The following is a 56,406-nucleotide window of genomic DNA, read 5'->3' as shown; positions in this document are numbered from 1 at the left end:
GTGGGGATGCTCGCGGTGCGCTCCCGCTTCACGGACGTGGTGACCTACGGCGTGCTGGGCACGGCGATCGTGCTGCTGGCGCTGATGGCGCAGCCAGCCCCGGTGCTGGAGATCCCCTTCCTGGAGGACATCGTCCACTTCACGATCCGCTGACCGGGACGTACCGCCGCAGGGCCGCCGCCGGTACGGACCGCCGCGGCGGCCGCGGACGCCCGCGCGGGGCGGCCCCCTGCTGCGGTTGGCCGATTCCGGACGGCATGACGGCGGGAATCCGGGGCAGGGGAATTCCCGTACCCCCCACGGGTGCGGTACGTCCCCCGCGGCCGCCCGCCGTTCCCCCCCTCCGGCGGGCGGCTGCCTCCGGGGCCGGGCCGTCGGATAGCCTGACGCCAGGTCTCTTGATGTAGAGATACGTTGGAGACCCAGCCGCCACTGTCAGGTAAAACGGAGACCGCCATGACCCGCACTCCCGTCAATGTCACCGTCACCGGCGCCGCCGGCCAGATCGGCTACGCGCTGCTGTTCCGCATCGCCTCCGGCCAGCTGCTGGGCCCGGACGTGCCGGTCGCGCTGCGCCTCCTGGAGATCCCGCAGGGTCTCAAGGCAGCCGAGGGCACCGCGATGGAGCTGGACGACTGCGCCTTCCCGCTGCTCAGCGGCATCGAGATCACCGACGACCCGAACAAGGCGTTCGACGGCGCCAGCGTCGCGCTCCTGGTCGGCGCCCGCCCGCGCACCAAGGGCATGGAGCGCGGCGACCTGCTGGAGGCCAACGGCGGCATCTTCAAGCCGCAGGGCAAGGCCATCAACGACCACGCCGCGGACGACGTCAAGGTCCTGGTCGTGGGCAACCCGGCCAACACCAACGCCCTGATCGCCCAGGCCGCCGCCCCGGACGTACCGGCCGAGCGCTTCACGGCCATGACCCGCCTGGACCACAACCGGGCCCTGTCGCAGCTCGCGAAGAAGACCGGCACCCCGGTGTCGGAGATCCGCCGCCTCACCATCTGGGGCAACCACTCGGCCACCCAGTACCCGGACGTCTTCCACGCCGAGGTCGCCGGCAAGAACGCCGCCGAGGCCGTGAACGACGAGAAGTGGCTGGCCGAGGACTTCATCCCGACCGTCGCCAAGCGCGGCGCCGCCATCATCGAGGCCCGCGGCGCCTCCTCGGCCGCCTCCGCCGCCAACGCCGCCGTCGACCACGTCCACACCTGGGTCAACGGCACCCCGGAGGGCGACTGGACCTCCATGGGCATCCCCTCGGACGGCTCCTACGGCGTCCCCGAGGGCCTGATCTCCTCCTTCCCGGTCACCTGCTCCGGCGGGAAGTACGAGATCGTCCAGGGTCTGGAGATCAACGAGTTCTCGCGGGCGCGCATCGAGGCCTCCGTGAAGGAGCTGGAGGAGGAGCGCGAGGCCGTCCGCGGTCTCGGCCTCATCTGATCCGGCCCCGCGCCGACCCCGCTTCGGGACACCCGCGCACCGAAGGCCCCGGCTCGAAGAAGCCGGGGCCTTCGGCGTTCCGGCGCCGGGCCGATCCCCGTACTCGTCCGGGTGCGTTACGTAGTGCCCGCAATGTCCTCCATATCCGTTCATTGCCTTAAATTCATTCACATAGAACCCTGATGATCATGGTTCCAGGTGTGAAGCATGCCACTTGACATGGATTAAAAGATTGGATTCCTCGGTATGGGGCATGGGACCGGGTCGCTCGGTCCGCCGGGCGGCAAGAGCACCATGCGAGGAAGGCAGTACGGAACGTGTCGGCAATCGAGACCATGCACATCGACGGGGAGTGGCGCCCCTCCCTCTCCGGAAGAACCAGGGAGGTCCTCGACCCCGCCGACGCGACGGTGCTCGCGGTCGTCTCCGAGGGCGGCGCCGAGGACGTCGACGCCGCCGTCGAGGCCGCCCGCCGCGCCTTCGACACCGGCGTCTGGCCGCGCACCCCCGTCGCCGAGCGGGCGGCGCTGCTGCGGCGCACCGCCGATCTCCTCCAGCGGGACCGCGAGCAGATCGCGCTCACCGAGTCCATGGACACCGGCAAGACCATCGAGGAGGGCCGCGTCGACGTCGACGACGTCACCGCCGCCTTCCGCTACTTCGCCGACCAGGCCGTGAACACCTCCGGCGGACGCGTGGTGGACGCGGGCAGCCCGGACGTGCACAGCGTCGTCGTCCACGAACCGGTCGGCGTCTGCGCGCTGATCACCCCCTGGAACTACCCGCTGCTCCAGGCGAGCTGGAAGATCGCCCCGGCGCTGGCCGCGGGCAACACCTTCGTCGTCAAGCCCAGCGAGATCACCCCGCTGTCCACCGTCCACCTGATCCGGCTGCTGACCGAGGCGGGCCTGCCCGCGGGTGTGGCGGGCCTGGTCACCGGCGCGGGCGACCCGGTCGGCGCCCGCCTGTCGGAGCACCCCGGCGTGGACCTGGTCTCCTTCACCGGCGGCCTGGCCAGCGGCACCAAGGTGGCCGCCGCCGCGGCCGCCACGGTCAAGAAGGTCGCCCTGGAACTGGGCGGCAAGAACCCCAACATCGTCTTCGCCGACGCCTGCGCCACCGAGGAGGGCTTCGACACCGCCGTCGACCAGGCACTCAACGCCGCCTTCATCCACAGCGGCCAGGTCTGCTCGGCCGGCGGGCGCCTCATCCTGGAGGAGTCCGTCCACGACCGCTTCGTCACCGAACTCGCCCGCCGCGCCCGCCGCATCCGGCTCGGCCGCGGCACCGAGCCCGGCGTCGAGTGCGGCCCGCTCGTCTCCCAGCGGCAGCTCGACAGGACCGAGGAGTACGTCGACTCCGCGGTCGCCGAGGGCGCCGTCGTACGCTGCGGTGGAGAGCGCCCCAAGCCCTCCGAGGCCCTCCCGGCCACCGGCTACTTCTACCCGCCGACCGTCCTGGACCGCTGCGACCGCACGATGCGCGTGGTGCGCGAGGAGGTCTTCGGCCCGGTCGTGACGGTGGAGACCTTCCGCACCGAGGACGAGGCCGTGGCCCTGGCCAACGACACCGAGTACGGCCTGGCCGGCGCCGTCTTCTCCGCCGACACCGCCCGCGCCCGCCGGGTCGCCGCCCGGCTGCGCCACGGCACCGTGTGGATCAACGACTACCACCCCTACCTGCCGCAGGCGGAGTGGGGCGGCTTCGGCCGCTCCGGCGTGGGACGCGAGCTCGGCCCCTCCGGGCTGGACGAGTACCGCGAGACCAAGCACGTCTACGAGAACCTGCGCCCCGCGCCGGTGCGCTGGTTCGCCGGCTGACCGCGCCCCGCCCGCTTCCGGGCGCCCCGGTCCACTCCCGCGCATCCCTGACGCAACACCCCTGTAGGAGCACCATCCCCATGCCCAGCAACACCACCTACGACTACGTGGTGATCGGCGGCGGTACGGCCGGCTCGGTGATCGCCTCCCGGCTCGCCGAGGACCCCGGCACCACCGTCGCCCTCATCGAGGGCGGCCCCTCCGACGTCGACCGCCCCGACGTACTGACCCTGCGCCGCTGGCTCGGCCTGCTCGGCGGCGACCTCGACTACGACTACCCCACCACCGAGCAGCCACGCGGCAACTCCCACATCCGGCACAGCCGGGCGCGCGTGCTCGGCGGCTGCTCCTCGCACAACACCCTGATCTCCTTCAAGCCGCTGCCCTCGGACTGGCAGGAGTGGGAGGACGCCGGGGCGAGCGGCTGGAACGCCATCGCGATGGAGCCCTACTACCACCGGCTGCGCAACAACATCGTCGCCGTCGACGAGAAGGACCGCAACGCCATCGCCCGCGACTTCGTCGACGCCGCTCAGGCGGCCCTCGGCGTACCGCGCGTGGAGGGCTTCAACGCCAGGCCGTTCACCGAGGGCGCCGGTTTCTTCGACCTCGCCTACCACCCGGAGGACAACAAGCGCTCCTCCGCCTCCGTGGCCTACCTCCACCCCCACATGGAGGCCGGCGACCGGCCCAACCTGGAGCTGTGGCTGGAGACCTGGGCGTACCGCCTCCGGTTCGGCGGGGAGGAGGGCCGCCGCGTCACCGGCGTCCACGTCCGCACCGCCGACGGCGAGGAGACGCTGGTGACCGCCCGGTGCGAGGTCGTGCTGTGCGCGGGAGCGGTGGACACCCCGCGGCTGCTGCTGCACTCCGGCGTCGGACCGGCCGGTGATCTTCAGGCCCTGGGGATCCCGGTCGTCCACGATCTGCCGGGCGTCGGCGAGAACCTGCTGGACCACCCCGAGTCGGTCATCGTCTGGGAGACCGACGGCCCCATCCCCGACAACTCGGCGATGGACTCCGACGCGGGCCTGTTCGTCCGCCGGGACCCGAAATCGCCCGGCCCCGACCTGATGTTCCACTTCTACCAGATCCCCTTCACCGACAACCCCGAACGGCTGGGCTACGAACGCCCCGCCCACGGCGTGTCGATGACCCCCAACATCCCCAAGCCCCGCAGCCGCGGCCGGCTCTACCTCACCAGCGCCGACCCCTCGGTCAAACCGGCCCTGGACTTCCGCTACTTCACCGACGCCGAGGACTACGACGCCCGCACCCTCGTCGACGGCATCCGCATCGCCCGCGAGATAGCGGCGACCGCGCCGCTGGACTCCTGGCTCAGGCGGGAGGTCTGCCCCGGCCCGGACATCACCTCCGACGAGGAGCTGAGCGAGTACGCCCGCAAGGCCGCCCACACCGTCTACCACCCCGCCGGCACCTGCCGGATGGGCGCGGCCGACGACGAACTGGCCGTCGTGGACCCGCGCCTGCGCATCCGCGGCCTGGACGGCGTCCGTATCGCCGACGCCTCGGTCTTCCCCACCATCCCCGCCGTCAACCCCATGATCGGCGTGCTGATGGTCGGCGAGAAGGCCGCCGACCTGCTCCGCGACGACCGCGACGAGTCCGGTGACGAGACCGGCGGCGACTTCGACGACACCACGACACCGGGAGGTGCCGCGTGACCGCAGCCCCAGCCAACCCCTCCGGCGCCCCCTCCGCGCCGGACAGCACGCCGGACACCGCGACGCCGCAGGCCGGCGACCCGGTGTTCTCCGTCCGGAACCTGTGGAAGGTCTTCGGCCCCAAGGCCGGCCGCGTCCCCGGCGACACCTCACTGACCGGGCTGTCCGCAGCCGAGGTGCGCGAGCGCACCGGCTGCACCGCCGCCGTCCGCGACGTCTCCTTCGACGTCGCCCGCGGCGAGGTCTTCGTCGTCATGGGCCTGTCCGGCTCCGGCAAGTCCACCCTGGTGCGCTGCCTGACCCGGCTGATCGAGCCCACCGCCGGCGCCCTCCACATCGACGGCGAGGACGTCCTGGCCATGGACCGGGCCCGGCTGCGGCAACTGCGCCGCACTCGCGCCGCCATGGTCTTCCAGCACTTCGGCCTGCTGCCGCACCGCACCGTCCTCGACAACATCGCCTACGGCCTGGAGATCCAGGGCGTGGGCAGGGCCGAACGCCGCGCCCGCGCCGCCGGGATGATCGAGAAGGTCGGCCTCGCCGGACTCGGCGAGCGCCGCCCCGGCCAGCTCTCCGGCGGCCAGCAGCAGCGCGTCGGCCTGGCCCGCGCGCTCGCCGTCGACCCCGAGGTCCTGCTGTTCGACGAGCCGTTCAGCGCACTCGACCCGCTGATCCGCCGCGACATGCAGGAGGAGGTCATCCGGCTCCATCGCGAGGAGGGCCGCACGATGGTCTTCATCACCCACGACCTGTCCGAGGCACTGCGCATCGGCGACCGCATCGCGCTGATGCGCGACGGCGAGATCGTCCAGCTCGGCACCCCCGAGGAGATCGTCGCCGCACCGGCCGACGACTACGTGCGCGACTTCGTCCGCGACGTGCCGCGCGAGCAGGTCATCTCCGTGCGCCGCGCGATGCGCCCGGCGCTGGCGGGCGAGGCCGACACCGGTGTGGCCCTCGCCCCCGGCACGGTGGTCGCCGAGGCGATCGAGGCCGTGGCGCGCAGCGGCGAGCACGTCCGGGTGGTGGAGGACGGCCGCACCCTCGGCGTCGTCGACCACGCCCGGCTGCTGGCCGTCGTCGCCGGACTGGACGCGGACCCGGGCGCGGGTACGGACGCGGGCACGGCACCGGACCCCGGCGGTTCCCATACCGCCGGCGGGGAGGTGGCCGCCGTATGACGACCGCCACCCCCGCCCCCTCCTCCCCGGCCCCGGAGCCGGGTAAGCCCGACAAGACCGCAGAGCCCGGCAAGGCGGCGTCCACCGCATCCGGGTCCGGACCGGACCGGGAAGGACCGCCGGGCCGCCCCGGCGCCCTGCGCCGCCTGACCGCCCGCACCCCCGGCCGGCCGCCCGCCCGCAGGCTCCTCGTCCTCGCCCTCCTCGCCCTCGTGGCGATACCCCTCGCCGCCTCCGTATGGGGCAGCGGAAGCTGGCCGGACGCCCTGACCTACGACGTCCGCTCACCGCTGGACGAACTGGACGCCTGGCTGGTCGACAACCGCGAGTCGCACTGGCTGTTCCTCTACTTCCTGCTGCACATCAGCAACAACGCGGTCTCCGCCGTCGACGGCGTCCTCGCACTCCTCCAAGGGCTCGGCTGGACGGGCGTGACGGCCGGCGCAGCCGCCCTCGCCTGGTTCGCCGGCGGCGCGGACCTCGGCCGCCGCGCCCTGCGCACCGCCGCGACCGCACTGGGCGCCTTCGCCGTGATCGGCCTGCTGGACCTGTGGGCGCCCGCCATGGAGACCCTGGCGCTGATGGCCGTCGCCGTCGCCGCCGCCGCGCTGATCGGCGCGGCGCTCGGCCTGGCCGCCGGACTCTCCGACCGCTGCGAGCGGCTGCTGCGCCCGGTGTTCGACACCATGCAGGTGATGCCGGCGTTCGCCTACCTGCTGCCGTTCGTGCTCCTCTTCGGCATCGGCACGCCCTCGGCACTGATCGCCACCGTCATCTACGCGGCGCCCCCCATGGCCCGCCTCACCTCGCTCGGCCTGCGCGGCGCCGACCCGGCCGCGCTGGAGGCCTCCGCCTCGCTGGGCGCGAACGCCTGGCAGCGGCTGCTCACGGCCCGGCTGCCACTGGCCCGCCGCCAGATGCTGCTGGGGCTGAACCAGACCATCATGATGTGCCTGTCGATGGTCGTCCTCGCCTCGGTCATCGGCGCGGGCGGCCTGGGCGACGAGGTCTTCACCGCCCTGTCGCGGGTGGACGTCGGCCAGGCGCTCGGCCCCGGCATCGCCATCGTGCTCATCGCGATCTGGCTGGACCGCACCACCGCCGCCGCCGGCGCGCGCCTGGACGACACCTCCGCCCCCGCGAGCCGCGGGCGCGCCTGGTCGGTACGGGCCGCGGCCGCGGCCTTCGTCGCCGCCGCCTCGGCGGCCGGCTCGGCCGCCCTGGGACGGCAGTGGCCCGAGCAGTGGACCGTCGACCTCTCCGCCCCGGTCAACACCGCCGTCGACTGGATCACCGACAACCTCGGCTCCGGCATCCCCCTGATCGGCGGCACCGTCACCTGGTCGGAGAACTTCGCCCGCTGGGTGCTCAACCCGCTGCGCGACGGACTCCAGGGCGCCCCCTGGTGGCTGCTGCTCCTGGCCGCCGCCGCCCTCGCCCTGCTGACCGGCACCTGGCGCACCGCCACGACCGCCGTGGCCGCGCTGGCGGCGATCGGGGCGATGGGCCTGTGGCCCACCTCGCTCAACACCCTCTCCCAGGTGCTCGCCGCACTGGTGGTCACCCTGCTGCCGGGCGTCGCGATCGGCGTCCTGGCCGCCCGGGTGCCCTGGGTGGACCGGGCCATCCGGCCGGTGCTCGACGTGATGCAGACGATGCCGCAGTTCATCTACCTCATCCCGGTGGTGGCGCTGTTCAACGTCGGCCGCACCGCCGCGATCATCGCCGCCGTGGTCTACGCGCTGCCCGCGGTCATCCGCATCACCGCCCAGGGCGTCCGGGAGACCGACCCCGGCGCCCTGGAGGCCGCCCGCTCCATGGGCGCCTCCACCGGCCAGCAACTGCGCCACGTCCAGCTCCCGCTGGCCCGGCCCGCCCTGCTGCTGGCCGTCAACCAGGGGGTCGTCCTCGTCCTGGCCATCGTCGTCATCGGTGGCCTGGTAGGCGGCGGCGCGCTCGGCTACGACGTCGTCTACGGCCTGCAGAAGAGTGAGCTGGGCATCGGCCTGACCGCCGGCGCGGCGATCGTCTGCCTCGGCGTGCTCCTGGACCGCGTCACCCAGCCCGCCGCCACCCGCGACCGGCGCTGACACGCGACCGGTGCTGACCCGAGACCCCCGACACCCCACCCCCCTTTCCGTACGACAGAAGGAACCGTTCCCCATGCACAGCAAGCGGATACGCACCACCCTGGCCGCCGGATCGGCCGTCCTCGGCATGGTCGCGCTCAGCGCCTGCGGCGCCGCCGACACCGGCGCCTCCTCCTCCGGCGGCGGCGACACCGTCACCATCGCCGTCCCCTCCTGGGTCGGCGCCGAGGCCAACGCGGCCGTCGCCAAGCACATCCTGGAGGAGGAGCTGGGCGCCAAGGTCAAGCTCCAGCAGATGGACGAGCCGGTCGCCTGGGACGCGCTCGACAGCGGCAAGGTCGACGCGATCCTGGAGGACTGGGGCGGCGTCCCCAAGAAGGAGAAGCGCTACGTCGAGGAGCGCGAGACGGTCGTGGCGGCCGGCGACCTCGGCGTGACCGGCCACATCGGCTGGTTCGTGCCCAAGTACTTCGCGGACGAGAACCCCGACGTCACCGACTGGAAGAACCTCAACAAGTACGCCGACGAGTTCAAGACCACCGAGAGCGGCGGCAAGGGCCAGCTCCTGGAGGGCTCGCCGTCGTACACCACCAACGACGACGCGATCATCAAGAACCTCGACCTGGACCTGAAGACGGTCTACGCGGGCAGCGAGGCCGCCCAGATCACCCAGATCAAGAAGTACGTCAAGGAGAAGAAGCCCTTCCTGACGTACTGGTGGACGCCGCAGTGGCTGAACGCCGAGATCGACTTCGTCGAGGTGAAGCTGCCCGAGTACACCGAGGGCTGCGACGCCGACCCGGAGAAGGTCGCCTGCGCCTACCCCAACACCCCGCTGCAGAAATACCTCAACGCCGACTTCGTCAAGGACGGCGGCGACGCCGCGCAGTTCCTGAAGAACTTCAACTGGTCGACCGAGCAGCAGAACCAGGTCGCCAAGTGGATCGCCGGCGACGGCATGTCCTCAAAGGACGCGGCGGCCAAGTGGGTCGAGGAGAACAAGTCCACCTGGGAGAAGTGGCTCCCGTAAGGAACCGGCCCCGTAAGGACCCGCCCCGCAGGGGGCAGCCCCCACGGCCACGGGCCCGGAACGCGAGATGCGTTCCGGGCCCGCCGTTCGTCTACGGACCTATTCCTCGGTCTCGGCCACGAAGCTGCCGAGACCCGGCACGGTGTACGTGGCGCCCTCCGCGCGCAGCCGGGTGAGCACCTTCTGCGCGGTGGCCTGTGCGATGCCGAACTCGGCCTGTAACTGGATCACCGAGGGCACGCGGGTGCGCGGCGGGTAGGTGCCGTCGGCGATCCGCTGCCGGATCACGTCGGCCACCTGCATCCACCGGGGTACGTCGGAGGCGAAGTCGATCAAGGGGTCAGCCGTCTGAGGTCTTGGGCTCGGGAACGACGTAGGAACCCTTGCCGGGCACTGTGTAGACGAGCTCGCGCTCCCGCAGTTCGCGCATGGCGCGGCGCGCGGTCATCTGGGCGATCCCGTACTCCTCGGAGAGGCGGGCCGGAGTCGGGATCATCCGGTCCGGCGCGTACTCACCGCTCGCGATCTTCGCTTCGATCACATCCGCCAGTTGCATGTACAGCGGGCGTCCCGACTCCGGATCAAGGCTCATGCCTTGAAGCTAGCTAGTCATACAACAGTTCGCATGGCTAGCTCTATCTACATCGTGATACATCTAGATACATCACGGTGTGATTTGCTTCACGCCGGAACGGAAAGACCCCCGCGACCGACGCAACCGGTCCGGGGGCGTGGCCACCAACTACACAGGAGTTGATGACGTGCGCGACCTTATCGCGCGTGCCCTCGGACGGGCACGCCGTCCTGTCCTCGCAGCGCTGCTCGCCCGGCTGCTTCCGGCCAGCGGCCGACACCGCAGGACCCCCGTCCAGGCCCCGGCGCCCCTGCGCCGGACGGCCTCCGCCCGGCCCGCGCCGACCGGCGCGAGTGCCGTCGCCCGGATCCCGGCGCCGCGTTCGCCGTACAGCCGTGAGCAGGCCCGGCCCCTGGACGGGGCGGACTCGGCGCTGGTGCGGCCGTACTGGGCGGCCCACGAGCGGACGGCCCACGAACGGGCGGCGCGGCGGCGACGGAGGCGGGTGCTGTGGCTGGCGACCATGGGCCTGGACCTGGACACCCGGAACATCCACGCGGCGGCCGGGGGTGCCCGATGGTGAACGAGACGGAGTACCGCTCCCCGTCCTGCGTGATCGGCCGGCACGGGCGCTGCGCCGACGGCGAACCGCGCGACAGCGGTGTCCCCGGCGTCCGCCACCTGGCGTGCGCCTGCCCGTGCCACCCCGCGCCCGGTGCGCCAGAACCCGCCGCCGCGCCGCCTCCCGGCGCCGGGCACTGGTACCGGCTGTGCTGGACCGTACGGCCGGAGCAGGACCCGTACCGGCTCCTGCCGCGCCTGCTCCACGGCGTACTGCTCGGGCAGGACGTGCCCGCGATACTGCGCGGGATGCGCGGCTGCCTGGCCCCGCCGGTCTTCCACGACCCGGCCCGCGTCCGGGCCGAGGCGGACACCGGGCCCGGCTGGACGTACGAGACCGCCGCCCTCACCATCCACGCCCGCCGTATCGCCGAACCGGCCCGACCTGCCGAACCCGCCGACCACACAGCCCCGTTCGGCTGCCCGGACCGGAGAGGGTGCCGGGGGTGATGTCCCACCGCACGCGCCGTAGGCGCCTGGAGTCGTGCACCTGGACCAGCCTCCTGGTGACCGTCTCCACCGTGGCCGTGGTCCTCCTGGCCCAGGCCGCCCACCGCGGCTGACCCGCACGGCCGCGCGCCTGCCGGGTGGGGAGGGGACGCCCACCCGGTGCGGGGCGCACCGGAGCGGTACGGCGACTTCCGGAGGGGCGTCCGCTCTTGGTAGAGGATCACCCCCTGTGTGACCGTTTACCTGCGGGATCCCCAAGCCGTCCTCATCCGGTCGCCCACTTAGCGGAGTTCACCATGCCGCGCCGTTGCGCCCTGTCCGCGACCACCCTCGCGGCCGTCCTGCTCATGGCCGGCTGCGGCGGCGGGGGCCCGAACAGCGCCGGGGAGCCCGTCCCCACGGCCGAGGAGTCCGCGAGCGTCTCCGGCCCCGGCGCCCCCTCGCCGTCCCCGGAGGCGGGCGACCGGCCGGCGGGAGCCCCGCAGGACGCGTCCAGGAAGTCGGGGGAGGGCCGGTGGACGGGCGCGTCCGCCGCTCCGGCGCTCAAGGACGTACGGGTGAGCGGCCACGACGCGTACGACCGGATCAGCTTCGAGTTCGCGGACGGGGTTCCGGACTACTTCGCCGAGTACGTGGACACGCTGCGCCACGGCGGGCTGGGCGAGGAGGTCCGCATCGCCGGCGAGCACCGGCTGAAGATCGTCTTCGTCGGAGTCACACCGCGGAGCACCTTCGAGGACCGGGAAGGCACTTCCGCCATCCGCGAGGTACGGGACCTGGGGGTCTTCGAGGGAGAGATGGGTGTAGGGATCGGTGTGGACCCCGAAGGCGGCGGCCGGGCGGGGTTCCGGGTGAAGGCCGAAGAGAACCGGATCGTCGTCGACATCGCGCACGGTCAGGCGAACTCGCAGGACTGACACCGGCCGGAGGAGTCGAGGGAGTTCCGGGGCTTCGCGGGTCCGTTCGCGGAGGGCGGTCAGTCGAGGCAGAACTCGTTGCCCTCGATGTCCTGCATCGTGATGCACGACTCGTTGACGCCGTCGGCGCGCTGCGTCAGCACGTGTTTCGCGCCGAGAGCCATCAGCCGTGCGCATTCGGCCTCAAGGGTGGCCAGGCGCTCGTCACCCACGAGCCCGGCGCCGGCCCGCACGTCGAGGTGCACCCGGTTCTTGGCGGTCTTGCCCTCGGGAACGCGCTGGAAGAACAGCCGCGGGCCCGCACCGGAGGGATCGACGCAGGCGAACCACGAGTCCCGCTCCTCGGGCGGCAGCGAGCCGCTGTAGTCGTCCCAGGTGGCGAACCCCTCCGGGGGCGGCGGTACGACGTACCCCAGTACCTCGCACCAGAAGCGGGCGAGGCGCTCCGGTTCCGCGCAGTCGAAGGTGACCTGGACCTGTCTGAGCGATGCCATCGGCCAACCGTAAGCGAGGCGATTCCTTCGCTCAATTCGTTTTGGGAGCAGGGGTTCCGGCGAAAGGGACCCTCGCGGCCGCCGCTGTGCCGTGTGGCAGGGACGGGCCGGAGCCGATGCGTCGAAGGGGCTTGCCCGCCGTTCCGGGCCGGGGCCGGTGGCGCGGCCCGGCGCGGTGAGACGCACGTGCGGCGCTGTCTGGTGAATGGAGGCCGGAGCAGTCCGTGAATCAAGCGGATGTCCTTGATTCACGGAGGTGCGGGGATGGACGAGGGAACGGACCTGAGGGAGATCGGGCGGCGGATCGCCCATTACGGGGCGCCGGCGCCGTCCGCGATGGGGACGGCGCCGGCGCGAGGTCACTCCGGGCGGAGGACCGAGGTGTCGATCTCCAGGCCGAACGGCTCGGGGAGCGTGAACCTCTCGCCGAACAGCACCCGGTGCTCCACCCGGTAGCGGCCGGAACCGTCCGGCTCGGCGAACACCGTCGCGCTTCCCTCCCCGTCCAGCGGGTCCACCAGCAGGTAGAGCGGTACGCGCGACCGGCCGTAGCCCTGCGCCTTGTTCTTGCGGTCGCGCAGGACCGTGGACATCGAGGTGATCTCACCGACGAGCAGCACGTCCTCGGCGGGGACCTGCCACTCCCGGGCGTCGCGCAGCACGGCCGACTCGCAGATCAGGAGATCGGGGACGTAGCGCTCGCCGGTGGCGGGGAGGGCGACGGTGGTGGTGTTGGTGACGGACCAGCCGCGTTCCCTGGAGTGATGGGCGAGAAGGTGGTGCAGCTCGCTGTAGATCCAGTTGTGGTGGTTCGTGGGTCTCGGAGGGATGAACCTCCTCTCCGATGAGCTCGGCTCGCAGGCCCTCGGGCAGTCCGGTCTGCTCGATCCGCGCGTAGGTGTGGAGCATGTCGTACGGTCCCCGGTCGGGCAGCGGTGTCGTCACGGGATCTTTCACGGTTGGTCCCTCGCTGTGGCCGTGCACGTTCGTGCCGGACTGCCTGCCTCACGGGGGACGCCACCATCATGCGCCAGGTGAGGGCCTCGATGCCGGAACCCGTCCCCCGCCGGAACAACGATCCGGCGGGGGACGGGACACGGGCGGGGAGGCGGGGCCTCAGAAGTCGGCGCGCACCTGCTCGTCCACCCGGCCGACGGACTCCAGCTCGTACATCCTGGTGTACCGGTTCCGGAGGTACTCGATGTCGGCGTCGCGGGCCTCGGCCTGCTCGCGGGGGTAGAGCAGGATCAGCTCGTAGGAGCGCTCGCCGTTGATGGAGCCGGTCCTGTCGCGCCACTGGCCGTAGCCCTCCTGGAGGGTGAGGCCGTCGGGGAAGCGCGGGGTGACGTACTTGTTCAGGAAGTCCATGAACTGCTCCTCGGTGATCGGCGGCTCGCCGCCGTGGCGGCCGGTGCCGAAGAAGAGCTGGGTGCGCACGTACGGCTCGGTGTGGGGGGACTTGTACGTCCCGGACGTCCCGGACACCTCGGCGCGGGCGGCGGCGGGTCTGGCGTCCCCCGTCTGGAGCGTGGTGGTGAACGCGGTGGACGCGCCCGCCGCGCAGAGCAGGGCCGCCAGCAGGACGGCGAGGCGGGTGCGGCGGGCGGGGCGGGAGGTGTGCGGTGTCATCGGGACTCCGTCGGCTCGGTGGGCGGGTGGTGGACTTCTTCCTCACCGGGCCGCCCGCGGGGGAGTTCCCGTGCGAGCAGCCCGGCCAGGTCTTCGGTGGTGCCGCGCAGCGCGCGCGGCACCCGGCGGCCCTCCCCGACGGCGGCGACCGCCTGCCGCAGGGAGTTCAGGGCGCGTACGGACCCCATGCGGGGAGCGCTCTCCGCCAGGGCGGACAGCAGGGCGTCCGTCTCGCGCCACGCGCCCGCGCGGGCCAGGACGCGGGCGAGGTCGGCGGCGAACAGGGCGCGGTAGGCGGGACCGCCGTCGGACGCGACGGCCGCGTGGAGCAGGGCCGCGGCCCCCTCCGCGTCCCCCAGGTCGGCCAGGACGAGCCCGTGGTGGCCGTCGAGTTCGGCGCGGTCGAACCACCAGCTCCAGGCGGGATCCCGCTTCGAGGGGCCGTCCGCGGACATCTCCCGGGCGGTGTCGAGGGAGCGCAGCGCCCGCGCCCCGTCGCCGAGCTGGGCGTACGCGCGCGCCTGGCGCACATGGAACAGGGCGGCCACCCGCGGCGGCAGGTCCCGCCCGGCCAGGACGGCCGCGGAGGTGCGCAGGGACGCGCGGGGGCGCATGAGGTGGGCCTGCTGCATGCTCAGCACGGAGAGCACCAGCAGCTCGATGGAGCGCTCCTCCCCGGGCAGGCGGCGGGTCAGGGCGAGCGCCCGCCGGTTGAGGCGGTACGACGGCCCGTGCCGCTCGGCGTCGAACAGGATCCAGGCGGCGACCTCGAAGAACTCCGCGAGGTCGGCGAGGTCCGCCGGGTCCGCGGCCGCTGTGCCGAGGGCCCCCACCGCCTCGGCCGCCTCGACCGCCCGCACGGACCGCAGCGCCACGGGAGCGGCGTGGCGTGCTCCCAGCGTCCGGTCGAGCGCGAGGAGTTCGGCCGTCATGGCGCGGACGTCCGGCGGAGAGGGCGGGCGGGGTTCCATCGGTTTCCTGGCGGGTTCGGTCCTGGCGGAGCCAGGAGTCAGGAGGCGGGGATCGGGAGGCAGGGGCAGGGATCAGGAGTGATCGCTTCCCCGCGGTGCTGCGGCCCGTTCGGATGCCGCCTGTTCGGAGGCCGCCCGTTCGGCTGCGGTCCGTTCTGCCGCGGCCCGTGAGGCGGCCGGGCGGGCGGCGGGGAGCCGGGCGAAGGCCCTGGCCACCTCGGACAGCCAGGCCACCTCCTGCGCGAAGCCGCCCGAGCTGCCGGAGCCGCCCCGGTGTTCGGCCGGCGGGGGCGGTGCGGCGGGCAGGGAGGGCGGGGGGTCCGCCGGGGCCCCGGCCCGCGCGTCGAGGGCGGACCTCAGCAGCCGGGCCTCGTCGGCGGGGGAGCCCCGTTCCGTGCCGCGCGGCAGGTGCGGGCCCAGGGCGTGGCAGCCGTCGAGGATCTCGATGACGCGCCGGTGGAGCCGGTAGTCGAGGCCGGCCGGCGGGAGCAGGTCCAGCGGCCGCCTGGGCGGCGGTTCGAGCGCGATCGCCGGCACCGCCTCGTACAGGGCCCACCACAGGGGGCGCAGTCGCAGGTAGGAGCGGTAGCCGCGCAGCCGGCCGGAGAGGGCGGGCCCCCAGGACGGCACCGTCCAGCCGAACACCTGCAGCAGTGCCCCCACGCTCCCGGCCAGCCAGTACGCGGGCTCCCAGGCGCTCATGTCGTGGCCGAGCTGGGTGCCGGTGATCTGGGTGTAGCGGATGGCGCAGTAGAGCAGGATGAGCGAGGCGCCGGCGGTGACCGTCCACATGCCCGCGCGCAGCCAGGTGCGGCGGGCGATGCGCGCGTAGCGGTAGGACAGCCGTACGGCCCCGACCTGCCCCACCGCGCAGACGGTGATGTAGAGGAGCAGGTATCCCGCGTAGTCGCGGTCCCGCATGTTGCTCAGCAGGGTGCCCTCGGCGGAGGCGGTCTGCCGGTAGGGCTCCACGACGAAGAACAGCACGACCAGGACCGCCAGCGCGGCGGAGAACGCCAGCACGCGCCGCCTCGCCAGGACCGCCGCCCGCTCGGGCGGATGCGACCAGTGGACCAGTACGACCTGCTGGGCGGCCGTCAGCACGACCACGGCGGCCTGCGTCAGGAGTGTGGTGAGGTTCGGGTAGCCGAACAGGCGGGAGACGTCGTCGCGCAGCCAGTTGAGGTCGATGAGGAAGCTGATCCCGGAGCACAGGAAGTAGATCTCCAGGGCCCACAGGGCCGGGTCGCCCCTGCGCCGCAGGAGTTCGGGGAGCTTGTAGCAGAACGCGGCCAGCCCGACGAGGGCGCACAGATGGGACAGGACGTCGTAGATCATCCGCGGCCGACGACGCTTTCCACGCGGGCCATCACGGTGGCCTCCTCGGGCGGCAGGGCGTCGGCTTCCTCCGGGTCGGGGGCGGCCCTGCGGCGGGCGTGCGCCAGGATGAGCGACGCCATCATCTCGGCCTCCTGCTCGGCCCTGTCGTCGTAGGCGGAGCGCTTCAGCGACCTGCGGACGAGGTCCGGATCGGCCTCCGGGAAGAGATGCGCCGGCACGGCCGGCCCGGGGAGCGCGCCGAAGTCGTGCTCGCAGATGATGTGGGAGAGTTCGTGGGCGATGATGTGCTCCTGGTGGGGCCTGCTGGTGTTCGCCCGGTAGACGATGACGTCCGTGTCCGGCAGGGCGATCCACAGACCGTGGAGCAGCGGCTCCTCCAGCTCCATCGGGACGAGGCGGATGGTGCGCCCGCGCCGGCGGCCCACCTGTTCGCAGACGGCCGTGATGCCCTCGGCGTCCATGACGCCCGCGGTGTCCGCGGCGTCGCCGTGACCGGAGACGACGCCGATCTCGGCGAGGCGTCTTTCGCAGGCGCGCTGCATCTCCCGGAAACGGGCACGGCGGCGGCCCGGTAAGCGCAGGGGGGACGCTGCCACCGATGTGTCCTTTCCGGCGCCTTCCGCACCGCGCGGCGTCGCCTTCGGGGTCCTGGAGGGGACGGCGCCGTGGGGCGGTCGGCGGGTGTCGGTTCTCGGCGCCTCCTGAGAGATCGTCACCAACCGCCGGGGCGTGCGCAACCCACTGCCGCGATTGCGGCACGGCCGCCGGCAAGTTGGCTCAAAGACGACCCCGGCCGCCGTGCAGTCCGGCCGCCAGTTCCGCGACGGCGGCGGCGGCGCGGTCGTGGAGCGAGCCGCCGAAGGTGACGCGGGAGGCGCCCAGGGCGCCCAGTTCGGCGGGGGAGGGGGAGCCGGGGCGGCACAGGGCGTTGACCGGGGCGCCGATCCGCGCGGCCAGCACCGGCAGATGGTCCGGGGGCGCGGCGATGGGGAAGACGCACTCGGCGCCCGCCGCCGCGTACAGCCGCCCGCGCTCCACCGCGGCCGCCGACGGGTCGTCCGCGCCGCGCAGATAGGTGTCGATCCGGGCGTTGACCAGAAGCCGTCCGTCCGCCGCCGCGCACACCGCGGCCAGCCGCTCCGCCTGGCGCCCCGGATCGGCCAACCCCCGTGCGGCCGGTTCGGAGTCCTCCAGGTTGCAGCCGACCGCCCCGGCCTCCAGCAGCCGCTCGGCGATCTCCCGCGGGGCCAGCCCGTAGCCCCGCTCGATGTCGGCGGTGACGGGGACGTCCACCGCGCGGACGATCCGGGCGACGGCCGCGAACATCTCGCCGGGCGGGGTGTCCTCGCCGTCGGCGTACCCCAGGGTGGCGGCCACCGCGCTGCTGGAGGTGGCCAGCGCGGGGAAGCCCGCGTCGGCGAAGGCGCGGGCGCTCACCGCGTCCCAGACATTGGGCAGGACCAGGGGCGCGTCGCCGTGGTGGAGGGCGCGGAAGGCGCCCACCGCGCCCACCGCGCCCACCGCGTCCCCCGCGCCCCGGGCGCGGGTGGTCACCGTCCGCTCTTGTCCCTGAGCGAGCCCGGGACGGCGCGGGTGGCCACCTGGAAGCGGTTCCAGGCGTTGATGGAGACGATCTGCGAGATCAGGTGGGCCAGTTCGGTCTCCTCGAAGTTCTTCGCCGCCCGCTCGTAGACCTCGTCCGGAACGTAGTGCCCCTGCGGTGTGCCGCCGTCCAGCCGGGTGACCGCCTCGGTGAGGGCGAGGGCGGCCTGCTCCTTGTCGGTGTAGAGGCCCTGGGCCTCCTCCCAGGCGTCGAGCAGGTCCAGCTTGAGCCGGGGGATGTCCATCTTGCGGGCGTCGGTCAGGTGCATGTCGATGCAGAAGGCGCACTTGTTGAGCTGCGAGGCGCGGATCTTGACCAGTTCGGCGATGACCGGGTCCAGCCCCTTCGACGCCGCTGCCTCGAAGGCGGCCATCCCCTTGTACACCTCGGGGACGAGCTTCCAGAGGTTCATGCGCGGGCCGTGTTCGTGAACTGTCGTCATGGTGACGACCCTAGGCGGGCGGTAGCCCAGGGGTATGGTCCACTTCCATGCGGGAATCCTGGGCCAATCCGGCCGGTGGCCCGGCCGGCGGGGGCGTCGGCGGGGCCGTCGGCGCCGGCAGCGACCTCCATCTGGACCTCGGCGGGCCGGGGGGCCTGCGCGCCTGTCTGATGCGCGCCCTGCGCGACGCCGTCCGCACCGGCCGCCTCGCCCCCGGCACCCGGCTGCCCTCCTCCCGTTCGCTCGCCGCCGACCTGGGCGTCGCCCGCAACACCGTGGCCGACGCGTACGCCGAACTCGTCGCCGAGGGATGGCTGACGGCCCGCCAGGGCTCGGGCACCCGCGTCGCGCCGCGCGCCGAACCGGCCGCGCCGACCGCGCCGGCCGGTCCGCCGGGCGCACGTCCCACCGCCCCGCGTCGGCCCCCGGGCCCCGCGGCCCCCGCCCGTACGCCCCCGCGGATCCTCCACGACCTGCGCTCCGGGCGGCCGGACGTCTCCGCCTTCCCCCGCGCCGCCTGGCTCACCTCCGCCCGCCGCGCACTGACCGCCGCCCCCAGCGCGGCCCTCGGCTACGACGACCCGCGCGGCCGGCCCGAGCTGCGCCGCGCGCTGGCCGGATACCTCTCCCGCGCGCGGGGCGTGCGCGCCGACCCCGAACGGATCGTGGTCTGCGCCGGGTTCGCGCGCGGGCTGGCGCTGCTGGGGGAGGTGCTGGGCACCACGGTGGCGGTGGAGTCGTACGGCCTGTGGATCCACCGCGACCTGCTGACCCGCGCCGGGGCGCGCACCGTGCCGCTGCCGGTGGACGACCGCGGCGCCGACGTGTCCGCCCTGTACACCGCCGGGGCGCGCGCCGCCCTCCTCACCCCCGCCCACCAGTACCCCACCGGCGTCCCCCTCCACCCCGACCGGCGTACGGCCGCCGTCGACTGGGCGCGGGCCACCGGGGGAGTGGTCCTGGAGGACGACTACGACGGCGAGTTCCGCTACGACCGCCGGCCCGTCGGCGTGCTCCAGGACCTCGATCCGGAACGGGTGGTCTACCTCGGCACCACCAGCAAGAGCCTGGCGCCGGGGCTGCGGCTGGGCTGGATGGTGGTGCCCGAGGCGCTGCTCGGCCCCGTCCTGGCCGTCCGCCGCGAGACGGCCGAGACCTGCGGCGTCCTCGACCAGCTCACCCTCGCCGACTTCCTGGCCTCGGGGGCGTACGACCGGCATGTGCGCGCCATGCGGCTGCGCTACCGGCGCCGGCGCGACCAGCTCGTGGCCGCGCTCGCCGAGCACGCTCCCGCGGTACGCGTCACGGGCATCGCGGCCGGGCTGCACGCCGTGCTGGAACTGCCGCCGGGCGCCGAGGAGCCGGTGCTGGAGGCGGCACGGCGGGCGGGGGTGGCCCTGGAGGGGCTGGCGCGCTTCCGCCACCCGGCCGCCCCGGAGCCCGGCCCCGGGTGCTCCGGCCCCGGCCGCGACGCGCTCGTCGTCGGCTACGGCACCCCGCCCGAGCACGGCTTCTCCCCGGCGGTGGAGGCGCTGTGCGCGGTGCTGCGCGGCGCCCTCGGATGACCCGCCGGGGGGCGCCGCGCGAACCCCGCGCCCGTACTCAGGCGCCCAGCACCGCGCCGAGCCGCTCCAGCCCCCAGTCCAGGTCCTCCTTGGAGATCACCAGCGGCGGGGCGATGCGGATCGTCGAGCCGTGGGTGTCCTTGACCAGGACGCCCCGCCCCATCAGCCGCTCGGAGATCTCCCGGCCCGTGCCCAGGGACGGGACGACGTCCACGCCCGCCCACAGCCCGCGCCCGCGCACCGCCTCGACCGCGCCGCCGCCCGCCAGCAGGCCCAGCTCGTGGTGGAGGTGCTCGCCCAGCTCGGCCGCCCGCTGCTGGAACTCGCCGGTCCGCAGCATCGCGACCACCTCCAGCGCCACCGCGCAGGCCAGCGGGTTGCCGCCGAACGTGGAGCCGTGCTCGCCGGGCCGGAAGACGCCCAGCACCTCAGCCGAGGAGACCACCGCCGAGACCGGCACGATGCCGCCGCCGAGGGCCTTGCCCAGCACGTACACGTCCGGCACCACGCCCTCGTGCTCGCATGCGAACGTCCGGCCCGTGCGGCCCAGGCCCGACTGGATCTCGTCCGCGACAAGCAGCACGTTCCGCTCGCGGGTCAGCTCGCGCACCCCCGCCAGATAGCCCGGCGGCGGCACCAGGACACCCGCCTCGCCCTGGATCGGCTCCAGCAGCACGGCGACGGTGTCGTCCGGGTTCTCGTCGAGCGCGGCCCGCATCGCCTCCAGGTCGCCGTAGGGGACGATGTCGAACCCCGGCGTGTAGGGGCCGTAGTCGGCACGCGCCTCGGGGTCGGTGGAGAAGCTGACGATCGTGGTGGTGCGGCCGTGGAAGTTGTTCTCCGCCACGATGATCCGTGCCCGCCCGTCGGGAACGCCCTTGACCCGGTAGCCCCACTTGCGGGCCGTCTTCACCGCCGTCTCCACGGCCTCCGCGCCGGTGTTCATCGGCAGCACCGCCTCCATGCCGCACAGCTCGGCCAGCTCCGTGCAGAAGGCGGCGAAGCGGTCGTGGTGGAAGGCGCGGGAGGTGAGGGTGAGCCGGTCCAGCTGCGCGTGGGCGGCGGCCAGCAGCCGGGGGTGGCCGTGGCCGAAGTTGAGCGCCGAGTAGCCGGCGAGCATGTCGAGGTAGCGCCGGCCCTCCACGTCGGTCATCCACGCCCCCTCGGCCGAGGAGACCACGACCGGCAGCGGGTGGTAGTTGTGCGCGCTGTGCGCGTCGGCGGCGGCGATCAGTTCGGCGGAGGCGGTACGCGCGGCGGGCGCGGCGGAGCCGGGAGAGGCGGTGGCTGGGGAGGCGGACGATTCTGCCGAGGTGGCCATGGAACGCTCCGTGTCGGGTGGGCGGAGTGGACGTGTGCACCGGCGATCGTGCGGCGGTCGCCGCGTGTGATGCCTATCTCTATCGTCGTACTCCCGCTTCGCACCGAAACCCTCCGGCGCGGCGCGTTCCGGTGCGCCGGCACGCCTGTACGGCCCATGTCCGGGAGCCGGGCCGGGGCCGAACCGGGGCCCGTGCCCGGCCCCGCACGGGAGGCGGAACACGGGTGATCCCGGCGGCGGCCCTCTGCGAGAATGGCGCCATGGCCACTGACCGTCCCCGTGTACTCTCCGGCATCCAGCCCACCGCGGGCTCCTTCCACCTCGGCAACTACCTCGGTGCCGTCCGCCAGTGGGTCGATCTGCAGGACACCCACGACGCGTTCTACGCCGTCGTGGACCTGCACGCCATCACCGTCCCGCAGGACCCGAAGGAGCTGCGCGCCTCCACCCGGCTGGCCGCCGCCCAGCTCCTGGCCGCGGGGCTCGACCCGGAGCGCTGCACCCTGTTCGTCCAGAGCCACGTGCCCGAGCACGCGCAGCTCGCCTGGGTGATGAACTGCCTCACCGGCTTCGGCGAGGCCTCCCGGATGACCCAGTTCAAGGACAAGAGCGCGCGGCAGGGCGCCGAGGGCACGACGGTCGGCCTGTTCACCTACCCCGTCCTCCAGGTCGCGGACATCCTGCTCTACCAGGCCGACAGCGTCCCCGTCGGCGAGGACCAGCGCCAGCACATCGAGCTGACCCGCGACGTCGCCGAGCGCTTCAACAGCCGCTACGGCCACACCTTCACCGTCCCCTCGGCCTTCATCCTCAAGGAGACGGCGAAGATCTACGACCTCCAGGAGCCGACGGTCAAGATGAGCAAGTCGGCGGCCTCCCCCAAGGGCGTGGTCAGCCTGCTGGACGAGCCGAAGACCTCCGCCAAGAAGATCAAGAGCGCGGTGACCGACACCGGGACCGAGATCCGCTACGACGAGAAGGACAAGCCCGGCGTCAGCAACCTGCTGGTGATCTACTCCACCCTCACCGGTACCGGGATCCCGGAACTGGAGCAGCAGTACGCGGGCAAGGGCTACGGTGCCCTCAAGACCGACCTGGCCGAGGTCGTCGCCGCCTGGGTGGCGCCCTTCCGGGAGCGCACCCAGGAATATCTGGACGACCCCGAGACGCTGGACTCGGTGCTGGCCAGGGGAGCGGAGAAGGCACGCGAGGTCGCGTCGCGGACCCTGGCCGCGGCGTACGAGAAGGTGGGCTTCGTACCCGCCAAGCACTGACGGCACCAGGCGGCCAGGGGGACAGGGAAACGGCAGGGACGAGGAAGGAGAAGCACGTGGGGACCGTCACGCTCGGTGTATCGATCGCGGTCCCGGAGCCCTACGGCAGCCTGCTCCAGCAGCGGCGCGCCGGCTTCGGTGACAGCGCGGCCCACGGCATCCCCACCCATGTGACCCTTCTGCCGCCGACCGAGGTGGACCCCGCGTGCCGCCCCGAGATCGAGGAGCACCTCGCCCAGGTGGCGGCGGCGGGACGGTCCTTCCCGATGAGGCTGTCGGGTACGGACACCTTCCGCCCGCTGTCTCCGGTGGTCTTCGTCCGGATCGTCGAGGGCTCCTCGGCCTGCGGATGGCTCCAGGAGCGGATCCGGGCCGAGGACGGCCCGCTCGCCCGCGATCTCCAGTTCCCGTACCACCCGCACGTCACGGTCGCCCACGGCATCGCCGAGGAGGCGATGGACCGGGCGTACGCGGAACTGGCCGACTTCGAGGCCGCCTGGACGGTGACGGGCTTCGCGCTGTACGAGCAGGGCGAGGACTGCGTGTGGCGGCTCCGCAGAGAGTTCTCCTTCGGCGGTTCCGCGCACCTGCCCCTGCCTCCGCAGCCGAACTTCTTCAGGCCTCCGGCCCCCTCGCTCTGACGCGCCCCGGCGCGCGGAACAGGGGGCCGGCCGCGGTCCTCCCGGACCGCGGTGCTACTCGGACTGCCTGGACTGTTCGGACTGCTCAGGGCGTCCCGGCGTCCTTCGCCGGGGGTGCCGGGGGCTCGGGGGGCGCGGTTCCGCCGGATCCGGCGGCCTTCCCGTCTCCGTCCCCACCCCCGTGCCCGTCCCCGTTCTCCGAGGCCTTCCCGGCGCCTCCGGAGGCGGAGGCGGCGCCTTCCGGCCTCCCGGGGGCCGGCGGCCTCGTCACGATTCTCTCCAGGGCACCGGGGTTCTCCGGGCTGCCCAGGACCGCCGGACCCTGCGGGCCGCGCCCCGGGCCGCGCGTACCGGCCATGCCCGGCAGCGGCCAGTGCCGGTGCACCCCGTACGCGCCCGCGCCGAGCGCGACCAGGAGCGACGCCACGATCATCAGGGCCGTACCGGCGCCGTCCGAAGCCCCGTGCGTCCTGGAAGCGGTGGGCGTGGTGGGCCCGGCGGGCTGCGGGTCGGCCCCGCCCGCCTGGTTGCCGGGCCTGTCGTCGGTGTTCTTGCCGAGCCCGTCCGACGCCCCCTCGGGCGGCACCAGCTCGCCCACGGGCTCGGTCTTCCCGGCCGCCTCGAAGCCCCAGTCCAGGAGGGCGGCGGTCTCCTTGTAGACGCTCAGGCCGCCCCCCTCGGGGTGCATGGCGGTCACCAGCAGCACCCGGTCGCCGCGCTGGGCGACGCCGGTGAAGGTGGACCCGGCGTTGGTGGTGTAGCCGTTCTTGACGCCCGCGATGCCCTCGTACGGCTCCAGGCCGGGGGCGCCGGTCAGCAGGCGGTTGGTGTTCTGGATCTCGAAGGTGCCGCGCTTCTTCTTCCCGTCCTTCCCCTTCTCCACGTCCCCGGGGAACCGGGCGCGGACGGTGGCCGCGTACTCGCGGAAGTCCGGCTTCTGCATCCCCGAGCGGGCGAACAGGGTGAGGTCGTAGGCGGAGGAGACGTGCCCCTCGGCGTCGTAGCCGTCGGGACTGACGACATGGGTGTCCGTCGCGCCGAGCCGTCCGGCGTGCTCGTTCATCTCGCGGACGGTCTTGTCCACGCCGCCGTTCAGCTCGGCCAGCGCGTGCACCGCGTCGTTGCCCGAGCGGAGGAAGACGCCCTTCCACAGGTCGTCGACCGTGTAGGTCAGGCCCTCCTTGAGGCCGACCATGCTGCTGCCCGGACCGACCCGGAGCAGTTCCTCCCGGGAGACGCGGTGGACCCGGTCCTTGTCGAACTTCGGGAGCAGGGTGTCGGCGAAGAGCATCTTGATGGTGCTGGCCGGGGCGAGCGGCCAGTGCGCGTTCTTCGCCGCCAGCACGTCGCCGGTCTCGGCGTCCGCGACGATCCACGCGCGTGAGGTGATCGAGTCGGGCAGTCCGGGGGCGCCGGCCCCGGCCCGGGGTTCTATCTGGACACCGGGCAGGCCCAGGCGTTCCCCGCCGACGGCGGACATCCGCGAGGGCGGGGAGGGCTCCTTGGGCTTGTCCGACACGGCGTCCGACACGGCGTCCGACACGGCGTGCGCCGCGGTCGGAGTGCCCGTGAGGAGGCACGGCAGGAGCAGGGCGGTGGCGGCGGTGAGGCCGCGGGCGCTGCGCACTCGGCGCGCGCGGGCGATTACGCGGTGAGTCTTCGACACGGAGTGAACGTATCGGCTCGGCGACGGAGAGGAACCTCCGAGAGGACCATCGCGGTGGCGGGAGACGCCCCTGCCAGTGATTCCGTTGGGCCGATAGACATACTTGTAGGTGTGAAACTCTCTCGCCCCGTCTCATGGTTCCTGCTCGCCTTCGGAGGGTGGAGCTGGTTCGTGTGGACCAACTTCACCAGGAACCTGTGGAAGGACAGCGGTGGCCTGGCGTTCGACGACGCAGGCGACCCGACCACGTACTTCTGGATCCACCTGGTGCTGGCCGTGGTCTCGCTGGTGCTGGGCACGGCCATCGGGATCATCGGCCTGCGCGGTCTGCGGGCGCTGCGCGCCTCACACGACGGCCGAAGGAACGCATGACGGCCGCCGGTACGTTCGGCTGAGGACAGACAATCGGGCAGGGGAGTGGAACAGGGCATGGCCGTGGTGTTCGTGGGCGTCCTGGTGCTGGTGATCGCCATCCTGGCGGCGGTGCACTGGTATCTGTGGCGGCGTCTGGTGCGCGACGTGGCGGCGCGCGGCACCTGGTACAGACGGGTGGGCACGCCCCTGCTCGTCCTGCTGCCGCTGATCACCGTCGCGGCGCAGATCGCCGGACGGGCGGACGTGCCCTTCCTGCTGAAGCAGATCCTCGCCTGGCCGGGCCTCCTCTGGCTCGCCATGGTGCTCTACCTGACGCTGGCCCTCATCGCCGGTGAGGCGGTGCGGCCGCTGCTGCGCCGCTGGCTGGAGCGGCGGGAGGCGCGGCGGGCGGCCGGCGGGAGCGGTGTTGCAGAAGGCGCCGCGGGCGCCTCCTCCGCCACCACCGCCACCACCACCGCCACCACCACCGCCACCTCCTCCTCCGCCACCGCGCCCGCGTCCGCCGAGGAGGGCGCGGGCGGCGGCGCCCCGGCCGGGACGGTGTGCACGGCCGTCGCGGACCGCGACGGCGCGGACCCCGGTCCCGAGGCCGGTCCCGAAACGGGTGAGCGCCCGCCGGCCGGTCCGTCGCGCCGGCTGTTCGTGGCCCGCACCGTGGCCGCCGCAGCGGGCGTCGCGGCGGCCGGGACGGTCGGCTACGGCACCTACGGCGTGATGCGCGGCCCGAAGCTCAAGCGCGTCACCGTCCCCTTGGCCAAGCTGCCCCGCGCCGCCCACGGCTACCGCATCGCCGTCGTCAGCGACATCCACCTCGGTCCCGTCCTGGGCCGCGCCCACACCCAGCGGATCGTGGACACCATCAACCGGGCCGACGCCGACATGGTCGCCGTCGTCGGCGACCTGGTGGACGGCAGCGTCGCCGAGCTCGGCAGCGCCGCCGAGCCGCTGTCGCGGCTCCGCTCGCGCGACGGCTCGTACTTCGTCACCGGCAACCACGAGTACTTCGGCGACGCGGGCGAGTGGGTCGACCACGTCCGCGAGCTGGGCCTTCAGCCGCTGGAGAACGCCCGCCGCGAGCTGCGCCACTTCGACCTGGCCGGCGTCAACGACCTCGCGGGCGAGGCCGAGGGCGAGGGCCCGGACTTCGCACGGGCGCTGGACGACCGCGACACCTCCCGCGCGGTGGTCCTCATGGCCCACCAGCCGGTCATGATCCACGACGCGGTGGACCACGGCGTCGACCTCCAGCTCTCCGGCCACACCCACGGCGGCCAGATGTGGCCCGGCAACCACCTCGCCGGCCTGGCCAACCCCACCCTCGCCGGCCTGGAGCGCTACGGCGACACCCAGCTCTACGTCACCCGCGGCGCGGGCGCCTGGGGCCCGCCGGTGCGCGTGGGCGCCGAATCCGACATCACCGTCGTCGAACTCGCCTCCAGGCAGGCCTGAGCCGCCCAGGTCCGGAACTCCGCCCCCTTTCTGAGTACGAGGACGCATGCCGTGCCCCGGGAGGGCCGTTAGCGTCCACCGCATGAACGCTGGCACCGTTTCCCCATCGCCCTCCCCGGCTCCCGGCCATCCCAGGCGCACCGCGGCCGACCGGGCCGCGTCGGCCGGGCTCGCGGTGACGGTGCTGGTGGCGGGCTTCTTCACGGGAGTGATCGGGCCGCTGATCGCCATCGCCTGCGGCTCCTGCCAGGACGGCGTACGCGGCCCCCTGCGCTTCGACGCCGCCCTGATCGCCGTCGCGCAGTACGCGGTGCCGCTGGTGACCCTGGGGACAGTGGCCGGGGTGTTCGCGTCCCGGAGGTGCGGCCGGGTGGCCGGCGCCGGCCTGGGAGTGCTTGCGGCCCTGCTGGTCACGATGCTGGTCCTCGGCCGTTTCACGGCCTGACCGGCAGGGGCCGTGCGCACGACGAAGGCGCCCGGCCGGGTCTCCCCGGCCGGGCGCCTCCGTGCCCCGGTCCGCCCGTGGCGGGCGGACCGGAGGGGGATGTCAGTAGCGGCGTGTGATCAGCGCGCGCTTGACCTCCTGGATGGCCTTGGTGATCTCGATGCCGCGCGGGCAGGCCTCCGTGCAGTTGAAGGTGGTGCGGCAGCGCCAGACGCCCTCGCGGTCGTTGAGGATCTCCAGACGCTGCTCACCGCCCTCGTCGCGGGAGTCGAAGATGAAGCGGTGCGCGTTGACGATCGCCGCCGGGCCGAAGTACTGGCCGTCGTTCCAGAACACCGGGCACGAGGAGGTGCACGCGGCGCACAGGATGCACTTGGTGGTGTCGTCGAAGCGCTCGCGGTCCTCGGCCGACTGCAGGCGCTCGCGGGTCGGCTCGTTGCCCTTGGTGATCAGGAAGGGCATCACGTCCCGGTAGGCCTGGAAGAACGGCTCCATGTCGACCACCAGGTCCTTTTGGACCGTGAGCCCCTTTATCGGCTCGATGGTGATCGGCTTGTCCGGGTTGATGTCCTTGATCAGCGTCTTGCACGCCAGCCGGTTGCGGCCGTTGATACGCATCGCGTCGGAGCCGCAGATGCCGTGCGCGCAGGAGCGCCGGAAGGTCAGCGTGCCGTCGATCTCCCACTTGATCTTGTGGAGGGCGTCCAGGACGCGCTCCTTGGGGTCGATCTCCAGCTCGAAGTCCTGCCAGGTGACCTCGTCGGAGACCTCCGGGTTGAACCGGCGGATCCGGAAGGTCGCGGTGATGTAGGGGGAGTCCCCGGCCGTGCCGCCGGCACCGGCCTGGGACTTCTCCATGACGGGAGTGGCCATCAGTACTTACGCTCCATCGGCTGGTAGCGGGTCTGCACGACCGGCTTGTAGTCCAGCCGGATCGACTCGGTGCCGTCGTCGCCCACCTCGCGGTACGCCATGGTGTGGCGCATGAAGTTGACGTCGTCGCGGTTGGGGTAGTCCTCGCGGTAGTGGCCGCCGCGGGACTCCTTGCGGGCCAGCGCGGAGACGGCCGTCACCTCGGCCAGGTCGAGCAGGTTGCCCAGCTCGATGGCCTCCAGCAGGTCGGTGTTGAACCGCTTGCCCTTGTCCTGGACCGACACGCTCCGGTACCGCTTGCGCAGGGAGGCGATCTCCTCGACGGCCTCCTTGAGCGTCTGCTCGGTGCGGAAGACCATGACGTTCTTGTCCATGGTCTCCTGGAGCGCCTTGCGGATCTCGGTGACCCGCTCGCTGCCCTCCGAGGAACGCAGCGCCTCGACCTGGCCCTGGACGAACGCGGCCGGGTCCTCCGGCAGGTCCACGTAGTCGGCGGTCGCGGCGTACTCGGCGGCGGCGACGCCCGCCCGGCGGCCGAAGACGTTGATGTCCAGCAGCGAGTTGGTGCCCAGGCGGTTGGCGCCGTGCACGGACACGCAGGCGACCTCGCCGGCCGCGTACAGGCCCGGCACCACCGTGGTGTTGTCGGCCAGCACCTCGCCCTGGACGTTGGTCGGGATGCCGCCCATCGCGTAGTGCGCGGTCGGCTGGATCGGGATCGGGTCGGTGTACGGCTCGATGCCCAGGTAGGTGCGCGCGAACTCGGTGATGTCCGGCAGCTTGGCGTCGAGCTGCTCCGGCGGCAGGTGGGTGAGGTCGAGGTAGACGTGGTCGCCCTCGGGGCCGCAGCCGCGGCCCTCGCGGATCTCGGTGTAGATCGAGCGGGAGACGACGTCGCGCGAGGCGAGGTCCTTCATGACGGGCGCGTACTTCTCCATGAAGCGCTCGCCGTCCTTGTTGCGCAGGATGCCGCCCTCGCCGCGGGCGCCCTCGGTGAGCAGGATGCCCATGCGCCAGATGCCGGTCGGGTGGAACTGGAAGAACTCCATGTCCTCCAGCGGCAGGCCCCGGCGGAACGCGGCGGCCTGGCCGTCGCCGGTCAGGGTGTGCGCGTTGGAGGAGACCTTGAAGAACTTGCCGTTCCCGCCCGAGGCGAAGACGACGGCCTTGGCCTGGAAGACGTGGATCTCGCCGGTGGCCAGCTCGTAGGCGACGACGCCCGCGGTGCGCTTGACCCCGTCGACCTCGCTCATCAGCAGGTCCAGGACGTAGAACTCGTTGTAGAACTCCACGCCCTCCTTGACGCAGTTCTGGTACAGCGTCTGGAGGATCATGTGGCCGGTGCGGTCCGCGGCGTAGCAGGACCGGCGTACCGGGGCCTCGCCGTGGTTGCGGGAGTGGCCGCCGAAGCGGCGCTGGTCGATGGTGCCGTCCGGGGTCCGGTTGAACGGCAGGCCCATCTTCTCCAGGTCGAGGACGGCGTCGATGGCCTCCTTCGCCAGGATCTCGGCGGCGTCCTGGTCGACCAGGTAGTCACCGCCCTTGACCGTGTCGAAGGTGTGCCACTCCCAGTTGTCCTCCTCGACGTTCGCGAGGGCCGCGGCCATGCCGCCCTGGGCCGCGCCGGTGTGGGAGCGGGTGGGGTAGAGCTTGGTCAGCACCGCGGTGCGGCTGCGCTTGGTCGCCTCGATGGCGGCGCGCATCCCGGCGCCGCCGGCGCCGACGATGACGGTGTCGTACTTGTGGGTCTTCATGATGAAAGCGCCTCAGCCCCGGCTCTAGCGGATGTTCGGGTCGAAGGTGAAGATCACCAGCGTGCCCAGCAGGACGGTGAACACCGTGGCGGTGTACAGCAGCATCTTCAGCCAGAAGCGGGTGCCGTCACGCTCGGCGTAGTCGTTGATGATGGTCCGCAGACCGTTGGCGCCGTGGAGCATCGCCAGCCACAGCATCAGCAGGTCCCAGGTCATCCAGAAGGGCGAGGCCCAGCGACCGGCGACGAAGGCGAAGTTGATCTTGCTGACGCCGCCGTCCAGGACGAGCTGGATCAGCAGGTGGCCGATCACCAGCACGACCAGCACGATGCCGGACAGCCGCATGAACAGCCAGGCGTGCATCTCGAAGTTGCCGGGCGTGAACTTCTTGGCCGTCCGGCCGGTGCGGGCGCGGGGCGGCTCGATGACGGGGGCGGGGTTGTCTACGTCGTAGGCCATGTCGTCAGCTCCCGAACAGCTCGCTCACGGCGTGCCCGAGGACCGGGTACAGCGCCCCGGCCATCAGCACGATCCAGATGCCCATGACGGTCCACAGCATCTGGCGCTGGTACTTGGTGCCCTTCGACCAGAAGTCGACGGCGACGACCCGAAGGCCGTTGAGCGCGTGGAAGAGGATGGCGGCCACGAGGCCGTACTCCAGCAGCGCGACGATGGGCGTCTTGTAGACCGCCACGGTGTCGTCGTAGGCCTCCGGGGAGACGCGGACGAGCGACGTGTCCAGGACGTGCACGAACAGGAAGAAGAAGATGAGGACGCCGGTGACTCGGTGAGCCACCCAGGACCACATGCCTTCCCGGCCGCGGTACAGCGTTCCAGCCGGCACGGAAATACCCTCCGGGAGCGGTTTACGGGGCCGGCCGGCTTCGGTGTCGGTCTGGCCCGGCCGGGTACGGTCCACCGGCCGATGGCCATGGTAACGACGTCCTGTCGGTACGGTTCCTCCGGGGGGTCAGATGTGATCAATCAGGCACGGACGGGCTAGGAGCCCGACCGGGGGACGTGGTACCGGCCGGAGCCGGTACGGAGGCGCCCGGCCCGGCGGGGCGGGGCGGCTGCCGGGGCCGGCCCGGGGGCGTCCCCTCCCGGGCCAGCCGCAGCAGCCGGCCGCGCGCGATGCGGCGCAGTTCCTCGGCGGCCACGGTGCGCTCCTGTTCGGCCTCGTTGCCCAGCCGGGTGCGGATCGCGGTGAGGACGTGGCCGAGCGCCTCCTCCTCGCACACCCCGTCCACGCACAGCACGAAGGCGTGGCCGAAGCGGCTCTCGTACGCGGCGTGGGCGGCGCGCAGGGCGGTGTGCGCGGCGAGCGCGCCGGGGCCGGTGATGGCGATGTGCCGCCCGCCGTACAGCGGGCCGCCCGGCCCGGCTCCGGCGGCGGGCTCCCCGGTCAGGGCCTCGGCCAGATCCTCGTCGGTGAGGTCGTAGCTGGCCTCGTCGGCGGCGGCGAGCAGCGCCCCGATGTCCGGGTAGGGGCGGTGGGCGGCGATGCTCTCCGCCCACCGCCGGCTGCCGCAGCAGGCGAGCAGGGCGCCTCGGAGGTCGGCGGGGGAGGCGTTGTTGAGGCGGTGGAGCGGCGTTGCCTCGCTTCGCTGAGGGGGCAGGCGCATGGGCTCCTCGGGCGCGGGGAGACGTCAGGGACGTCGCGGGACACGGGAGTGCGGGTGGCGGGGTCGGCCGGAGCGGCCGGAGCGGCCGGAGCGGCCGGGTTGAACGTGTGACGGAGGATGACGTCACGGTAACGATAAGTGGGAGGAGTCGGTCGGCGGGAAGATTCCTTTCACCCGGACGAGACGAGTTCCGGGCGCATGATTGACGGGCGAGGACTGGAAAGGGGCAATACGGTCACCCCATGGGACGCAGGCGCAGACGCAATCCCCGCAGGAAGGCCGCCGCCGTCGCGGTCGTGGCCGGGGCGGCCGCCGCCGTCACGGCCGTCACCCTCCTCGTGCTGCCGGACGGCGCGGGGGACGGCGGCGGAGAGCCGGGCGAGGGCGCCCGGAGGACCCCCGACGTACCGGCCGTCACCCTGCCCGCCGCCCCCGCCACCGTCCCCGCCGTACGCCGGTGGGAACCCGAGCCCGGCATCGGCTGGCAGCCCGCCCCCGGCACCCGCGTCGTGGCCGACCCCGGCGGCCCGCTCGCCGACGAGGCCGAACTGCTCGCCGGGGAGCTGGACGTGGAGCACTCCGGCGGACCGGCCGGGCCCGGCGACATCGAGCTGAGACTGGACTCCGCCGATTCCGACAAGGGGTACGGAGGCCGCGAGGGCTACGTGCTGAGGGCCGACACCGGCCGGGTCACCGTCACCGGCCGCACCGACGCCGGCGTCTTCCACGGCACCCGCACCCTCCTGCAGGCCCTCCGCGGCGGCGGCTCGATCCCCCGCGGCACCATCCGCGACTGGCCCGACCGCCCGCAGCGCGGCTTCATGCTCGACATCGCCCGCAAGCACTTCAGCGCCCGGTGGATCGAGGACCGCATCCGCGAGATGGGCGACCTCAAGCTCAACCAGCTCCAGCTCCACCTCTCCGACGACCAGGCCTTCCGGGTGGAGAGCGACTCCCACCCCGAGGTCGTCTCCGACCCCCACCTCACCAAGGACGAACTGCGCCGGATCGTCGAGCTGGCCAACTCCCGGCACATCACCGTCATCCCCGAGATCGACTCGCCCGGCCACCTCGGCGCGGTGCTCGACGCCCACCCCGAACTCCGGCTCCGTGACGCCGACGGCGATCCGGCGCCCGGCGCGATCGACATCTCCGACCCGCGCTCGGCACGCCTGGTGGACGACCTGCTGCGTGAGTACGCCCCCCTCTTCCGCGACCAGACGGGCCCCGGCCCCTACTGGCACCTGGGCGGTGACGAGTACCGGGCACTGATGCGCTCCGACCCCGAGGCCGCCTACCCCGAGCTGGCCGAGACCGCCCGCCGCGAGCACGGCCCCCGGGCCCGGGTGCGGGACCTGGCGGCGGCCTGGCTCAACGACCGCGCCGAGACCGTGCGGAAGGCGGGCTTCACACCGCAGGTGTGGAACGACGGGCAGCACGCCGGCGGGGTCGTCGAACCGAGCCGCCCCAGGCAGGTCGCCTACTGGACGGGCAAGGAGATCGGCGCCCGGCCACCCGGGGAGTACCTGCGCGAGGGCTGGGAGGTGGTCAACCTCAACGACGAGTACCTCTACTACGTCCTCGGCGAGCCCAACGAGTTCACCTATCCGACCGGGGAGCGGATCTACGAGGAGTGGACCCCGGCGGTACTGCGCGGCACCGAGCCGGAACCGGCGGAGCTGACCGGGCCGGACCGTGTGGTGGGCGGGAGGCTGGCCGTCTGGTGCGACCTGTCGGGCGCGCAGACGACGGCCGAGGTCGCCCGGGGCGTGCGCATGCCGCTGCGGGCCGTGGCGCAGAAGCTGTGGGACCCCTCCCCGCCCGCCCTGGAGTGGGAGGACTTCCGGGCCCTGTCGGACCGGGTGACGTAGGGGAGGACATAGGGGAGGGGGCCCGTGCGGCTCGGGAGACGGCTCGGGAGACGGATCAGGAAACGATGTCCTTGGTGCGGAAGTGGCGGAAGGCCAGCGCGAACAGCACCAGCGCGTACGCCACGGACACCGAGGCGCCCCGCAGCATCCCGCCCGTCTCCAGCTCCGGCTGGAAGACGTCCGCCCAGGCGAACTGCCAGTGCGCGGGCAGCAGCTCCCGCCAGTCGCCCAGCGCCGTGACCGCGTCCAGGATGTTGCCCACGATCGTCAGCCCGATCGCGCCGCCGACCGCGCCCAGCGGCGCGTCGGTGACCGTGGACAGCCAGAACGCCAGCCCGGCCGTCACCAGCTGGCCGACGAAGACGTACGCCACCGCCAACGCCAGCCGGCCCAGCGCCTCGTCCCGCGGCAGCGTGCCGCCGGTGGGCAGCTCCAGCGGACCCCAGCCGTACGCCGCCGAGCCCGCGGCCAGCGCCACCAGCGGCAGCAGCGCCATCGCCGCCGCGCTGAACGCCAGCGCCACCGCCAGCTTGCTCAGCAGCAGTCTTGAGCGCGGCACGGGGGCTGCCAGCAGATAGCGCAGCGAGGACCAGCTCGCCTCGGAGGCCACCGTGTCGCCGCAGAACAGCGCCACCGGCACCACCAGCAGGAAACCGGCCGAGACGAACAGCGCCATGGCGGCGAAGTTCAGCCCGGAGGCGGTGGCGGTGTCCATCAGGTTGATGCGCCGGCCGCCGCGCTCGGGCTCACCGCCGATCGCGAAGGCCGCGATCAGCACGAACGGCAGCGCGGCCAGCACCAGGCCGGTCACCAGGGTGCGGCGGCGCCGCAGCTGGCGCACCGCCTCCACCCGCAGCGGCAGGGTGTGCCGCGGGCGGTAGCCGGGCGCCGCGCCCGACGGGTCGGCCCCCGGCGGGCCCGGTGCGGGAGGGCCCGGTGCGGGAGGGGGAGTGGGGGCGGTGGCGGTCATCGGGACTCTCCTCCGATCAGGGTGAGGAAGGCGTCCTCCAGACGGCGGTGCGGCCCGGCGCGCTCCACCGGCACCTCCAGCCGCAGGAGCTCGGCCAGCAGCCGCGTGGTGGTGGCGCCGTCCAGCCGCACCAGCAGCCCCTCGTCGACGGCGACCGCCGAGCCCACACCGGGCAGGGCCGCCACCTTCTCCGGCAGCGCCTGGGGCACCGGGCCCCGCACCCCGACGAGCACGGTGTCGCCGGAGCCGGTGATCTCCTCCACCGGACCCGCCCGCACCAGCTCGCCGCGGTCCATGACCACCAGATGCGTGCAGGTCTGCTCGACCTCGGCCAGCAGATGGCTGGAGACGATCACGGTACGGCCGGCCGCCGCGTAGCGGATCATCACGTCCCGCATCTCCCGGATCTGCGGCGGGTCCAGGCCGTTGGTCGGCTCGTCCAGGATCAGCAGGTCCGGCAGGCCCAGCATGGCCTGGGCGATCGCCAGCCGCTGCCGCATGCCCTGCGAATAGGTGCGCACCGCGCGCTCCAGGGCGTCGCCGAGCCCGGCGATCTCCAGCGCCTCCTCGGTGTGCGCGTCCCCCTCGGGACGGCCGGTGGCCCGCCAGTACAGCTCCAGATTGGCGCGGCCCGACAGATGCGGCAGGAAGCCCGCGCCCTCGACGAACGCGCCGACCCGCGACAGCACGGGCGCGCCCGGGCGGATCACATGGCCGAAGACCCTGATCCCACCGCTGTCGGGGGTGATCAGGCCCATCAGCATCCGCAGAGTGGTGGTCTTGCCCGCGCCGTTGGGGCCGAGCAGACCGAGCACCTGGCCGCGCTCCACCCGGAAGGACAGATCGCGCACCGCGTAGCGGTCGGCCGAGCCCGCGTACCGCTTGGACAGGCCGGTGATCTCCAGCGGGACGTCCTCGCGCGCGGGGCCCGCCTGCGGGGCGGCGGCGGGCGCGGCGGCGGGCTCGGTGGAGGCGCCGGGTGCGCCGGGTGTGCCGGGTTCGGCGGGCGCGGGCGGTGCGGCGGATGCGGCCGGCGCGGTCCTGCGGCGGCGTCCGGTCAGCAGCAGCACCGCCGCCGCGGCCGCGCCGGCCGACGGCATGCCCCACACCCACCACGGGGTGCCGGCCGCCTCGACGGCCAGGCCGGGCGCGGTCGGCACGCTCAGCCCGTCCTCCGCGAGGGAGACGGTGTAGGCGGCGGGCTCGACCGGCGACGCGTAGGCCAGATCGGTGGCGGAGAACACCACCCGCATACGGTGCCCGGCCTCGAAACGGTGGTCTATCGCCGGCAGCCGCACCTCCACCCCCCGGCCCTCCCCGGCCCCGGTGACCCGCAGCGGCGCCACGAGCTGGGAGGGCAGCACCTGGCGTCCGTCGGGGCCCACGTCGTAGACCTTGGCGAACAGCACGGCCTCCCCGGACGTGGACGCGACCCTCACCCGCACCGAGGGCGCGCCGGTGACCTGGACGGCCTCGGCCAGCGGGGCCGACTCGAAGCGGGCGTGCTGGCCGGGGTAGTCCACCGACAGGCCGATCCCCAGGTCCGACAGCCCCCCGCCCGCGGCGCTCAGACCGGGGACGGCGGAGACGGCGGGCGGGCCGCCGCCCGCCGGGTTGGCGAAGGTCTGCTCGCGCCCCCGCAGCTCCACCGTCCGGCCGCCGGAGGACAGGCCGGGGTAGCGCTCGGCGGTGGCGGCCCGCAGCCGTGTCTCGCCGTCGGTGGTGTCCATGCCGCCGGTGCGGGTGACGCGGAACGCCGGGCCGGTGTCCACCCCCTTCTCGTCCCTGAGATGGCGGTCGAACCAGGCGCGGGTGCGGTCGTCCAGCCGCTCGTCCTCGGACGGGCCGCCGTCGTGGCCGCCCGCGATCCACTCCACCGCCACCGGCGCGCCGTTGGCGCGGATCGCCTTCGCCATGGCGTCGGCGTGGCCGAGCGGGAAGAGGGAGTCGGAGCGGCCCTGGACGATCAGCGCCGGTACGTCGATCCGGTCGGCGACCGCCACCGGACTGCGCTCGCGCAGCAGCTCGCGTGCCTCCCGGTCCGGTTTCCCGGCGACGGCGACCCGCTCGTACATCTCGCACAGCTCCGTGGTGAACCGGCCGCAGCCCGCCCGCTCGGAGACCGGGCCGGCGGTGGGAGCGCCACTGCCCGCGACGGTGGAGCCGGTAGTGAAGAAGATCCCGGTCCACAGTTCCTTGAAGACGCCGTCCGGGAAGAGGGCCTGGGACAGGTCCCAGTAGGTGATGCGCGGGGCGACGGCGTCGACCCGTTCGTCGTACCCGGCGGCCAGCAGCGAGACCGCGCCGCCGTAGGAGGCGCCCGCCACGCCCACCCGGGGATCGCCCTCGCCGTCGAGACGGACCTCGGGCCGCTTCGCCAGCCAGTCGATCAGGGCGCTGACGTCGGCGACCTCGCGGTCGGGGTCGTTCATCCCGATCCGGCCGGTGGAGGCGCCGAAGCCGCGGGCCGACCAGGTCAGCACCGCGTAGCCGGAGCGGGCCAGCTCCTCGGCCCGGCCGCGCAGATCGGCCTTGCTGCCGCCGAAGCCGTGGCCCAGCAGGACCGCGGGGCGGCGGGCGCCGGGGTCGCCGGCGGTGAAGTAGGAGGTGTCGATCCGGACGGTGTCCCCACCGTTCCCGCCGTCCCCGCCGCCACCGTCGTCCGGCGATGCGGGCAGGGTGAGCCTCTGCTCGGTGTGGCGTACGGCGGGAGCGTCGTCCGGGAGGGCCGCCCACACACCGCCCCCCACGAGGACGGCGACGGCGGCGGCCGCCGCGACCAGCCGTCCGCGGGGCCTGGGCAGTCGGAGATCCATGGCCCGACCCTACGGGGTGCCCCGCCCGGCGAACGGAGCGCCCCGGGCGCGGTCAGCGGACGGTGTCCCCCGGCGGGGCGGGCGCGGGGCGGCCCGCGGGGGCGCCGCGGTCCCGCGCGGCTTCGGCCCGGGTACCGCCGGCTCCGTCCCCGGCTCCGTTTTCGCGGCCCGGGCCGCCGGTGCCGCCGCTGTTGCCGGGGCTCCCGGCGTCCCGGCCGCCGCTTCCCCCGCTGCTGCCGGGGCCGCCGCCGGGGCGCTCGCCGCTCCGGCCGGTGTCGCCCCGGCCGTTGGCGCCGCCGGCGTTCCCGATGCCCGGGGCGCCGTCGGCGTTCCCGTTGCCGCTGCCGGGGTTCCGGGGGTTGGCGTTCTCCCGGCCGCTGCCGGTCTCGCCGTTGTCGCCGGTGGCCCGGTCGGTCCGGTCCGGGACGTCCGGCGTCGCGCCGTTCCCGCCCGGGTTCCCGCCGCCGTCGCCGTTCCCGTCGCCCCGGCCGCCGTCGGCGGGCGAGGGCCGCGCCGCCGGGCCCTCCAGGACCGCGGCGCAGTACGCGTCGACCCGGTCGCGTCCGCCCGCGGCGGCGGCCAGTGACCTCAGTCCGGCACCGTCCGGGCCGCCCTCACCGCCGTGGTCCCGCTGCTGGGCCCGGCACAGCGCGACGATCCGCGGCGACGCCTCGGAGGGCGGTACGGCACCGGGCCCGAAACCGTCGTGGTGCGGCCGGGCCGGACCGGCCTCCCCGGTCGTGGGGGCCTTCGGGGACGCGGGGAGGGGAGGAGCGGAGGCGGTGTCCGGCGCCCGGGAGGCTCCGGGCGCGCCGCCGGGGCCGCCCCCGGGCAGGAACGGGACCCCGCCGGAGGCCACCGCCACCCCGCTGCCGAGGACGGCGGCCGCGACCACGCCGAGCGCCCCCGTACGCGTCCGGCCCAGACGCCGTGTCAGCCGGGCGAGGCGGCCCCGCAGGCCGGCCGCCGCCGAAGAGGCGTCGGCCGCCCGCTCGTCGCGGGCCGTCCGGAAGGCGGCCAGGGCCTCCTCCTCGCCCTTGAGCACACCGGATCCCGCCGACGGCACCGCCGGTACCGCGGCGCCGAGCACGGCCGCGAGGGCGCGCAGGCCGTCGTCCGACGGCGGATCACCGGAGCCCCGGGGAACGGGGCCGGACCGGGAGCCCTCCGCGATCAGACGGCGCAGCGCGGCCTCGGTCACAGGGGTGCCGCCTTCCTCCCCGTCCCGCATCGGGTCGTTCACCTCCGTACCGCCGTTGCCTCGGGCCGTTCCACCATCCGGGCCAGTTTCCTCAGACCGCGTGACAGCGCCATCGCCACCGCCCCCGGCCGCTTGCCGAGGATCTCGGCCGTGCTCTTCGTGTCCAGGTCCAGAACCACTCTCAGAAGTACCGCCTCGGCCTGCGAAACGGGCAGAGTGCCGATGAGGGAGACGATCTCACGTGTCGACAGCTCCGCCCCGGCCACTTCCGCGGTGTCCGGGGCGGCCTCCCCGCCGGGGGCGCCGGACGCGCGCGGCTCGGGCAGCTCGTCGGTCGGTACGGTGATCTCCTGTACCCGCCTCCTCCTGCGACGCAGGACGTCCCGGGCCCGGTTCCGTGTGACGGCGAGGGCGAAGCGGCGGAAGGAAGCGCCGTCCCCCTCGAAGCGCAGCACGTCCCGGGCTATCTGTAACCACGTCTCGGCCACGACGTCCTCCGCGTCCTGGCCGACGATGACGGCCGCGTAGCGCAGGAGTTCGGGATTGAGTCGGCGGTAGACGGCGCGGAAGGCGGCCTCGTCGCCCCGCCGCACACCGAGAACCGCAGCGTTCAGATCCCCGGGGTGCTCAGGGTGGAGCCGGTCGCCGCCATCCGCCGCATCACTCACGGACGGGATCCTTCCACGCTCCCGCGCGGCGCGTCGACACGGCGGTTCCACGCGGGCTGCGCCCGTGCGGATCCGGTGCGGGGCGAAGGCGAACACCCCCGCCCCGTCCGGAGGAAGGCGGAAGGGACCGGACGGAAGTCCCCCGTCCGGTCCCCCTCCCTCTGTCTCTGCCGGGGCCGCCGGGCGGCCGCCCGGCGGCCGTTCGGCGACCGCCGTTCACCGGCGGCGCACCGCCGGCTCGCTCAGGGAGCCAGCGGATAGCCCAGCCAGGCGCCCGAGGGCGTACCCATGTCGGAGCGGCTGTAGTAGACGGCGCCCGAGGTGGAGACGCCCCGGCTGCCGGCGTCGAACTGGAGGATCGTCCCGTCGAAGGAGTTCTCCCCCGGAGCGCCGACGGCCAGGTCCGCCCGCCCCCAGCCGGACATGTCGGCGAGCAGGACGCCCGCACCGAGCCGGTCGTCGGTCTCGGAGACCCCGCGGACACCGGAGGCGTCCTGATGGAGGCTCAGGGCACCGGAGGTGCTCAGCCCCGAGGAGGTGCCGTACAGCAGGATCGACATGCCCGCGTTCTTGCGGCTCGCGCCGTCGCGGGTGAGGTCCTCGAAGGGCAGGCCGGCGAGGACGTCGGCGTGCCCGTCGCCGTCGACGTCACCCGCCGAGACCGACCAGCCCATGGCGTCCCCGGCCTCGGCGCCTCCCGGAACACCGGAGGTGTCCTGGTGGATCACCTTCCGGCCGGTGGTGGTCGGCCCGTTTGGCGAACCGGGCAGCACGGTGATCTGACCGCCGCGGAAGCCGCTGGACTCGGCCGCGTACGGCTGACCGACGATCAGGTCCGCGTACGCGTCGCCGTCGATGTCGGCCGCGGCGACCGAACGGCCGCCCCTGACGGACGACATGCCCACGTAGGTCAGGCCGTCGGCCGACCCGTTGAGGAGCGTGAGCCGGCCGGTGCCGCCGGAGTCCCGGTGGTTCAGCACCACGTCGGCGTAGCCGTCGCGGTTGAAGTCGCCGGTGGTGGAGGCCAGGGAGTCGATGGCGCCGGTGGTGCCGGTCTTCAGGGCGCCCTTGCGCACGGTGCCGCCGGCGACGTCGAACGCCCACCAGCCGGCCGGTCCGTCGGCGGACGCGGTGAAGACGTCGGCGGTGCCGTCGCTGTCGAAGTCGCCGACGGCGACGGTCGAGCCGAACCGGGCCCCGCCGGTGCGGTCCGCGTCGGCCACGTCCAGCCACTTGGCCTCGGTGAAGCCGGGACCGTACAGGACGGTCACCGCACCGGAGTCGGCGTTGCCCGCCGTGTCGTCCTCGCCGGGCGCGCCGATCGCCAGGTCGGCGTGCCCGTCGCCGTTGATGTCGCCGTACGCGACCGCCCCGCCCCAGTTGTCACCGGTCTCGGAGGCGCCGGGGACACCCGGGCTGGACTGGGAGAGGGTGATCCTGGCGGCGGCCACCGGGCCGTCCACGCCGCCGGGCGCCACGCTGACGGTGCCGGCCTTGGCCTTGCCGCCCACGGCGGCGCGGGGGGTGCCCACGGCCATGTCGCCCATGCCGTCGCGGTTGAAGTCGGCGGTGGGAGTCGCGGAGCTCGCGGCCGGGCTCGCGGCGAAGCGCCGGATCTCCGGCAGCTCCTCGTACAGCGTCTGGCCCGGGCACACGGTGTTGTAGCCGTCGCGGTGGCCGGAGATGGTGCGCAGGGTGGCCTGCTCACCCTCCTCCCACACGCCGGTGTTCCCCATGGCGGTGAGTGTCACCCTGCCGGTGGGGTCCACGCCGTACTGGCCGAGCTTCCAGGCGGCGATCCTGGCGACGGCGCCGGTCACGTCGGGGGTGGGCACGTCGCCCGCGGCGTAGTTGCCGATCACCGCGATGCCGGTGGAGTAGCTGTTGAAGCCGTAGGTGTGCGCGCCCACCACGGGCAGGTCGGCGCCGCCGTGCCGGCCCTCGAAGATCGTGCCGCACTTGTCGACCAGGAAGTTGTAGCCCAGGTCGTTCCAGCCGTTGCTCTTGACGTGGAACGTCATCAGCGAGCGCACGATCGCGGCCGAGTCGGAACAGGTGTAGTTGATGTCCTCGAGCGCCGTGTGGTGGACGAAGGCCGCCTGGATGCCGTCCTCCAGGTACGCCGACGGCTCCTCGACCATGGACTCGTCGGCGCCCCAGGCGGCGCGCGGGACGATCGGCGGCCGGGTGACCGTGGACTCGGGTGCGGTCGGCACGGTCGGGGTCGGCGACGGGTCGGCCGTCGGGCTTTCGGAGGCGCCCGGCCCGGTGGGCTCGGTCCCGGTGGGAGTGGGCTCGGTGGTGCCCGCGGCGGTGGACTCCGTCCCCGTGGGCTCCGGCTCGGCGGGTGACGCCGAGGCGCCGTCCGCCGGGTCGCTCGCGGTGGCGGTGGGCGCCGGGTCCTCGGCGACGTAGGCGGCGGGCCGCATGCCCGTGTCCACGGCCGTCTCGAAGGCCGCCGGGCCGAGGTCGGCCGTGTTCGCCTCCTTCGCCTCGCGCGGTGTCACACCCGGGTCGACCAGATCCAGCCGCATCCCGGCGGGGAACTCGTCACTGGCCTGCCCGTCGGCGGAGACCACCCGGGCCTCGACGCCGTCGGAGGGGCCGACCCAGCGGGGCGCGGTCGCGCCGCGGGCCGTGGCCTCCCGGCCCTCCTCGCCCTCGGGGACGTGGATGTCCAGATCCAGTTCCTGCCACGGCGTCCACCGGCCGGTCTCGATGTCGCGGGTGCGCACCTCGGCCCGGCCGCCGATCTCCGCGGTCGCCCGGGGCCAGGAGATGCCCAACAGGCTGAACGGCTTGGTGTCGCGGCGGGTCACACCGCTGTGCCCCTCGCCCCTGGTCTTCAGGCTCACGGAGTACACCCTGACCGGCGACGCGGCCACGGAGTTCCCCTTGTCCTCGGGCGGATTGGCCACGGCGACGGTCACCACACCGGCTCCGCCCACCGCGACGGCCCCCAGGGTCAGCCAGGTCCGCCTCTTCAGACTCAATGTTCTGCGCGCTCGTGTTCTTCGCGGACTCAAGTCCCGCCCCTTGTCGTCTGGATCGATCGTCCAAAGACTCGCTCGCCCCGCGTCCGTCACGGGGCACTTCGGTAGGCGCTCACCGTAGAGGAAACGTCACTCCGGGGCAGAGGCGGGTACTCAACCGTTACAGGGCGGGCCCGCGACCGGGCCGGGAATGCGAAGACGGCCGGGGTCGCCACCCCCCACAGGAGAGACCCCGGCCGCCGTCGAGTACGGACCGCCGCGCCGAGCGAGGTCCGTCAAACCCATCAGCGCCGGGAGGCCGAAAACTGTTACTCCCCCGCTCTCCTCCCCTCCCACAATTCCTCCGCCCCGTCTTCGCCGCCCGTCCCCGCGCCCTTCCCGCCGCCTTCAACTCGGTAACTACCGCCCCGTCCGCATGGACGGGAGCGCACACTAGGTCGTAGCGTTCTGCTTCGCATCGACGCAGATCGAAGCATCACGGCGGGACCGCGCTCGGCCAGGGGCGCGGGAGAGCGCTACATCGCGAAGTGGGGCAGGACTAAGGCGTGCAGGGGGAAGACGCGGAACTCACCGCAGCGGTGCGGGCGGCGCGTGAGGGGGACGAATGCGCCTTCCGCACCGTCTACCGCGCCGTGCATCCCCGCCTGCTGGGATACGTGCGGACGCTGGTCCCGGACGCGGACGCGGAGGACGTCGCCTCCGAGGCGTGGCTGCAGATCGCCCGGGACATCGACCGGTTCGACGGGGACGCCGACCGCTTCCGCGGCTGGACGGCGCGGATCGCCCGCAACCGCGCGCTCGACCACATCCGGGCGCGGGGGCGGCGGCCCGTCTCCAGCCCGGTCGACGACGACAACGAACTGGCGGTGCTGCCCGCCGGATCCGACACCTTCGACGAGGCCCTGGAGTCGATCGGCACCGGGCACACCATGGCCCTGATCTCCCGGCTGCCGCGCGACCAGGCCGAGGCCGTCGTGCTCAGGGTCGTCGTCGGCCTCGACGCCAAGGGGGCCGCGCAGGTGCTGGGCAAGAGGCCGGGCGCGGTGCGCACCGCCGCGCACCGGGGTCTGCGGAAGCTGGCGGAACTGCTGGAGGGGGAGGAAGGGGCCGGTGACGGGGTGCCCGCACCCAGGGCCGGAACCGCACGGAGTGTGACGGAAAAGGCCAGACGGACGCTGAGGGAAACGTGAGGGCCGACGACCGGTACAGCTGGCTGGACGAGGAGACCGCGGAGCGCCTGCTGCGCGGACGGTCGGCCCACCCCTCGCCGTTTGCGGGCGAAGCGGGTGCGTCGGCGCTGGCCGAGGCCCTCGACAGACTCGCCGCCGTCCCCGCGACCGCTGCCGCCACAGCAGGTCGCGCCGCCGCCTCCGGCGCGCGTGACGACGGTGAGCTGCCCGGGGAGGCCGCCGCGCTGGCGGCCTTCCGGGCAGCCCGCGCACGGCCCGGGAGCGGAGCCGGGGCCGGTGCCGCCGGGCGCCGGGGCCGGCTGCGGTCGCTCGGCCGCCCCCTGCGGATGGGTATCGCCGGGCTGGCGCTCGGCGGGGTGCTCGGCGGGGTCGCCATCGCGGCCGGCAGCGGAGTGCTGCCCGCGCCGTTCGGGGGAGGGAACGGCTCGCCCGTCCCGTCGGCGAGCGTGTCCGCCGGACCGGACGGACTCCTCCCGCCGCCCGCCGGCACCGCCGGCTCCCTCTCCGGCCGGCCGGAGAGAGACGGCGGACGGGAGCACGGCGGAGGAGAGGACGAGGAGCGCGGCGGCCAGGGAGTCCCGGGCTACGGCGATCCGGCCGGCACCGGCCCCGGCGGGCGGCCGGCCGAGAGCGGCTCACCGACCCCGGGGAGGGACGGCGCGGACGACCGGGCCGGGGACGCCGGTTCCGGGCAGCCTCAGGCGCAAGCGCGTCTGCGGGAACTGTGCGAGGAGTTGCTGGGCGGTGAGCTGGACCGGAGTGAACGCGCCGAACTGGAGCGGGCCGCGGGAGGTCCGGAGAAGGTGGACGGCTACTGCGGTCGGTCCGGTGCGGCGGCCGGAGGCGCCGGCAGCGGTACGGGTGACGGGTCCGCCTCGGGCGGGTCGTCCGGTGGTTCCTCCGGCGGGTCGTCGGGCGGTTCCTCCGGCACGGGTGACTTCGAGCGCCCCGCCACGGACGGCGGTCAGGGCGGCACCGGGGACGGCACCGAGGGCGGGGACGCCATCCCCGAGGAGATCGGCGACACACTGCCCGACGAGGAGGACGGCGAGGCCTTCCCCGCCGGGAACGGGACGACCGACCCCGCGGCTCCCGACGATCCCGCCGGCCCCGGACGGCTCCCGGAGGCTCCGGCCCCCTCCGGGGGCGCCGCGACGGCCGGTCCCGCCTCCTGACCCCGGCCGGACCGGCCCCCGGGAACACGCGCCGACGGTCGTGTGACCGGCCTCACCGAAGCCCGCCGCCCGGCGGGTGTGACACTTTTCGGCCCGCGGACGCAGTACAGAACAAGCCGACTGGTCATCGGCGAGCGCGCCACCCAAGGTTCCCCCCGTACCTGCGGGATGCGCGTAGCGCGGGCGGGGCACGTTCCCCCGGCCCCGCCCGCGCCTCTTCACTCCGGTTCACACCGGCCCGCGCCCCGCTCCTCAAGGGCGCCGGGGACGTCAGTAGACGATCACCTTCTCGCCCACCCTCACCTGCTCGAAGAGCGCGGCGACCTTCTTCCTGTCCCGTACGTTGACACAGCCGTGCGAGGCTCCGTTGTAGCCGTTGGCGGCGAAGTCCGCGGAGTAGTGCACCGCCTGGCCGCCGCTGAAGAACATCGCGTACGGCATCGGGGTGTCGTAGAGCGTGGAGTGGTGGTCCCGGCTCTTGAAGGTGACGCCGAACTCGCCCTCGCGGGTCGGGGTGAGCTCCGAGCCGAAGCGCACGTCCATGGCGGAGACGATCTTCCCGTCGATCATCCAGGCCAGCGTCCGGCTCTCCTTGCTGATGCACAGCGCCCGGCCCGTCAGGCACCTGGGATCGGGGTCGGACACCGGACGGGTGGTGGGCGGGTACAGCTCCGCCCGCGTGGGCTTCCTCGTCCGCGCCGTCAGATCGTTCCAGGTGGCCCGGGTGACCCGGCCGTCCGCCGTCAGACCCCGCCGTTTCTGGAAGGCGGACACGGACGCGGTGGTGACCGGGCCGTAGTAGCCGGTCGGGTTGAGGTCGAAGTGCCCGGCCTGGCGCAGCCGCGCCTGGAGTTCACGGACCCTCTCGCCCCGCGCGCCCTCCCGCATCATCGGCGCCGGCGCGGGCGGCGCGGTGGACGCCGACGGCGTGCCGGGCGGCGCCGGGGGCCGTGAGGCGGACACCGGCGGAGTACCGGGCGGCGCCGAGGCGGGCCGTTCCCCCTCCTCGCCCGCCGACGGCGTCGGCGTGGGCGTCGGATCGGGCGCGGGTGTGCTCCGCGTCACGGACGGTGCGGGCGGCGACGCCGTGGCCGCCGCGGGCGACTGGAGCCGAGTATCCGTCTGCTGCGCCGTGCACCCCGCCCCCAGCAGCACCGCGGCCGCCGCGGCGAGCGCGGCACGGCCCGCCGGCCCGCGCCGCACGGATTCCCCCCAGGACATCGAAACCCCTCCAATCAGCCGGACCTTCACCGGTTTTCCCCACCTGTGTGGATTCCCGGCAGTCAGACTGCCCGAACCGGGGACGCCGGACCACCCCCCCGGCGGTTCCGCGCGCGGCGCCCGCGCGGGCCCTTCCGCGCACCACCCCGCTCGTTTGTGAGCAAGGTCCCAGGCTGTGGCTCTCCCACCGCTCTCCCGCCGATCGCTACAGTCCGTATCGGACAGGGCGACGAAGCGGGAGGCACCGAACATGGCACGCGAGACTGGCCGCGGGACCGGCAAGGACCGGCTCAGCGAGAGCGGGCTGCCGATCGAGCCGGTCTACGGACCCGAATCGCTCCGGGACTGGGACCCGGAGACGAAGCTGGGCGAGCCCGGTTCGTACCCGTACACGCGGGGCGTGTACCCGACGATGTACACCGGGCGGCCGTGGACGATGCGCCAGTACGCCGGCTTCGGCACGGCGGTGGAGTCCAACGCCCGCTACAAGCAGCTGATCGCCAACGGCACCATGGGCCTGTCGGTCGCCTTCGACCTGCCGACCCAGATGGGCCACGACTCCGACGCCCCCATCGCGCACGGCGAGGTCGGCAAGGTCGGCGTGGCGATCGACTCGATCGACGACATGCGGGTGCTGTTCGACGGCATCCCGCTGGGCGAGGTCTCCACCTCGATGACCATCAACGCCCCCGCCGCCGTGCTGCTGCTGCTCTACCAGCTGGTGGCCGAGGAGCAGGGCGTGCCCTCGCGGAAGCTGACGGGCACCATCCAGAACGACGTGCTCAAGGAGTACATCGCCCGCGGCACCTACATCTTCCCGCCCAAGCCCTCGCTGCGGCTGATCGCGGACATCTTCAAGTACTGCCGGGCCGAGATCCCGCGCTGGAACACCATCTCCATCTCCGGCTACCACATGGCCGAGGCCGGGGCGACGCCCGCGCAGGAGATCGCCTTCACCCTCGCCGACGGCATCGAGTACGTGCGCACGGCGGTGGCGGCCGGGATGGACGTGGACGACTTCGCCCCCAGGCTGTCGTTCTTCTTCGTCGCGCGCACCACGATCCTGGAGGAGGTGGCCAAGTTCCGCGCCGCCCGCCGGATCTGGGCGCGGGTGATGAAGGAGGAGTTCGGGGCCAAGAACCCCAAGTCGATGATGCTGCGCTTCCACACCCAGACCGCGGGCGTGCAGCTCACCGCGCAGCAGCCCGAGGTGAACCTGGTGCGCGTGGCCGTCCAGGGCCTGGGCGCGGTGCTGGGCGGCACCCAGTCGCTGCACACCAACTCCTACGACGAGGCCATCGCGCTGCCCACCGACAAGTCCGCCCGCCTGGCGCTGCGCACCCAGCAGGTGCTGGCCTACGAGACGGACGTGACCGCCACCGTCGACCCCTTCGCCGGGTCGTACGTGGTGGAGTCGATGACCGACGAGGTCGAGGCCGCCGCGCTGGAGCTGATGGGCAAGGTCGAGGAGCTGGGCGGCGCGGTCAACGCCATCGAACACGGCTACCAGAAGGGCGAGATCGAGCGCAGCGCGTACGCCATCGCCCAGGAGACCGACTCCGGCGAGCGCGTCGTCGTCGGCGTCAACCGGTTCCAGCTCGACGAGGAGGAACCGTACGAGCCGCTGAGGGTGGACCCGGCCATCGAGGCCCAGCAGGCCGAGCGGCTGGCGCGGCTGCGCGCCGAGCGCGACCAGCAGGCCGTGGACGGGGCACTGGCCGAACTGCGCAAGGCGGCCGAGGGCAGCGACAACGTGCTCTACCCGATGAAGGAGGCGCTGCGGGCCCGCGCCACCGTCGGCGAGGTCTGCAACACCCTGCGGGAGGTGTGGGGCGCCTACGTCCCCACCGACGCCTTCTGAGCACCGCGCCGACACGGGGACGTCCCCGGCGGAAGACCGCCGGGGACGTCCCCGTGTGCGCGGTGCGCGCGCTGGGGGCGTCAGAGCAGGCCGAGCCCGGTGACGATCACGGAGACCAGCACGGTGAGCGTCCAGCCGAGCGCCTGCTCGACCAGCTTCTCGCGGTCCTCCTCGGAGGGGCCGCCGGTACGGAGCCGGAGTGCCGGGATGGTCGCCGCCGTCGTGTGGCCCATGGTGGTCCCCTCGTCTCGCCTCGTGGCGCGCCGGTGTGCGGGGCGCCGGTGCGCCTTTGGTGTGCCTGTGTCCGTGATCGCCGCGAATGGGCGTCGCGGATCTCCAGCATGAGGGGGCCCGCGCCGTTTAAACAGAGACGCAGATCACCCCGCGGCCGCGCACCGGTGGCCCAGCCGTGCCCAACACACCGTCCACCCTGCGGTGATGGGCCCGCCGGGGTCCGGGCGGCCGTGCGGCTGTGACGAACGGCACAGGCGGCCCCGGCCGTACGCGTACCCACGCGGCCCGCTCACCGGCGCGCCCTCCGCCCCAGCGCGCGGGCCCGCCGCGCCGCGCGCCGCACCGCCGGACTGCGGACGACCGGCCCCAGCCCGGCGGGGAGGCCGCCGGGCAGGGCGAGGGAGGCCAGCAGCCGGCGCGGGAACCAGCGCCGCACACGCTCCTCGGGATGGGCGGCCAGGAAGCGCTCGGTCTCGCCGCGCAGCCCCGGGTTGACCCGCGGCTGCGCGCAGAACGCCACCGCCCGCACCAGCCGGGCCAGTTCGGAGAGCTCGGCGGGATCGGAGAGCTCGGCGGCGCCGGCCGGGCCGGCGGGACAGGCCTCGCCCGGCAGCAGCGCGTCCGCGATCACCGCCGCGACCGGCCCGCCCCCCTCGTACGCGCCCGCGCCGGAGGAGTGGACGGCCGTACCGCCGTGGGAGGCGGGCAGACCGTGGACCGTGCTCGCGGCCAGCAGCGCCCCGAAGGAGCGACCGGTCACCAGCGCCGGGCGCAGCCGCTCGTACAGCGCCTCCACCGGCTGCGCGCCCCGCGGTTCGTACAGCTCCAGGCCCAGCTCCGCGGCCCGCCGCGCGATCCCCGGCACCCGGTGCGCGGGGTCGGCGGGATGGGGCGCGAGGACCACCGCGCGGTGGCCGGCCTCCCGCAGACCGCGCAGCAGCCGCCCGTACACCCGCTCCTCCTCACCGGGAGGGAGCGCGCCGGGAGCGTGCGGGTCCTGTCCGAGCAGCACCACCGCCCCCTCGGGCGCGCCCGGGTCCGGCAGTTCCCGCGCCGCCCGGGCGGCGACGGCCCGCAGGGCCTCGCCGGGCACCGCCTCGGCCGCGACGCCGAACTCCGCCAGCAGCAGCGGCCGCAGCCCGGGCGCCAGGCCGGGGTGGAGCAGCCGCCGCACCCGGGTGCCCACCAGTGGGTCCAGCCTGCCGGGGGTGGGCCCGTAGGCCGACAGCCCGGTGGCGTACACCGTCAGAGGGGCGTCGGGGAAGATCCGAGCCAGCGCCTGCCCCGGACCTGCCTCGACGCGCTCAACCACCAGCTCGACCGCCGCGTCGCCCAGGCCCCACAGGGAGCGCAGCTGCCTCTCCCACAGGGGCGCGTCGTCAGGGCGCGGCGCCCAGGCGGCGGGGTGAAGCGGGGCGAGGGCGGCGTTCCAGGACAGCACCCGGCCGAAGCGGTCGCGCAGCGGCCGGAAGCCGGGCAGGGCGTCCGGGGCGGGGGCGGTCTCGGGGACCGGGGCGGTGTTCGCGACCAGCAGCAGCCGCTCGCGGACCGTCCCCAGCAGGCCCGCGTCCGCCGCGGCGGCCAGCAGCGCCGCGCCGTGCGGGGTGGAGGCCACCAGCAGCCGCACCGGGGAGGTGTTCCGGCGGGTCGCGGTCATCGGGCGGCCTCCGCCGGGGACGCGGCGGGCGGCACGGCGGAGGACACGGCGGAGGACACGGAGGGGCGGTGGCGCAGCCGGCGCAGCGGCGCGGCGCGCTCGGCGTCCATGGAGTCCAGTGCCTGCGACACCAGATCGCCGGGCATCCGGCGCAGGGCCGCCGCGCAGCGGGCGCGCAGCGTGCGGCGCAGCCGCGGCTCGAAGCGGTCGCCGGTCAGATGGTGGTGGATGACCGCGCAGTAGGTGCGCACGGCCTTCGGCAGCAGCGCGGCGGCCTCCCGGTCCCGGGAGGTCTCCTCCACCAGCAGGTCGTAGGCGCGCAGGAAGTCGAGCTGCCGCTCGTCGCCGATCCGGGTGAGCGAGGTGGCCACCCCGCGCCGGTAGAAGACGCCGGTCAGGCCGACCACGGCGAAGGACGCCGCCTCGCGGTGCAGCCGCCAGATCCAGGGCCGGTCCTCGGCGGTGTGCAGACCGTCGTCGAAACGCAGGAGGCCGGAGTCGAGCAGCCGCCGGTGGTAGACGCCGGCCCAGGCGTAGGCGTAGTCGACGGCGGTGGTGCGGTGTGCGGGGAGGATGGCGTCGCGCGGGTTCAGCACGGTGCCCCGGCGGCCCTCGGGCGCCCGGGCCAGGGTGCGCCGGCGGCCGGTGCTGCGCACATGGTCGGTGCGCAGGAAGTCGCAGCCCAGCGCCTCGGCGGCGGCGAGCAGTTCGCGGTAGTGGCCGGGGGCGGCCCAGTCGTCGCCGTCGAGGAAGGCGACGTACCGTCCGCGCGCGGCGTCCAGGCCGGTGTTGCGGGCGCGGGCCACACCGCCCTGCGTCCGGTGGCGCACGACGACCGATCCGGGGATTTCCTTTTCCGCGCGTTCCAGGAGTTCCGAGGTGCCGTCGGTGGAGAAGTCGTCGACCAGAATGAATTCGATGTCCCCCTTTCCGAAGTCCGCCGAGTTGGCGCGCAGACTCCGGAGGGTGTCGGGGGCGTACGGCCGAACATTGCGGAACGGCACGATGACGGAGAGCTTGACCACTCCGGAGAGGTTAGGGGTCCGATCGTCATCGGCGCTGTCCAGCGGTGTACGGGCGGGTGAAATCGCGGTGGCGGAACGGTGAACCCCGCTTTCCGGAAGGCTGGTTGGCCTTCCGTCGGTGTGCTGTTAACCGTCTGTTGTGTTCGCGTTGGGCCGAGAATCGGAATGTCTTTCTAGCGTCTTCGACGTGCCATCACGTACCGCTTCGGATTCCCCGGACAGCGCTCCGGACAACACCACGCGCATTGCCGTCCTCGCCGATTCCGACACCCGCTGGAAATGGGGTGCGCTCACCGCGCACCGCATCGTCCCCGGCGCGCGCATCGATGGACTGCTGCTGCGCGGCCGGGCCACCCCGACCGCCCGCCAGCTCGACGAGGTGGGCGTGCGCGCCGCCTCGCTGCGCGAGGTGACGGCCGAACAGTTCCTGGGGCAGGCCGACCGCGACACCTACGACGTGGTGGTGCTCTCCTGCGTCGGCGGCACCGTCCAGGCGATGCTGCACGGGCTGTCCCACCGCCTGGAGGGAAGCGGGCGCCGTCCGGTCACCGTCACCGGCTACGTCGGCGTCGTCTACGAGAAGCTCGCCGACGGGCTGCTGCTGCGGCACGGCGCGGACGTCGTCCTGGCCAACTCCGCCCACGACGCCGAGCGCTTCCGCACGGTCTACGAGGGGGTCGGCGCGGACGCCGGCGCCGTCGTGGAGTGCGCGCTGCCCTTCCTGGGGGGCGAGCCGTACCGGGAGTCCGACGAGCGGCCGTACACGGTCGTCTTCGCCGTCCAGCCCTCCGTCCCCGCCTCCCGCGCCGACCGCGAGTACCTGCTGCGCCGCGCCGCCGGGCACGCCCGCCGCCACCCCGACCGCGAGGTGCTGGTGAAGCTGCGCAGCAGGCCGGGCGAGCACACCACGCACATCGAGGAGCAGCCCTACCAGAAGCTCGCGGCGCGGATCCCCGGCGGACTGCCGGACAACTGCCGCCTGGTCTACGGCCACATGGGCGAGGTACTGGACCGCACCGACCTGCTGGTCACCGTCAGCTCCACCGCCGCCCTGGAGTCGCTGCACCGGGGCATCCCCACCGCGATCCTCACCGACCTCGGCGTCCGCGAGGCGCTGGGCAACCACCACTTCGTCGGCTCGGGCTGCCTGACCTCCTGGGACCGGCTCGACTCCGGGCTGCTGCCGAAGGCCGACCCGGCGTGGACGGCCCGGCAGGGCGTCGTCGCCGACGGCTCCTACGAGGCGGCCTTCGACGCCGCCCGCGAGCGTGTCGCAGAGCTCCTGGCCCGCCCCGCCCTGCCGCCGGTCGCCCCCTACTACACGCTCGCCACCGCCCCCGGTTACCTCCCCGGCATCCTCGACCGCCACGGGCTCGACCCCTCGGGCGCGCCCCGGCCGGGCGCGCGGGCCGGCCGGCCCGCCTCCGGGCTGCGCCGGGCCGTCCGGGCGGCCGTGCGGGACGCGGCGCGCGGGGCGTACCGCCACGGCGTCCAGCGCGTGGCGCCGGTCATCCGCCGGATGGGGGAGCTGTGACCGCGTCCGACACCCCTCAGACCGCAGACCGGCAAGGAGCCCCTCCCGTGTCCCCGAACAGTCCCGCAGTCCTCGCCGTGATCCCCGCTCGCGGCGGATCCAAGGGCGTGCCCGCGAAGAACCTCGCCACCGTCGGGGGAGTGCCGCTGGTGGTGCGCGCGGTACGGGAGTGCCTGGCGGCGCGGGGCGTGACGCACACGGTCGTCTCCACCGACGACGAGGCCATCGCCGAGGCCGCCCGCGGCGCGGGCGCCGAGGTGGTGCGGCGGCCCGCCGGCATCGCGGGCGACACCGCCACCAGCGAGGCCGCCGTCCTGCACGCCATGGACGTCCACGCCGAGCGGCACGGGCGGGCGGCCGAGGTGGTGCTGCTGGTGCAGTGCACCAGCCCCTTCCTCACCCGCGAGGACGTCGAGGGCGTGGCCGCCGCGGTGGCCGGCGGCGCCGACAGCGCGCTGACCGTCGCCCCCTTCCACGGCTTCGTCTGGCGCGACGGGGCCGCCGGGGACCTCGGCGGGGACTCCGAAGGCGCCGCGGACGGCGGGAACGGCGTCAACCACGACAAGGCGTACCGCCCGCGCCGCCAGGACCGGCCGCAGGACCTGCTGGAGACCGGCGCCGCGTACGCGATGCGCGCCGACGGCTTCCGCGAGGCCGGGCACCGCTTCTTCGGCCGCACCGAACTGGTGCGCACCGACCCGGCGCGCGTGCTGGAGGTCGACGACCCGCACGACCTCGCCCGCGCCCGCGCACTCGCACCGCTGCTCGACGGCGGGACGGACGGGCGCCCCGGCGCGCTTCCGGCCCGCGACGACGTCGACGCGGTCGTACTCGACTTCGACGGCACCCAGACCGACGACCGGGTGTACGTCGACTCCGACGGACGGGAGACGGTCGCGGTCCACCGCGGCGACGGGCTCGGCATCGCCGCCCTGCGCCGCGCCGGACTGCCGCTGCTGATCCTGTCCACGGAGGAGAACCCGGTGGTCGCCGCACGGGCCCGCAAGCTGCGGATCCCCGTGCTCCACGGCGTCGACCGGAAGGACCTCGCCCTCAAGCAGTGGTGCGAGGAGCAGGGCATCGCGCCGGAGCGCGTGCTCTACGTCGGAAACGACGTCAACGACCTGCCGTGCTTCGGCCTGGTCGGCTGGCCCGTCGCCGTGGCCAGTGCCCACGACGTCGTACGCGGCGCAGCCCGCGCGGTCACCTCCACTCCCGGAGGGGCCGGTGCGATCCGCGAGATCGCCTCGTGGATCCTCGGAAAGGAACTGTCTTGAGCATGACCAGCCCCCGCCTCCGTACCCTCGGCGCCAAGACCGTGGGCCCGGGCCACCCGGTCTACGTCACCGGCGAGATCGGCATCAACCACAACGGCGAGCTGGAGAACGCGTTCGCCCTGATCGACGCCGCCGCCGACGCCGGCTGCGACGCCGTGAAGTTCCAGAAGCGCACCCCGGAGGTCTGCACCCCGCGCGACCAGTGGGAGATCGAGCGCGACACCCCCTGGGGCCGGATGACCTACATCGACTACCGCCACCGCGTCGAGTTCGACGAGGAGGGCTACCGGGCCATCGACGCCTACTGCAAGAAGAAGGGGATCGACTGGTTCGCCTCCCCGTGGGACGTGGAGTCCGTCGCCTTCCTGGAGAAGTTCGACGTGCCCTGCTACAAGGTCGCCTCCGCCTCCCTGACCGACGACGAGCTGCTGCGCGCCATGCGCGCCACCGGCCGCACCGTCATCCTCTCCACCGGCATGTCCACGCCGAAGCAGATCCGGCACGCGGTGGAGGTGCTGGGCAGCGAGAACATCGTGCTCTGCCACGCCACCAGCACCTACCCGGCCAAGGCCGAGGAGCTCAACCTGCGGATGATCCACACCCTGCAGGCCGAGTACCCCAACGTGCCGATCGGCTACTCCGGCCACGAGACGGGCCTGCAGACCACGCTGGCCGCCGTCGCGCTGGGCGCCGCCTTCGTCGAGCGCCACATCACCCTGGACCGCGCGATGTGGGGCTCCGACCAGGCCGCCTCCGTCGAGCCGCAGGGCCTGCAGCGCCTGGTGCGCGACATCCGCACCATCGAGGAGTCCCTCGGTGACGGCGTGAAGAAGGTCTACGACAGCGAGATCGGGCCGATGAAGAAGCTGCGCCGGGTCAAGGGCGTCGTGGCCGAGTCCGAGGAGGCCGCCGCCGGCCGCGAGCCGGCAGCGGTCTGACGGGATCGACGGGCTGACGGGGCGATCCAAGGTGAGCGCAGGCGCAGTCCCCGGCGGGACCCCGGGCGGGGTCCCGCCGCAGCCGGCCCGGAGGCCGGGCACGCCGGGCACGGCCGAGGCGCGTCGGGGGGCGCGTCCTGGCCGCCTCCCCGGAGGCGCCGGCCGTCCCGGGCGTACCGGCCGTCCGGTACGCACCGGTCATCCGGGGCGTACCGGCCGTCCCGGGCGCCGCTCGGGCACCCTCGCCTTCGTCGAGAGCCCGGTGCAGCTCCTCAACGTCCTGGAGTGGGCCCACACCGCAGGGGGCGCGGAGGAGGGGGGCGGCGACCTCACCGTGGTCGTCCTGCCGCCGCGGGAGGCGATGACGCGCGGCCAGCTGCGGCGGATGGCCGAGCTGGCGCGCGACGAGGGGATCGCGGTCCGCTGGGAGGAGGCGCGCGGCGGCGCGGGCGCGCCGCTGCGGACGGTCGCCTCCCTGCTGGGCCCGCTGCGCCGCGCCGCGCGGATCGTGGTGGGCGATCCGTTCTCGCGGTACGTGCAGCTGCTGCTCTCCCTCGCCCGCACCGAGGGGGCCGCACCGGGGGGACCGGCCGCACCGGGGGGCCCGGGAGGTGTGGTGGTGGTCGACGACGGGACGGCCACCATGGAGTTCGTCACCCAGCTCGCCCGCGGCGAGCGCCTGGTGCGGTGGCACCGCAAGGGTGCGGGGGGAGCGCGCGCCGCGCTCTTCGCGCCTGTCTCCGCCTCCGCCCGCCGCCGGATGACGCCGTCGGCGCGCCGGCGGGTCGAGGTGTTCAGCTCGATGCCGGTCGAGGCGCCCGAACATGTGTCGGTCACCCGCAACGACTTCGCCTGGACCCGCGCCCGCTTCGGCCCGCCCGCGCTCACCGGCGGCACCGACCTGGTCGGCACCTCGCTGGTCGAGACCGGTGTGGTGGACCCCGAACGCTATCTGGAGGCCGTCGCCTCCCTGACCCGGGAGCACGGCGCCACCCGCTACTTCGCCCACCGCCGCGAGAGCGCGGACAAGCTGCACCGGATAGCGGCCGGGACGGGGCTGGAGATCGTACGGCCGGACCTCCCGCTGGAACTGGTGGCCCGCCGCGGCCCCATCGGCCGCACCATCGTGAGCTTCCCCTCCACCGTCGTCCACACCCTCCCGCTGGCCCTGGCCGGCACCGGGGTGACGGTCGCGGTCTGCGACGTGGACCCGGCATGGCTGACGGAGGGCGCCTCACCGCGCGCCCGGGGGTTCCTCTCGGGTGTCACCGGCACCGCGCGGGGGGTGCGGCGGCTGCCGTCGGCCCCGCCCGCCTCGTGAACGCGCCCCCGTCCCAGATGCCGGACTGGAGAGCGGGTCGAGCGGAATCGGAGGTCATACCCATCCGCACCAGGCCGTATGCGACCGCTGATTCGTTTTTTCTCCTCTACGGAGGGTGAACTTTCACCGTTCTCTCTGCACACGGCTGTCACCTGGGCTTACCCTCGACAGGGTGAGCCAGTTGTTGTCGCCAGAGTCCAGTATCCGGACCACCGGTGAGACGCCGCTGCCCGGCGCCCTGCCGGAGGCCCTCCGTGCCGAGCTCATCGCCTTCCGCCGGGACCTGCACATGCACCCCGAGCTGGGCCACCAGGAGTTCCGGACCACCGCCGCCATCCGGGAGCGGCTGGAGAAGGCCGGGCTCGCCCCCCGGGTGCTCCCCGGCGGCACGGGACTGATCTGCGACATCCACCCCGGCGGGGCGGACGCCAAGCGCGGTGTGCGCCCGATGCTGGCGCTGCGCGCCGACATCGACGCGCTCCCCATCCCCGATACCAAGACCGTCCCGTACCGCTCGACGGTCCCCGGCCGGGCGCACGCCTGCGGCCACGACGTGCACACCACCGCCGTGCTCGGTGCCGGGCTCGTCCTGGCCGGCCTGGCGCGCCGGGGCGAACTGCCGCACTCGGTGCGGCTGCTGTTCCAGCCCGCCGAGGAGGTGCTGCCGGGCGGCGCGACCGACGCCATCGAGGCCGGGGTGCTGGAGGGGGTGGGCCGGATCGTCGCCGTCCACTGCGACCCCAAGGTCGAGGCCGGGCGCGTCGGCCTGCGCGCCGGACCCATCACCTCCGCCTGCGACCGGCTGGAGCTCTCCCTCGACGGCCCCGGCGGCCACACCGCGCGCCCGCACCTGACCACCGACCTGGTCACGGCGGCGGCCAAGATCGTCACCGAGGTCCCGGCGGTGCTCTCCCGCCGCGTGGACACCCGCGCCGGACTCGCCCTGACCTGGGGACGGCTGGAGGCGGGCCACGCCCCCAACGTCATCCCGCAGCACGCCGAGCTGTCCGGCACCATCCGCTGCCTGGACCTGCCCGCCTGGCGGATCGCGCCCGACCTGGTGCACGCGGCGATCGACGAGGTCGCGACGCTGCACCGCGCCAAGTTCGAGCTCGACTACATCCGCGGCGTCCCCCCGGTGGTCAACGAGCGGGCCACCGCCGAGCTGCTGC

General features: G+C 73.9%; 51 protein-coding genes (2 of these 51 running past the window's edge). 25 read left to right on the top strand and 26 right to left on the bottom strand.

Features of this window, described 5'->3' with window-relative positions; all coding sequences use genetic code 11:
* From BM237_RS20320 to BM237_RS20290, 7 genes are all read left to right on the top strand, one after another.
* A protein-coding gene (locus BM237_RS20320) for a DUF3017 domain-containing protein (RefSeq protein WP_093851186.1) crosses the window boundary here: on the top strand, positions 1-153 show its end. 336 nt of this gene lie to the left of the window's left edge; 153 of the gene's 489 nt are visible here — the last part of the coding sequence; its start codon lies beyond the left edge, outside the window; its stop codon occupies positions 151-153.
* Between the two features lie 303 nt (positions 154-456).
* Positions 457-1,446 (top strand): malate dehydrogenase, encoded by a 990-nt coding sequence (locus BM237_RS20315; RefSeq protein ID WP_093851140.1) that lies wholly within the window; start codon positions 457-459, stop codon positions 1,444-1,446.
* A 335-nt stretch (positions 1,447-1,781) separates the two neighbouring features.
* A complete protein-coding gene (locus BM237_RS20310; protein ID WP_425443720.1) occupies positions 1,782-3,266 on the top strand; it encodes an aldehyde dehydrogenase family protein in 1,485 nt (494 codons plus the stop codon).
* A gap of 80 nt (positions 3,267-3,346) precedes the next feature.
* The gene (locus BM237_RS20305; protein ID WP_093851138.1) at positions 3,347-4,951 is read left to right on the top strand and encodes a GMC family oxidoreductase; all 1,605 of its coding nucleotides are present in this window, start codon (positions 3,347-3,349) and stop codon (positions 4,949-4,951) included.
* A gap of 83 nt (positions 4,952-5,034) precedes the next feature.
* Complete coding sequence (locus BM237_RS20300) at positions 5,035-6,132, top strand: quaternary amine ABC transporter ATP-binding protein (protein ID WP_245793845.1); 1,098 nt, start codon at positions 5,035-5,037, stop codon at positions 6,130-6,132.
* Positions 6,129-8,222 carry an ABC transporter permease subunit gene (locus BM237_RS20295; RefSeq protein ID WP_093851136.1) on the top strand — a complete coding sequence of 698 codons (2,094 nt, stop codon included), beginning with the start codon at positions 6,129-6,131 and terminating at the stop codon, positions 8,220-8,222. Before BM237_RS20300 ends, BM237_RS20295 begins: the two co-directional genes overlap by 4 nt.
* A 73-nt stretch (positions 8,223-8,295) precedes the next feature.
* Positions 8,296-9,252 carry an ABC transporter substrate-binding protein gene (locus BM237_RS20290; protein ID WP_093851135.1) on the top strand — a complete coding sequence of 319 codons (957 nt, stop codon included), beginning with the start codon at positions 8,296-8,298 and terminating at the stop codon, positions 9,250-9,252.
* A gap of 99 nt (positions 9,253-9,351) precedes the next feature.
* Here the strand turns inward: BM237_RS20290 and BM237_RS20285 are convergent, their stop codons facing one another.
* Both BM237_RS20285 and BM237_RS20280 read right to left on the bottom strand, forming a co-directional pair.
* Positions 9,352-9,588: a GntR family transcriptional regulator gene (locus tag BM237_RS20285; protein WP_245793812.1), complete on the bottom strand. Its 237-nt coding sequence runs from the start codon at positions 9,586-9,588 to the stop codon at positions 9,352-9,354.
* Between the two features lie 4 nt (positions 9,589-9,592).
* On the bottom strand, positions 9,593-9,844 hold the full coding sequence (locus BM237_RS20280) for a GntR family transcriptional regulator (protein WP_093851134.1): 252 nt from the start codon (positions 9,842-9,844) through the stop codon (positions 9,593-9,595).
* Between the two features lie 169 nt (positions 9,845-10,013).
* On the opposite strand from BM237_RS20280, the gene BM237_RS20275 reads away from it, so the two are divergent.
* The 3 genes from BM237_RS20275 to BM237_RS20265 all read left to right on the top strand — a co-directional run bounded on the left by BM237_RS20275 (position 10,014) and on the right by BM237_RS20265 (position 11,814).
* On the top strand, positions 10,014-10,409 hold the full coding sequence (locus tag BM237_RS20275) for a hypothetical protein (RefSeq protein WP_175541075.1): 396 nt from the start codon (positions 10,014-10,016) through the stop codon (positions 10,407-10,409).
* Positions 10,403-10,897, top strand: a complete 495-nt coding sequence (locus tag BM237_RS20270; protein ID WP_093851133.1) for a hypothetical protein — start codon at positions 10,403-10,405, stop codon at positions 10,895-10,897. The genes BM237_RS20275 and BM237_RS20270 overlap by 7 nt, the downstream gene beginning before the upstream one ends.
* A gap of 296 nt (positions 10,898-11,193) precedes the next feature.
* Positions 11,194-11,814, top strand: a complete 621-nt coding sequence (locus BM237_RS20265; protein ID WP_093851132.1) for an AMIN-like domain-containing (lipo)protein — start codon at positions 11,194-11,196, stop codon at positions 11,812-11,814.
* A gap of 59 nt (positions 11,815-11,873) precedes the next feature.
* On the opposite strand, the gene BM237_RS20260 is transcribed toward BM237_RS20265, so the two are convergent.
* The 8 genes from BM237_RS20260 to BM237_RS20225 form a co-directional block, all read right to left on the bottom strand.
* Complete coding sequence (locus tag BM237_RS20260) at positions 11,874-12,308, bottom strand: VOC family protein (protein WP_093851131.1); 435 nt, start codon at positions 12,306-12,308, stop codon at positions 11,874-11,876.
* A 359-nt stretch (positions 12,309-12,667) separates the two neighbouring features.
* Entirely contained in the window at positions 12,668-13,138 is a 471-nt protein-coding gene (locus BM237_RS20255) for a Uma2 family endonuclease (RefSeq protein WP_093851130.1), read from the bottom strand.
* Between the two features lie 286 nt (positions 13,139-13,424).
* Complete coding sequence (locus BM237_RS20250) at positions 13,425-13,937, bottom strand: DUF3574 domain-containing protein (RefSeq protein WP_093851129.1); 513 nt, start codon at positions 13,935-13,937, stop codon at positions 13,425-13,427.
* Positions 13,934-14,908: an NsdA family TPR-like regulatory protein gene (locus BM237_RS20245; RefSeq protein WP_093851128.1), complete on the bottom strand. Its 975-nt coding sequence runs from the start codon at positions 14,906-14,908 to the stop codon at positions 13,934-13,936. The genes BM237_RS20250 and BM237_RS20245 overlap by 4 nt, the downstream gene beginning before the upstream one ends.
* Positions 14,909-14,980: 72 nt before the next feature.
* On the bottom strand, positions 14,981-16,246 hold the full coding sequence (locus BM237_RS20240) for an MAB_1171c family putative transporter (RefSeq protein ID WP_175541077.1): 1,266 nt from the start codon (positions 16,244-16,246) through the stop codon (positions 14,981-14,983).
* Positions 16,243-16,845, bottom strand: coding sequence for a M48 family metalloprotease (locus BM237_RS20235; RefSeq protein WP_139238136.1), 603 nt, complete (start codon positions 16,843-16,845; stop codon positions 16,243-16,245). The genes BM237_RS20240 and BM237_RS20235 overlap by 4 nt, the downstream gene beginning before the upstream one ends.
* Before the next feature lie 181 nt (positions 16,846-17,026).
* Positions 17,027-17,803: an isocitrate lyase/PEP mutase family protein gene (locus tag BM237_RS20230; RefSeq protein ID WP_093851126.1), complete on the bottom strand. Its 777-nt coding sequence runs from the start codon at positions 17,801-17,803 to the stop codon at positions 17,027-17,029.
* Positions 17,800-18,294 (bottom strand): carboxymuconolactone decarboxylase family protein, encoded by a 495-nt coding sequence (locus BM237_RS20225; protein ID WP_245793810.1) that lies wholly within the window; start codon positions 18,292-18,294, stop codon positions 17,800-17,802. The genes BM237_RS20230 and BM237_RS20225 overlap by 4 nt, the downstream gene beginning before the upstream one ends.
* 47 nt (positions 18,295-18,341) lie before the next feature.
* Between BM237_RS20225 and pdxR the strand changes: the two genes are divergently transcribed.
* Positions 18,342-19,859, top strand: a complete 1,518-nt coding sequence (pdxR, locus tag BM237_RS20220) for a MocR-like pyridoxine biosynthesis transcription factor PdxR (protein ID WP_093851124.1) — start codon at positions 18,342-18,344, stop codon at positions 19,857-19,859.
* Between the two features lie 37 nt (positions 19,860-19,896).
* Here the strand turns inward: pdxR and rocD are convergent, their stop codons facing one another.
* The gene (rocD, locus tag BM237_RS20215) at positions 19,897-21,180 is read right to left on the bottom strand and encodes an ornithine--oxo-acid transaminase (protein WP_093851123.1); all 1,284 of its coding nucleotides are present in this window, start codon (positions 21,178-21,180) and stop codon (positions 19,897-19,899) included.
* A 260-nt stretch (positions 21,181-21,440) separates the two neighbouring features.
* Here rocD and trpS point away from each other — a divergent pair, with 260 nt between their 5' ends.
* Positions 21,441-22,454 carry a tryptophan--tRNA ligase gene (trpS, locus tag BM237_RS20210; RefSeq protein ID WP_093851184.1) on the top strand — a complete coding sequence of 338 codons (1,014 nt, stop codon included), beginning with the start codon at positions 21,441-21,443 and terminating at the stop codon, positions 22,452-22,454.
* A gap of 56 nt (positions 22,455-22,510) precedes the next feature.
* A complete protein-coding gene (locus tag BM237_RS20205; RefSeq protein WP_093851122.1) occupies positions 22,511-23,095 on the top strand; it encodes a 2'-5' RNA ligase family protein in 585 nt (194 codons plus the stop codon).
* Positions 23,096-23,180: 85 nt separating this feature from the next.
* Here the strand turns inward: BM237_RS20205 and BM237_RS20200 are convergent, their stop codons facing one another.
* Complete coding sequence (locus BM237_RS20200) at positions 23,181-24,761, bottom strand: D-alanyl-D-alanine carboxypeptidase family protein (RefSeq protein WP_245793808.1); 1,581 nt, start codon at positions 24,759-24,761, stop codon at positions 23,181-23,183.
* 111 nt (positions 24,762-24,872) lie between these two features.
* Between BM237_RS20200 and BM237_RS20195 the strand changes: the two genes are divergently transcribed.
* The 3 genes from BM237_RS20195 to BM237_RS20185 all read left to right on the top strand — a co-directional run bounded on the left by BM237_RS20195 (position 24,873) and on the right by BM237_RS20185 (position 27,030).
* Positions 24,873-25,133: an SCO4848 family membrane protein gene (locus BM237_RS20195; protein ID WP_093851121.1), complete on the top strand. Its 261-nt coding sequence runs from the start codon at positions 24,873-24,875 to the stop codon at positions 25,131-25,133.
* 57 nt (positions 25,134-25,190) lie between these two features.
* Complete coding sequence (locus BM237_RS20190; protein ID WP_093851182.1) at positions 25,191-26,585, top strand: metallophosphoesterase; 1,395 nt, start codon at positions 25,191-25,193, stop codon at positions 26,583-26,585.
* Positions 26,586-26,667: 82 nt separating this feature from the next.
* Positions 26,668-27,030: a hypothetical protein gene (locus BM237_RS20185; protein WP_093851120.1), complete on the top strand. Its 363-nt coding sequence runs from the start codon at positions 26,668-26,670 to the stop codon at positions 27,028-27,030.
* Between the two features lie 102 nt (positions 27,031-27,132).
* Here BM237_RS20185 and BM237_RS20180 read toward each other — a convergent pair whose 3' ends face one another.
* From BM237_RS20180 to BM237_RS20160, 5 genes are all read right to left on the bottom strand, one after another.
* Positions 27,133-27,903, bottom strand: a complete 771-nt coding sequence (locus tag BM237_RS20180; protein ID WP_093851119.1) for a succinate dehydrogenase iron-sulfur subunit — start codon at positions 27,901-27,903, stop codon at positions 27,133-27,135.
* The gene (gene sdhA, locus BM237_RS20175; RefSeq protein WP_093851118.1) at positions 27,903-29,657 is read right to left on the bottom strand and encodes a succinate dehydrogenase flavoprotein subunit; all 1,755 of its coding nucleotides are present in this window, start codon (positions 29,655-29,657) and stop codon (positions 27,903-27,905) included. Before sdhA ends, BM237_RS20180 begins: the two co-directional genes overlap by 1 nt.
* A 24-nt stretch (positions 29,658-29,681) precedes the next feature.
* Positions 29,682-30,116, bottom strand: a complete 435-nt coding sequence (locus BM237_RS20170; RefSeq protein ID WP_093851117.1) for a succinate dehydrogenase hydrophobic membrane anchor subunit — start codon at positions 30,114-30,116, stop codon at positions 29,682-29,684.
* Between the two features lie 4 nt (positions 30,117-30,120).
* On the bottom strand, positions 30,121-30,501 hold the full coding sequence (gene sdhC, locus BM237_RS20165) for a succinate dehydrogenase, cytochrome b556 subunit (protein WP_093851116.1): 381 nt from the start codon (positions 30,499-30,501) through the stop codon (positions 30,121-30,123).
* A 136-nt stretch (positions 30,502-30,637) separates the two neighbouring features.
* Positions 30,638-31,282, bottom strand: a complete 645-nt coding sequence (locus BM237_RS20160; protein WP_093851115.1) for a 2-oxo-4-hydroxy-4-carboxy-5-ureidoimidazoline decarboxylase — start codon at positions 31,280-31,282, stop codon at positions 30,638-30,640.
* 242 nt (positions 31,283-31,524) lie between these two features.
* On the opposite strand from BM237_RS20160, the gene BM237_RS20155 reads away from it, so the two are divergent.
* Positions 31,525-33,153, top strand: coding sequence for a beta-N-acetylhexosaminidase (locus tag BM237_RS20155; RefSeq protein WP_093851114.1), 1,629 nt, complete (start codon positions 31,525-31,527; stop codon positions 33,151-33,153).
* A 55-nt stretch (positions 33,154-33,208) separates the two neighbouring features.
* Here BM237_RS20155 and BM237_RS20150 read toward each other — a convergent pair whose 3' ends face one another.
* The 5 genes from BM237_RS20150 to BM237_RS20130 form a co-directional block, all read right to left on the bottom strand.
* Positions 33,209-34,123 carry an ABC transporter permease gene (locus BM237_RS20150; RefSeq protein ID WP_093851113.1) on the bottom strand — a complete coding sequence of 305 codons (915 nt, stop codon included), beginning with the start codon at positions 34,121-34,123 and terminating at the stop codon, positions 33,209-33,211.
* Positions 34,120-36,939, bottom strand: a complete 2,820-nt coding sequence (locus BM237_RS20145; RefSeq protein WP_093851112.1) for a CocE/NonD family hydrolase — start codon at positions 36,937-36,939, stop codon at positions 34,120-34,122. The genes BM237_RS20150 and BM237_RS20145 overlap by 4 nt, the downstream gene beginning before the upstream one ends.
* Before the next feature lie 52 nt (positions 36,940-36,991).
* A complete protein-coding gene (locus tag BM237_RS20140) occupies positions 36,992-38,182 on the bottom strand; it encodes a hypothetical protein (protein ID WP_139238135.1) in 1,191 nt (396 codons plus the stop codon).
* Entirely contained in the window at positions 38,179-38,808 is a 630-nt protein-coding gene (locus BM237_RS20135) for an RNA polymerase sigma factor (RefSeq protein ID WP_093851110.1), read from the bottom strand. The genes BM237_RS20140 and BM237_RS20135 overlap by 4 nt, the downstream gene beginning before the upstream one ends.
* 242 nt (positions 38,809-39,050) lie before the next feature.
* Positions 39,051-41,801, bottom strand: a complete 2,751-nt coding sequence (locus tag BM237_RS20130; RefSeq protein ID WP_245793807.1) for an FG-GAP-like repeat-containing protein — start codon at positions 41,799-41,801, stop codon at positions 39,051-39,053.
* A 545-nt stretch (positions 41,802-42,346) separates the two neighbouring features.
* Here BM237_RS20130 and BM237_RS20125 point away from each other — a divergent pair.
* A complete protein-coding gene (locus tag BM237_RS20125; protein ID WP_093851108.1) occupies positions 42,347-42,991 on the top strand; it encodes an RNA polymerase sigma factor in 645 nt (214 codons plus the stop codon).
* Complete coding sequence (locus tag BM237_RS20120) at positions 42,988-44,166, top strand: hypothetical protein (protein WP_093851107.1); 1,179 nt, start codon at positions 42,988-42,990, stop codon at positions 44,164-44,166. Before BM237_RS20125 ends, BM237_RS20120 begins: the two co-directional genes overlap by 4 nt.
* Positions 44,167-44,436: 270 nt before the next feature.
* Here BM237_RS20120 and BM237_RS20115 read toward each other — a convergent pair whose 3' ends face one another.
* Positions 44,437-45,129, bottom strand: coding sequence for a L,D-transpeptidase family protein (locus tag BM237_RS20115; RefSeq protein WP_425443718.1), 693 nt, complete (start codon positions 45,127-45,129; stop codon positions 44,437-44,439).
* Positions 45,130-45,637: 508 nt separating this feature from the next.
* Here BM237_RS20115 and BM237_RS20110 point away from each other — a divergent pair.
* Positions 45,638-47,248 (top strand): acyl-CoA mutase large subunit family protein, encoded by a 1,611-nt coding sequence (locus BM237_RS20110; RefSeq protein WP_093851105.1) that lies wholly within the window; start codon positions 45,638-45,640, stop codon positions 47,246-47,248.
* 80 nt (positions 47,249-47,328) lie between these two features.
* Here BM237_RS20110 and BM237_RS28790 read toward each other — a convergent pair whose 3' ends face one another.
* From BM237_RS28790 to BM237_RS20100, 3 genes are all read right to left on the bottom strand, one after another.
* Positions 47,329-47,481: an SCO1431 family membrane protein gene (locus BM237_RS28790; RefSeq protein ID WP_107415246.1), complete on the bottom strand. Its 153-nt coding sequence runs from the start codon at positions 47,479-47,481 to the stop codon at positions 47,329-47,331.
* 290 nt (positions 47,482-47,771) lie between these two features.
* Positions 47,772-49,139: a hypothetical protein gene (locus BM237_RS20105; RefSeq protein WP_093851104.1), complete on the bottom strand. Its 1,368-nt coding sequence runs from the start codon at positions 49,137-49,139 to the stop codon at positions 47,772-47,774.
* Entirely contained in the window at positions 49,136-50,164 is a 1,029-nt protein-coding gene (locus BM237_RS20100) for a glycosyltransferase family 2 protein (protein ID WP_093851103.1), read from the bottom strand. Before BM237_RS20100 ends, BM237_RS20105 begins: the two co-directional genes overlap by 4 nt.
* A 187-nt stretch (positions 50,165-50,351) precedes the next feature.
* Here BM237_RS20100 and BM237_RS20095 point away from each other — a divergent pair, with 187 nt between their 5' ends.
* From BM237_RS20095 to BM237_RS20075, 5 genes are all read left to right on the top strand, one after another.
* Positions 50,352-51,698, top strand: a complete 1,347-nt coding sequence (locus BM237_RS20095; RefSeq protein WP_093851102.1) for a DUF6716 putative glycosyltransferase — start codon at positions 50,352-50,354, stop codon at positions 51,696-51,698.
* 47 nt (positions 51,699-51,745) lie between these two features.
* Positions 51,746-52,975: an acylneuraminate cytidylyltransferase gene (locus tag BM237_RS20090; RefSeq protein ID WP_093851101.1), complete on the top strand. Its 1,230-nt coding sequence runs from the start codon at positions 51,746-51,748 to the stop codon at positions 52,973-52,975.
* A gap of 2 nt (positions 52,976-52,977) precedes the next feature.
* Complete coding sequence (locus tag BM237_RS20085) at positions 52,978-53,913, top strand: N-acetylneuraminate synthase family protein (protein WP_093851100.1); 936 nt, start codon at positions 52,978-52,980, stop codon at positions 53,911-53,913.
* A gap of 262 nt (positions 53,914-54,175) precedes the next feature.
* Positions 54,176-55,234 carry a hypothetical protein gene (locus tag BM237_RS20080; protein ID WP_093851099.1) on the top strand — a complete coding sequence of 353 codons (1,059 nt, stop codon included), beginning with the start codon at positions 54,176-54,178 and terminating at the stop codon, positions 55,232-55,234.
* Positions 55,235-55,406: 172 nt separating this feature from the next.
* A protein-coding gene (locus BM237_RS20075) for a M20 family metallopeptidase (RefSeq protein WP_093851098.1) crosses the window boundary here: on the top strand, positions 55,407-56,406 show its 5' portion. The gene runs 248 nt beyond the window's last position; only the first 1,000 of its 1,248 coding nucleotides appear in the window; the start codon lies at positions 55,407-55,409; its stop codon lies beyond the right edge, outside the window.

This window comes from Streptomyces mangrovi, assembly GCF_900114215.1.
GTDB classification, from domain to species: domain Bacteria; phylum Actinomycetota; class Actinomycetes; order Streptomycetales; family Streptomycetaceae; genus Streptomyces; species Streptomyces barkulensis.
This window is presented reverse-complemented; position numbering and strand designations above follow the sequence as displayed.

Excerpts from the sequence above, each read along its gene's own strand:
- BM237_RS20250 (WP_093851129.1), bottom strand. The coding sequence starts at position 13,937 with ATGACACCGCACACCTCCCGCCCCGCCCGCCGCACCCGCCTCGCCGTC.
- BM237_RS20160 (WP_093851115.1), bottom strand. The coding sequence starts at position 31,282 with ATGCGCCTGCCCCCTCAGCGAAGCGAGGCAACGCCGCTCCACCGCCTC.
- BM237_RS20190 (WP_093851182.1), top strand. The coding sequence starts at position 25,191 with ATGGCCGTGGTGTTCGTGGGCGTCCTGGTGCTGGTGATCGCCATCCTG.
- sdhA (WP_093851118.1), bottom strand. The coding sequence starts at position 29,657 with ATGAAGACCCACAAGTACGACACCGTCATCGTCGGCGCCGGCGGCGCC.
- trpS (WP_093851184.1), top strand. The coding sequence starts at position 21,441 with ATGGCCACTGACCGTCCCCGTGTACTCTCCGGCATCCAGCCCACCGCG.
- BM237_RS20280 (WP_093851134.1), bottom strand. The coding sequence starts at position 9,844 with ATGAGCCTTGATCCGGAGTCGGGACGCCCGCTGTACATGCAACTGGCG.
- BM237_RS20170 (WP_093851117.1), bottom strand. The coding sequence starts at position 30,116 with ATGGCCTACGACGTAGACAACCCCGCCCCCGTCATCGAGCCGCCCCGC.
- BM237_RS20150 (WP_093851113.1), bottom strand. The coding sequence starts at position 34,123 with ATGACCGCCACCGCCCCCACTCCCCCTCCCGCACCGGGCCCTCCCGCA.
- BM237_RS20145 (WP_093851112.1), bottom strand. The coding sequence starts at position 36,939 with ATGGATCTCCGACTGCCCAGGCCCCGCGGACGGCTGGTCGCGGCGGCC.
- BM237_RS20185 (WP_093851120.1), top strand. The coding sequence starts at position 26,668 with ATGAACGCTGGCACCGTTTCCCCATCGCCCTCCCCGGCTCCCGGCCAT.
- BM237_RS20315 (WP_093851140.1), top strand. The coding sequence starts at position 457 with ATGACCCGCACTCCCGTCAATGTCACCGTCACCGGCGCCGCCGGCCAG.
- pdxR (WP_093851124.1), top strand. The coding sequence starts at position 18,342 with ATGCGGGAATCCTGGGCCAATCCGGCCGGTGGCCCGGCCGGCGGGGGC.
- BM237_RS20265 (WP_093851132.1), top strand. The coding sequence starts at position 11,194 with ATGCCGCGCCGTTGCGCCCTGTCCGCGACCACCCTCGCGGCCGTCCTG.
- BM237_RS20290 (WP_093851135.1), top strand. The coding sequence starts at position 8,296 with ATGCACAGCAAGCGGATACGCACCACCCTGGCCGCCGGATCGGCCGTC.
- BM237_RS20310 (WP_425443720.1), top strand. The coding sequence starts at position 1,782 with ATGCACATCGACGGGGAGTGGCGCCCCTCCCTCTCCGGAAGAACCAGG.
- BM237_RS20305 (WP_093851138.1), top strand. The coding sequence starts at position 3,347 with ATGCCCAGCAACACCACCTACGACTACGTGGTGATCGGCGGCGGTACG.
- BM237_RS20110 (WP_093851105.1), top strand. The coding sequence starts at position 45,638 with ATGGCACGCGAGACTGGCCGCGGGACCGGCAAGGACCGGCTCAGCGAG.
- BM237_RS20240 (WP_175541077.1), bottom strand. The coding sequence starts at position 16,246 with ATGATCTACGACGTCCTGTCCCATCTGTGCGCCCTCGTCGGGCTGGCC.
- BM237_RS20260 (WP_093851131.1), bottom strand. The coding sequence starts at position 12,308 with ATGGCATCGCTCAGACAGGTCCAGGTCACCTTCGACTGCGCGGAACCG.
- BM237_RS20225 (WP_245793810.1), bottom strand. The coding sequence starts at position 18,294 with ATGACGACAGTTCACGAACACGGCCCGCGCATGAACCTCTGGAAGCTC.
- BM237_RS20245 (WP_093851128.1), bottom strand. The coding sequence starts at position 14,908 with ATGGAACCCCGCCCGCCCTCTCCGCCGGACGTCCGCGCCATGACGGCC.
- BM237_RS20105 (WP_093851104.1), bottom strand. The coding sequence starts at position 49,139 with ATGACCGCGACCCGCCGGAACACCTCCCCGGTGCGGCTGCTGGTGGCC.
- BM237_RS20155 (WP_093851114.1), top strand. The coding sequence starts at position 31,525 with ATGGGACGCAGGCGCAGACGCAATCCCCGCAGGAAGGCCGCCGCCGTC.
- rocD (WP_093851123.1), bottom strand. The coding sequence starts at position 21,180 with ATGGCCACCTCGGCAGAATCGTCCGCCTCCCCAGCCACCGCCTCTCCC.
- BM237_RS20085 (WP_093851100.1), top strand. The coding sequence starts at position 52,978 with ATGACCAGCCCCCGCCTCCGTACCCTCGGCGCCAAGACCGTGGGCCCG.
- BM237_RS20295 (WP_093851136.1), top strand. The coding sequence starts at position 6,129 with ATGACGACCGCCACCCCCGCCCCCTCCTCCCCGGCCCCGGAGCCGGGT.
- BM237_RS20270 (WP_093851133.1), top strand. The coding sequence starts at position 10,403 with ATGGTGAACGAGACGGAGTACCGCTCCCCGTCCTGCGTGATCGGCCGG.
- BM237_RS28790 (WP_107415246.1), bottom strand. The coding sequence starts at position 47,481 with ATGGGCCACACGACGGCGGCGACCATCCCGGCACTCCGGCTCCGTACC.
- BM237_RS20180 (WP_093851119.1), bottom strand. The coding sequence starts at position 27,903 with ATGGCCACTCCCGTCATGGAGAAGTCCCAGGCCGGTGCCGGCGGCACG.